The following is a 57,671-nucleotide window of genomic DNA, read 5'->3' on the forward strand; positions in this document are numbered from 1 at the left end:
TCCCCCAATGAACCACTCGTCTTCTTACTGTTAGCGTCATCTCTCCAAGTAAACTTCTTGCGCCTAAGTGCACTATTTTTCTTGAAGTGTACTTTTATGGACAGGATGTTACCTAGTTCATTATTGATAATTAAGCTTTTTAAGATATTTACGTAAGATAAATATCTATAATTAAATCCCATACTGGCTCTTACGCTCAACCTTTCAGCAGTATCTTTCATTATGCTTGCTTCTTCAAGAGAAATAGCCATAGGCTTTTCACACAATACATGCTTATGTTTTCCTAATGCTTGCAAAGCATGTTCTTTATGGCAAAAGTTTGGTGATGCTACAATTAAACCTTCTGAGGCATCAATTAGTTCATCTGCGTTTTCAAATGACTTCCCGCCGAAAGTTTTCACAAAGCTTTCTGCATTTTGTTGATTTATGTCATATACCCCTACTAACTCTGCATTTTTTATTGTAGATAAAGCAGTTGCATGCGCTCTTGCAATACCACCTGCACCTATGATGCCGATCTTCTTCATTTTAATTTCCTCCTCATGATCCAATTAATTTTTTTAAGGTATTAGTAATTCCTTTTGAGTACTCACTATCAGTTATAAGGTTGTGCAAGTTTTTGGCTTCCTGTGTTGCATTTTTTAGCAGATATCCATTCCCTACTGTCTGTAACATACGAACATCATTTCCACTATCCCCAAATGCGATAGCTCTTTCGGTATTTAGGTTGTATTTCTCTAACATAAACGTTACAATTTCATTCTTTCCTGTCCCTATGGGGATAAAATCTACATCATAGCTGTCTTCTGGATCGCCTGCTAAGGGATTACACCGATTTATATTTACTGAAACGCCATATTCCTCGCAGATTTTTTCAATTGCTAATAGGTTTTTCTTGTCGTTTATTTCATCTTGTTCCTGATAGTAGAAGTTATGCTTATACCGTGACTTTCCTAATTGAGTTTGAGGATTCAAAAGAATGTTATGATTTTCATGCAGCTGTTTCACAAGTTTTTCAACCTTTTCTTTACTAAACCCTTCATTTATGCGACTGTTCCACTTGTTATCTTGCTGACCGAAGTTATGCTCTGAAAAGTACGTAATTTCAGTTCCAAGATCACTAGCTATAAAATGCGGAAAATATCTAAATTTTCCTCGTCCCATTTTATCGAGAATAGATTCTATACTGCTCCCAGTAACCCATCCGATTATTAGTTCCCCATCTTTACTTTTTTGTTCTAGGTAGTCTTCGAGTTCATAAATGTCTTGTTGCTTTTGTTCGTCGATTGTATGCGGAAAATACGTTTCATCAAAATCACAAAAAACAATATATTGAGGATGTTCAACCGTGGATAACGTTTTATACTCCGATTTCTTGCTTAATAACATGAAACAGTCCCTCCATTACTCTGTCTTGTTCTTCTAAAGTAAATGACGGATATAAAGGCAAATGCAGTACCTGACTATGAGCCTTTTCCGTATGAACCAATTGGAGTCCTGCATACTTGTCCTGTACTAAAGGAGTTTTTTGCATATGAGACAGTATTGGATAATATACATCTGTTTGAACACCAAAATCTTCATTTAATTTAGTCATGATATCTGCTCTATCTTCTGTTCTCACCTTAATAGGAAACAGATGCCATACATGATCTTCACTTAATTCTGGTAATTCAATAACGCCTTTATTCTGCAACTCTGCTAATTGGGTAATGTATCTATCCGCCAAGAACAGTCTTTTGAAGTTGTTTAATGAAAGGTACTTCATTCTCTCTAAACCAATTGCTGCCTGTAAATTGTCCATTTTTGAATTAAATCCAAAATTGATGACTTTCTTATTTTTTACATTTACTTCAAAACCATGATAACTAAATTGAATGCATTTTTTAGCGAGTTCTTCATTATCAGTTGCTATTGCCCCAGCCTTGCCACATACACCAAAATTCTTATAGGGATTAAAACTTAATGTAGTGATGTCTGCATACTTTCCTAAGTCTGTCAGTCCAATTCCTTGGCAGGCATCTTCAATTACTTTTAATTTATAACGATTTGCGATTTGACGGATATGCTGCATGTCTGAATGTTTTCCGTATAAATGCACAGGTAGAATAAACTTTGTATAAGAAGTTATTGCTTCTTCAATTTTGTCAGGATCGATGCAGAATGTTTGTGGGTTAATATCTACATAGATAGGAACGCCTCCCAAAGCTAACACAGCATTTTCAGTAGCTGAAAAGCTATTAGCCGGCATGATAACTTCATCCCCTGGGTTTAACCCTAAAGCCAATAAACCTATCATAATAGCATCGGTTCCACTGCTGGTTGCAATTACATACCTTTTATGTAAATATGTAGATAAAACTTTTTCGAATTGCTCTAAATAGGGACCACTCGTAAATTTTCCAGTTGGCAAAACTTCAGTTAATGTATTTAAGATATCTTCCACTTCATCATTGGTTATTAATCTGTCTACAGGCAAAAAAGGGACTTTACTGATTTCACGATTTTTTTGATAGTTGAAAAGATCATGTTCAATATCTATCTTTTCCTTTAATACTTGTTTCCACCGCTCGTTTACAATACTGTCTTCAATAACAAGTTCTTTTCCTTGTACGTCACCTTTTAAGTGTTTTAATAGTGACATGTTTTCTTTGCTTTTACCTGAAATCTTAACCTGTTTTTGCATGAACAGTACCTCCAATGATTTTATAATCTAAAAATTTATTACAAATTTATCCTAATTTCTGAAATCGGTAACATGTCAACAACTTTTTTAAGGAAGGGAAAATATGCCTACAATTGATGAAATAGCAAAATTATGCAATGTGTCTAAAACCACAGTGTCAAGAGTATTGAATAATCATCCGTATGTGTCGAAAGAAAAAAGAGATATGATCTTAAAGGCAATTAACGAACTTGACTACACTCCCAATTATTTAGCTCGGAATTTTAGGAGAAATAAGACACAAACGATAGCTTTATCGGTTCCGAGTATTGACCATCCATTTTTTGCTCAATTAATAAAAGGGGTCTCACATGAAGCACTGTTTAAGAATTACAAGGTAATTGTATTTCAGACCTTTTATGACAAACAGACAGAGCTAGAATTGTTAGAGTTATTGAAGCATAAAGAAGTGGATGGTATTATTCTTGGAACTTTAGAAAATGAATGGGATCAGATATCCCCTTTCTTAAAGTATGGTCCTATCTTATTATGTAATGAATATCATCACTCAGCGGACATCACGATAATTGGGTATGATGAATTTGAAGCCGCATACATGGGGGTAGTACATTTAATTGAAAGAGGGCATAAAAAAATTGGGTTTTGTTTTGATACTCCATATAGCGAAGCTCAATGTCAGAGGAAAGAGGGTTATTTGAAAGCTTTACAAGATTACAATTTACATCATAGAAGCGAATGGATATTCGGCGAAATGTTTAATATCGAGGATGGCTTTCGTGTTTTTCATAAGATAAAGGATCTAAAGGACAGACCCTCAGCAATATTTACAGGAAATGATCAAGTCGCCGCAGGGATTATTAAACAGGCGATGAAAAATGGCTTTAAAGTTCCAGAAGACTTAGCTGTAATTGGTTTTGACAACCAATTGATCTGCCAAGTCGTTACTCCGACCATAACAACAATTGATATTCCCGTAATAGAATTAGGCCAGCAGGCTGTGTTGAAAATCATCGAGTCCATTTCGGGTAATGCCTCTTTAAACAGAAGAATTATTAAACTGCCAACAAAGCTTATTATAAGAGAATCAACGTAACGATAGATTTCCCTTTATCATTTTATATCTTTATATAAGAAAAAGAGGTTATTCATTTTAACCTCTTTTTCAATCGTAAGTCGTCAATTATTTCTTTCATTTCACCCTCTGGCAGCACTCACTTCAAATCTGATCCATTAACAACGAAATATCCGCTTATATTTCCCCATCTCGATGGTTTGCGAATTAAAAGTTCTTGAACCCTTTTTTCAACTAGGCATTACTGCCGCTGATCGAGCTCTTTTTGTCTTTTTTTTCACCATGAAGATGGTGAAGCAGGCGATAAAACGGCGGCAGCAGGGCAATAACCAGAATGACGCGAATGACCTGAACCGCAACGACAAAGGTGGAATCAGCATGTAAGGTAACAGACGTCGTCGCCATCTCTGCAATCCCGCCGGGCGCAAATGCCAGAACAGAAGTGATGAGCGAAATTCCTGTCAGCTCGGAAACGATCACGGCGCTCAAAAACATTGCTGCGATTAAACCGACGGACGAGACAAACCCGACGATGATAATACGGGTGACGCCGGCAAACATGCTTTTATACATCTTAGAGCCGATCGTTGCCCCGAGAAATACTTGTGATACATGGTTAGCTTGTGACGGCCACCATGCCGTCATGTCGTGCCCTGTCACCGCAGCTCCGCCAACATGTACAATTGCTACACCGAGCATGCTGCCGAGCAGCCATGGAGCTGGAAATTTTAAAAATTTCGCAGCTTTGCAAGCTCCCCAGGCAGCGAGAATAAGAATGACGGTCCACAAAACGGGAGCGAGCCTAAAATCTGTCGTTGCAGAAGAAATCGTCTCTGCTGCGGCACTTGCGGTACGATCTTGTTTTGTATAGATCAGAATGACTAAAAACGGAATGGAAAGCACCACGAGCAGCACACGCATCATTTGAACGAGGCTGACTATTGCGGTATTGGCGCCTACTTCCTGTGCGATGCTCGGCATGGCGGAAAGCCCGCCGGGAGCGGTGCCGACAAAGCTAGTCATCATATCCGTTTTGCTGAAACGCCAAAGCACATATCCTGACAGCATGGCCAGCAGGATAGACAATATCAGCATAACGCCGACTGAAAACCAATGGTCTTTGAGAACAGAGAGAACGGATAAATTCAGCTTTTGGCCCAATTCAATGCCGAGGATCATCTGCCCGAGGGCGAGCCATCGTCGGTTAATTCCTTTTTGGTCTGGTGCCATCATCAGCCATGCCGGCCGTATCATGGCGAGGCAGCAGGCGACAATCAGTGTTCCGATCATCCATCCAATTGATATTCCGGTTAATGAAAGAATAAACCCCCCGGCTGCACTGATTGCGATAAACCATAGATCTTTGAGGAGATTTTCGTCTTTCTTCAATGTAAAACCCTTCTTCCTTTTTCACGTAACACTCCAATTGTTCACGTAGTGAATGTATTTATTACTATAGTATATTTTTGTTGATAAAGAAATTATGAATTATTTTCTATAAGCGATTCACTTTTCTTATGACCTTGTGTTCGAGCTTTTCTATTGTGTAAGTCAGAGATAAACCCGCTGCCAGCAGACACACGGCAAGAGCGTAAAAAATCACTTCTCCGCCAAATGATGTCAGGATCAGCCCGCCTGCCAGCGGTCCGATTGAGCGGGATATATCCCAATGCAGACCATAGACAGCATAAAACCGGCCCAGCAAATGAGGCGGCGCCAATTTCGCTATGAAGGTCTGGATGTGGGTTAGCCCGATGCTTTCGCCAACCGTCATCACCGCTGCCGTCACTAAAAGCATTGTCAGGGAGGTTGAGCATGCAAAACCGGCAGCCGCAAGGGAGTAGCAAATATAAGTAATGAAAAGGATTGTTTTCATTGAAAGCTTTTCGGTCCCTTTGACAAGAGGAACTTGGAGAACAAAGCTGAATAAAGCTTTTGCCGCCGAGTAGATCGTCAGTATTGACAGATAATCAGAAAACATGTTTTTGCTGAAGAGCCTGTATGTTGTTTCTGTTTGTGCATATAACATGCTTATGGGGAGAGAAAGCAGCAAAAGAAGCAGGACAGGCCTGTATATCATAAAGCTCGCAGATATTTTCGGGGTAACAGCTGGGTGTAGCGGCTTTGTCTCAGGCAGTTTCAGTGCAGCGATCAGAAAGTAGATAAACAATGCCGCAGCATCTAATGCGAATATCCACACGGGGTTATGATTGTAAAGAAGCATCCCCACTAGCGGCCCTGCCGTCAGACCCGCCGAATAGATCGCATTGATGACCGCAAACACTTCCGAACGTCTGCTTTCCGGCGTGCTTTCAGCGATTTGGGCGCGGGAAGCGGGAATGTACAACGATCTTCCGATGCCATTCATGACATAGAGAATAGCGAAAACATACGCATGCTCAGCAAATACAAACCCTGTCATTGCCGCTGATTGAAGAAGCAATGCGGTCAAAATCGCTGTGCGCCGCCCAATCCGGTCCGCCGCCTTTCCTGCAGCGAGCGTCAGGAAAATATCAGCAAATGGCTGAAGGCTGATGATCAGCATTGGCATCATGATACTGCCGTTTAATTGTTCATGCAGATACAGCACCATAAAAGGTCCCATCATTGCACCTGTCAGGCTTGTCAGCAATTCGCCGAAAAAGCGGAGCCGAACGGGAGCGGTATATCTCGATTTTATAGAGTGAAAACTGGTCAACATGTGATCGCCGCCTTTCGCTGTTTGATATAGTAGTAGTGTATAGAAGGGGCGGCGGCCCAAAAAGTGAAGAAAAGAAGAGATAAAAGTTCCCCTTTTGTCGGGAGGTGCGGGGATTGAAGCTGATAGAGCACTACGTGGCGCTTGTAAAAACAGGCTGCGCCGAGTATGGACAAATGAACGAAATGACACTCACTGAGATTGCCGACTGTTTATTTTGTACAGAAAGAAATGCAAAGCTCATTTTACATAAGCTGGAGAACAGCAATTGGATTATCCGGAAAAGCGGGGCGGGGCGCGGCCGCAAATCTAAAATCGCGTTTCTTCGGAGGCCTGAGGAACTGCTTCTTCAAACTGCAAAGGAATATACCATGTCAGGAAAGCTTAAAAAGGCAAAGAAGCTGCTTCAGCAGTATCAGTCCGCATTTCCGGGGCTTCAAAACGAATATAACATGTGGCTTTCAGAGGTGTTCGGATTTGTGACGGAGACGGGCGAGAATGGGGCGAAGGATGTTCTGCGGCTGTTCATCGCGCCTGAATCTGTCAGCAGTTTGGATCCATGCCAAATATTTTTGCGGTCTGAGGGCCATTTCGTCAAACAGATATTTGATACACTCTTGACGTTTGATTCGGATATACAGGAGCCGAAGCCTCATTTGGTTCATGGATGGGAAGAGGTCGGAAAAAAACAATGGAGATTTTTTCTTCGAAAAGGTGTGACATTTCATAATGGACAGCCGCTGACATCGCGGGACGTTGCGTTTACGTTTCAGCGCTTTTTGGAACTGGGTGACAACCCGTATAAATGGCTTCTGCACGGAGTGAAACAAGTCTTAGAAAAGGGCCCTTATTGTGTGGCGCTCATACTCGATAGGCCGAATGCGCTTTTGCCGTATGCTCTTTGTGATGAACGGCTGTCCATACTGCCGGCAGAACAGGGCGGCGGGAAAAATGGAACAGGGCCTTTTCAGGTGAATCAGCTTCACAGCGGGATGCTTGTGCTTGAAGCCAATGAGCGCTACTTCAAGGGACGCCCCTATTTGGATCGCGTTGAGTTTGTGTTTTCTGAGCAAGCCGGAGAGATGAACGGTTTTACCATTCAAGAAAAACAAACATGTCCTGAGCAGCAAACTGTTTTTGATGAGCGGCATGTTCAGTATTTGTCGCTCAATCTGAAAAAGAAGGGGCCTCTTCAGCACCAAAGCTTTAGAAAAGCGCTCCGGCTGCTGATTTCCTCTGAACGGCTCGTTCGTGAAGCGGGAGGGCACCGAAGAATCCCGGTTACGTCCTTTTTGCATCCGAGTCCTTTTGAGTGGGAGGGCGTTTCGCCATCTGAATTGTTGAAGAAAAGCGGTTACGAGGGCGAAACAATCGTGCTTTATACCTTTTCGGAAACGGATCATCGTGAGGACGCCGAATGGATTCAAAATATTTGCGCCCAGCACGGTATCAGGCTTACACTTCAATTCTGTGATGCTGCTGATCTGCGACGGCCGGAAACCGTGCAGATGGCGGATATCATTCATGACAGTGCGACGTTTTATCAAGACAGCGAGTTTGGTTTTCTGCATTTGCTGCTGTCGGAGAACAGTTTCTTGTATCAGCATCTATCTAAAAAGCTGACACAGATTTGCTCAGGAATGACAGAGCGGATGTTTTCCATGCCTGACCGGTGTTCGAGAATCAACATCCTGCGTGACATTGACCGGCAGATGATACAGGAGCTGAACGCGATCCCGCTGTATCAAAATGTGCTCCAGGTGACATCAAGTAAAAATGTAAAAGGCCTGGTGCTTGATGAAGAGGGATGGATTGATTTGTACTCCGTATGGCTGTCCAAATAAAAAGAGGGTTCTTTTTTGAACCCTCTTTTTTACGCTGCCATGCTGCGGCATTGTTCAGCACAGGTGAAGCAGGCTTTCGCACATGCTTGGCAATGATCATGATCGTGCTTTCCGCATTCAGTGCCGCATGCTTCACAAATATCGGCGCAAAGTGCACAAATTTCTTTCATAAACGGGCTGTCCGTTTGCATGGCTTTGACCGCCAGCGCGCAAATATCCGCGCATTCCCTGTCAAGCCGGATGCATCCGCTGAGATGATGCTGCACGCTTTCTTCCAAGCATTTAGTGAAACAATGATTGCAAGCTTTCATGCAATCGATGCAAGCCTCAATACAAGCTTCAGAATATTGCTCCATGGTTGATTCCCCCTGTATACGCAGTATATGGTTTTATGTTTCCCGGCTGCATTTGAAAAAAACAGGGGAGTGTGTTTTTAGCTAAGGGGATATGTACATATACCCTGAACGGGTATATCTAACGTTCCACCAGATAGTATAGGAACCAGACAGCGTGATTTTGTTCATCACGTGCTGCGCGCGTAAAGACGCCTTTCGCTTTTAGGTTTGACGTTTCCTCGGCCGCACGCAAGTAAAAGTCGACGGTTTCTTGTTCATCTTTAAAAGCGGCGTCCAGTCCTCTTGTGAAATTGTCCGGGCATTCTTCCGTTTGTTTCGGCATGATGTGTTTGCCGGTAATTGAACCATACAGTGTGGAAAATTCACGGAGGTGGCGAATCTCGTCACGCCTGATTTCTTCAATCTGTTTTCTGACCTCATCGCTGTGGGCGAGTTCGGCAAGCTTGCGGTAGCATTGAATGGCACTGAATTCTCCGTTGATGGCCTTCTGCAAATTCCGAATCAAAACAGGATCTTCCCTGTATGGCACCGGATAGGGATAGTAGCTGTAATGCAAGGGGATTCAACTCCATTCTTAGGAATTGGGCTTCTGTAAAAGTATATGTTGGGCAGGGAGAGATGTGCGGAGATAATCAGCTTTTTATATGTGAAAAGGCCGTTTTTACCAATAGATCAGATTGGTCATTTTCGTCAACATTCGATAAAATATATAGAGATAAAAAGAGAGGGGTCTTCTAATTTGGGAGCAGAGTTTTTAGTAGGCAGGTCCGGGAGTGGAAAAACGAAGCTGATCATCGACAGCATTCAGGATGAATTGCGCCGGGCTCCATTCGGGAAGCCGATCATTTTTCTAGTCCCGGATCAAATGACGTTTTTAATGGAATACGAGCTTGCTAAAACGCCAGATATGGGCGGGATGATACGCGCTCAAGTATTCAGTTTTTCACGATTGGCCTGGCGCATCCTCCAGCATACGGGAGGAATGAGCAGGCCGTTTCTGACGAGCACCGGCGTACAAATGCTCCTGCGGAAGCTCATTGAGGAGCATAAACAGGAGTTCAAAGTCTATCAAAAAGCGAGTGACAAAAGCGGGTTTACCGCACAGGTTGAGCGGATGCTGACAGAGTTTAAGCGCTATTGTCTGGAACCGGAGGATATCCGCCGGATGGCGGAAAGCGGAACGGCTTCCGAGTATCGCGGAGAACGAGTTTTATCTGAAAAGCTCCATGACTTATCAATTCTGTATCAGCAAATGGAAAAAAGCCTCGCAGACCAATATCTTCACTCTGAGGATTATTTGACATTGCTGGCAGAGCATATCCCGCTTGCGGAAGATATAAAAGGCGCCCATATCTATGTGGATGGCTTTTATCAGTTTACACCGCAGGAATTCAGGGTGTTGGAGCAGCTTATGGTTCATGCGGAGCATATCACGTTTTCGCTCACAGCGGACAAGCCGTCATATGAGCGGGAGCCGCATGAACTGGAATTGTTCAGAATGACGGGGAAAACCTATTACCGCCTGCATCAGAAGGCGAAGGAACTGAATTTGGACATTACGTATAAAGAGCTGAGCGGGACTGAGCGGCATACAAAGACGCCGGAATTGGCGCATCTAGAGGCACAGTATGAAGCGCGTCCGGCCGTTCCATACGCAGAAAAACAAGAAGCCCTTACTGTGATGCAGGCCGCAAACAGACGGGCTGAGCTGGAAGGCATTGCCCGGGAAATTCACGCCCTAGTCAGAGAGAAGGGATATCGCTATAAGGATGTAGCCATTCTTGCGCGCCAGCCGGAAGACTACAAGGATATGGTGAAGGAAGTTTTCGCAGATTACGAGATTCCTTATTTCATTGACGGAAAAGCATCTATGCTGAACCATCCGTTAATTGAATTTATCCGGTCAAGCCTTGATGTTCTGAAAGGGAATTGGCGTTATGAAGCGGTGTTTCGCTGCGTGAAAACCGAACTGCTATTCCCGCTCAATGAACCGAAGGCCAAAGTGAGAGAACAGGTCGATCAGCTCGAAAATTACTGTATCGCCTATGGTATTAAAGGCGACCGCTGGACAAAGGGCGATCGGTTCCAATACAGGCGTTTTGTGTCATTGGATGATGATTTTGCGCAGACAGATCAGGAAATCGAAATGGAAAACATGTTGAATGACACCCGCGATTGGATTGTTCCGCCGCTTTTTCAGCTTCAAAAACGCATGAAAAAAGCGAAGACGGTTCAAGAGAAGGCGGAGGCGCTCTATCGTTATTTAGAAGAGACGGATGTGCCGCTGAAGCTGGATCAGGAAAGGCAGCGTGCTGAGGATGACGGCAGAATCATTGAAGCGCAGCAGCATCAGCAGGCGTGGGACGCAGTCATTCAGCTGCTTGAGGAGTTTGTTGAAATGATGGGAGATGATGAGATTTCTCTTGATTTGTTTCAGCAAATGATAGAAGCCGGCGCGGAGTCGCTTACATTTTCTCTAATTCCGCCTGCGCTTGACCAGGTGTTTGTCGGCAATATGGATTTGTCCAGAATGTATGGCACCTCCTGCACCTTTGTGCTCGGGGCAAACGACGGCGTTCTGCCGGCACGCCCTGATGAAAACGGAGTCCTGTCGGATGATGACCGGGAATGGCTGAAAACGATTGGGGTTGAGCTATCCTCAGGCGGACGGGAGCGTTTGCTTGATGAGCATTTCCTCATCTACATGGCATTTTCAAGTCCGTCTGACCGGCTTTACGTATCGTATCCGATTGCTGATGCGGAAGGAAAAACGCTTTTGCCGTCGATGATCGTTAAGCGGCTGGAAGAACTGTTTCCATATCATAAGGAGCGCCTGTTAACAAATGAACCTGAACAGGTCAGCGATGAGGAACAGCTGATGTATGTCGTGAATCAAAGCGTGGCACAGTCCTTTACCGCGAGCCAGCTCAGGTTATGGACACGGGAATACGACATCAGCGACGTCTGGTGGAGCACGTACAATGTGCTGATGAGTGAGCCGGACAGGCTGCAGTCGAAAAAGCTGTTCTCAAGCCTGTTTTTCCGGAATGAAGTGAAGCAGCTTGAACGCAGCGTGTCGAGACAGCTCTATGGTGAACGCATTCAGGGCAGTGTATCGAGAATGGAAACCTTTAACGCATGCCCGTTTTCCCATTTTGCGTCACACGGGCTGCATTTGAAGGAACGGCAATTCTTCAAGCTTGAAGCACCGGATATCGGCCAGCTGTTTCATTCCAGCTTAAAGCTGATTTCTGACAGGCTGCGTGAGCAAAAGCTGGATTGGCGCGATTTAACGAAAGAGCAATGCGAGCTGTTTTCCTATGATGCGGTAGAGCGGCTGGCACCGAAACTGCAAAAGGAAATTCTGCTCAGCTCAAACCGGCATTATTATGTGAAGGAAAAACTGCAAAAAATTGTGACACGTGTATCCGGCATTTTAAGCGAGCATGCGAAAGCGAGCGGATTCGTACCGATCGGGCTTGAACTGGGCTTTGGAGGAAAAGGGCCGCTTCCGCCGCTGACCTTTCAACTGAAAAACGGCTGTACGATGGAACTCGTCGGGCGAATTGACCGTGTTGATAAGGCTGAAAGCTCAAAAGGCCTGCTCCTCAGGATTGTCGATTATAAATCAAGCGACAAAGGCCTTGACTTAGCGGAAGTATATTACGGATTGGCACTGCAAATGCTGACGTACCTTGATTTATCGATTACACATTCAGCTGACTGGCTCGGGATGAGGGCGACGCCTGCCGGAGTGCTGTATTTCCATATTCATGACCCGATGATTCAATCTAATCTCCCGCTTGGGCTTGACGAGATTGAACAGGAGATCTTTAAGAAATTTAAAATGAAGGGCTTGCTCCTCGGTGATCAGGAAGTGGTTCGCCTCATGGATACAACCCTTCAAGAGGGACGGTCAAATATCATAAACGCCGGCTTGAAAAAAGACGGATCTCTTAGATCAGACTCGGCAGCAGTCGGTGAAAAGGAATTTGATCTTTTGACAAAGCATGTGCGCCGCACCTTCCAGGAAGCGGGCGAACAAATCACCGACGGGCGCGTATCCATTGAGCCGTACAAAATGAAGAACAAGACGCCGTGCACATACTGTGCGTTCAAATCAGTATGCCAATTTGATGAATCACTGGAAGAAAACGAGTATCGCCCATTAAAGGCTGAAAAGGACAAGACAATACTTGAGTGGATAAAAAAGGAGGCGGATGGCAATGAACATTCCTAAACCGGCAGACAGCACATGGACAGATGACCAATGGAATGCCATTGTTTCAACCGGCCAGGATATTCTTGTGGCAGCGGCTGCGGGCTCTGGTAAAACCGCTGTGCTCGTTGAACGAATGATTCGGAAAATCACCGCGGAGGAAAACCCAATAGATGTAGACCGTCTTCTCGTTGTGACATTTACAAACGCCTCAGCGGCAGAGATGAAGCACCGAATCGCAGAAGCCTTGGAAAAAGAGCTTGTACAGCGCCCCGGCTCGCTGCATATCAGACGCCAGCTGTCTCTTTTAAACCGGGCCAGCATTTCGACGCTTCATTCCTTTTGCCTGCAAGTGCTGAAGAAATATTACTACTTGATCGATCTTGATCCGGGCTTTCGGATAGCTGATCAGACGGAAGGCGAGCTGCTCGGTGATGAAGTGCTTGACGAGCTGTTTGAAGACGAATATGCAAAGGGTGAAAAGGCATTTTTTGAGCTTGTTGACCGCTATACGACAGACCGGCACGATCTGGATCTGCAATTTCTCGTTAAACAGGTGTACGAGTATTCCCGATCCCATCCCAACCCCGAGAAGTGGCTGGAAAGTTTTGTTCATTTGTATGATGTATCAGAAAAGAGCGCCATCGAGGAGCTGCCGTTTTATCAATATGTCAAAGAAGATATTGCAATGGTGCTTAACGGGGCGAAGGAAAAGCTCTTGCGCGCGCTTGAGCTGACGAAAGCGCCGGGCGGCCCGGCGCCGCGTGCTGACAATTTTCTTGATGATCTTGCGCAGATTGATGAACTGATTCAGCATCAGGACGATTTCAGTGAACTATATAAGCGGGTGCCCGCCGTCTCTTTTAAGCGTGCCAAAGCAGTAAAAGGGGATGAGTTCGATCCAGCGCTCCTTGATGAGGCGACAGATTTGAGAAACGGTGCGAAAAAACTGCTTGAAAAGCTCAAAAACGACTACTTCACGCGAAGTCCTGAACAGCACTTGAAAAGCCTAGCCGAGATGAAGCCTGTCATTGAAACGCTCGTACAGCTTGTCATCAGCTATGGAAAACGATTCGAAGCTGCGAAACAGGAAAAATCAATCATCGATTTTTCGGATTTGGAGCATTACTGTTTAGCGATTTTGACAGCTGAGAATGACAAAGGTGAAAGTGAGCCGAGCGAGGCTGCAAGGTTTTATCAGGAACAGTTTCATGAGGTGCTCGTTGACGAATATCAGGATACCAACCTCGTGCAGGAATCGATTCTGCAACTCGTCACAAGCGGTCCGGAGGAGACTGGTAACCTGTTTATGGTAGGAGATGTCAAACAGTCGATTTATCGATTCAGGCTTGCGGAGCCGCTTCTTTTCCTCTCTAAATACAAACGGTTTACAGAGAGCGGAGAAGGCACGGGGCGGAAAATCGATTTAAATAAAAATTTCCGAAGCCGGGCTGATATTTTAGAGAGCACAAACTTTTTATTTAAACAGCTGATGGGCGGCAAAATCGGTGAGGTCGATTATGACGAGCAGGCTGAGCTGAAGCTTGGTGCAGCGTATCCGGACAATGACGAGACGGAAACAGAGCTGCTGCTGATCGACAACGCAGAAGATACGGATGCAAGTGAGGAAGCAGAAGAGCTTGAAACGGTGCAGTTTGAGGCAAAAGCCATCGCTAAGGAAATTCGCAAGCTGATTTCATCGCCATTTAAGGTGTATGACGGAAAAAAGAAAACACATCGCAATATTCAGTACCGAGATATCGTGATTTTGCTCCGTTCGATGCCGTGGGCTCCGCAAATCATGGAGGAGCTGAGAGCACAGGGCATACCGGTTTACGCCAATTTAACGTCAGGCTATTTCGAAGCGGTCGAAGTCGCCGTCGCGCTTTCTGTGCTGAAGGTAATCGATAATCCGTATCAGGATATACCGCTTGCCTCTGTGCTGCGCTCACCGATTGTCGGAGCAGATGAAAACGAGCTGTCTTTGATCCGGCTTGAAAATAAAAAAGCGCCGTACTATGAGGCGATGAAAGACTACCTGGCTGCTGGTGACCGGAACGATGAGCTTTATCAAAAGCTAAATACGTTTTACGGACATCTGCAAAAATGGCGCGCGTTTTCGAAAAACCACTCAGTATCTGAGCTGATTTGGGAAGTGTACCGCGACACCAAATATATGGATTATGTCGGCGGCATGCCGGGCGGAAAACAGCGCCAGGCCAATTTGCGTGTTCTTTATGACAGGGCGCGTCAATATGAATCAACGGCATTTCGCGGCTTGTTCCGTTTCCTGCGGTTTATCGAACGCATGCAGGAGCGGGGCGATGATCTTGGTACGGCGAGAGCGCTCAGCGAGCAGGAGGATGTTGTCCGCTTAATGACGATCCACAGCAGCAAAGGGCTCGAATTTCCAGTCGTGTTTGCAGCAGGTCTCGGCCGGAATTTCAACATGATGGATTTAAATAAATCGTACCTGCTGGATAAGGAGCTCGGATTTGGCACGAAGTATATTCATCCGCAATTACGCATCAGCTATCCGACACTTCCGCTCATTGCGATGAAGAAAAAAATGCGCAGGGAGCTGCTGTCAGAGGAATTGCGTGTGCTCTATGTTGCATTAACGAGAGCGAAGGAAAAGCTGTTTCTGATTGGCTCATGTAAGGATCATCAGAAACAGCTTGCAAAATGGCAGGCATCCGCGTCCCAAACTGATTGGCTTCTGCCGGAATTTGACCGCTATCAGGCGAGAACGTATCTAGATTTCATTGGGCCGGCTCTTGCCAGGCACAGAGACTTGGAGGATTTGGCTGGTGTGCCAGCACACGCTGACATCTCAGATCACCCGGCTCGTTTTGCCGTTCAAATGATCCATTCCTATGATTTGCTTGATGATGATCTGGAAGAAAGAATGGAAGAAAAAAGCGAGCGCCTAGAAGCGATCCGCCGAGGTGAACCAGTTCCCGGCTCGTTTGCGTTTGATGAAAAAGCCCGCGAGCAGCTGAGCTGGACATACCCGCATCACGAGGTGACGCAAATTCGGACAAAGCAATCGGTTTCTGAGATCAAAAGAAAAAGAGAGTACGAGGATGAATACAGCGGCAGGGCCCCTGTAAAGCCGGCTGATGGAAGCATTCTGTACAGACGTCCCGCTTTTATGATGAAAAAAGGCCTGACAGCGGCAGAGAAAGGGACTGCCATGCATACGGTTATGCAGCATATCCCGCTGTCACATGTGCCGTCGATAGAAGAAGCTGAGCAGACGGTTCACAGGCTTTATGAAAAAGAGCTTCTCACTGAAGAACAAAAAGACGCTATTGATATAGAAGAAATCGTGCAATTTTTCCATACAGAAATCGGCGGACAGCTGATCGGCGCAAAGTGGAAGGACAGGGAAATACCATTCAGCTTAGCGCTTCCGGCCAAGGAGATCTATCCTGATGCACAGGAGGCAGATGAGCCGCTTTTAGTGCAGGGTATCATTGACTGTCTCTATGAAACTGAGGACGGATTATATCTATTGGATTATAAGTCGGACCGGATTGAGGGCAAATTCCAGCATGGATTTGAAGGAGCGGCCCCGATCTTGAAGAAACGATATGAAACGCAAATTCAGCTGTACACGAAGGCAGTGGAGCAAATTGCAAAAACAAAGGTAAAGGGATGTGCGCTTTATTTCTTTGACGGAGGGCACATTCTGACATTATAGCGAGATCCATAAGCTCCGGAATTTCAGGCGGAGCGGGTCTCGTTTTCTATATAAAAGAGAGGTGAAAGCATTTGCGGATTTTACATACGGCTGACTGGCATCTTGGAAAAACGCTTGAAGGAAGAAGCAGGCTGAGTGAACAGGCCGATGTGCTGGATGAAATGAATACGATTGTAAAGGATGAGCAGATCGATGCCATTGTAATGGCGGGGGATGCATTTGACACCGTAAACCCGCCAGCTTTAGCCGAGCAGCTGTTTTATGAAAGCCTGTCTGCGCTTAGCGACAGAGGAAAGCGCCCGATCGTAGTCATTGCCGGAAACCACGATAATCCTGACCGTTTGTCCGCCGCTTCACCGCTGACACATGAAAACGGCATTCATTTAATCGGTTATCCGACAACAGAGCCGATTCATATTGAAGTGCCTTCAGCAGGAGAGCTTTTGGCGGTTGGAGCACTGGCGTACCCATCTGAAGCGCGGTTAAATGAAGTGCTATCCGATACGTTTGATGAAAAGCTGCTCCGTGATCACTATGATGTGAAAATCAGGCAGGCGTTTGAGCATATGACAAGCCGGTTTCGGAACGATGCAGTGAAGATTGCCGCCAGCCATATTTATGTGGCAGGCGGAAACCAAACCGATTCAGAGCGGCCGATTGAAGTCGGCGGTGCATACACGGTGGCTGCTGAAAGCCTGCCGGCAGATGCCGCTTACGTTGCGCTCGGCCATTTGCATCGACCGCAAACGATCAAGCGGGCGCGTACGCTTGCGCGTTATTCAGGATCTCCGCTCGCCTACAGCTTTTCTGAAGCGGGCTACGCTAAATCAGTGACGATTGTGGACGCAAAGCCTGGGGAAGAGGCCACTTGGCAAGAGGTGTTATTATCAAGCGGCAAGCCACTTGTGAAGTGGAAAGCGGCAAATGGATTAAGTGAGGTGTACAGCTGGCTGGATGAAGGCAGAGATCAGAATGCTTGGATTGACCTGGAAATCCGTATCGCGGACCAGTTGTCACTTGAAGAGATTCACAGGCTGCGGAAGGCGCACCCGGGCTTTATCCATATCAGGCCGGTTTTTGAAGAACAGAACAAAGACCGGGAACGGATCGAGGTTAAACATGTCTCAATCGAGGACCGCTTTAAGAAATTTTATGAAAAACAAACTGGCGGTGCGGTGCCGGATGAAGAAATGGTGAAGCTGTTTTTAGAGCTTGCATCAGGCGTTGAAGAGGAGGATGCGAAATGAAGCCGATCGCCTTAAGCATTAAGGGGCTCCACAGCTTTAGAGAGGAGCAGACGATAGATTTTGAAGGCCTTTCCGGTGCTGGTGTTTTCGGCATTTTCGGCCCGACAGGAAGCGGTAAATCCTCTATTCTCGACGCAATGACGCTTGCTTTATACGGAAAGGTGGAACGGGCGGCGAATAATACGCACGGTATCTTAAACCAGGCGGAAGATACGCTGTCTGTTTCCTTTACCTTTGCGCTTCAGACGAATCACCAAATCTCATACAAAGTCGAGCGTGTGTTTAAGAGAACGGATGAAATGAAGGTAAAAACGGCACTTTGCCGCTTCATTGAAATCAAGGACGAGCATACGGTGCTGGCTGATAAAGCCAGCGAAGTGAATAAAAGAGTTGAGGAACTCTTAGGGCTGACGATCGACGATTTTACGAGAGCGGTGGTGTTGCCCCAAGGGAAATTTGCTGAATTTCTGTCTTTAAAAGGGGCAGAGCGCAGGCATATGCTTCAGCGTTTATTTAATTTGGAGCAATATGGAGACAGGCTTGTGAAAAAGCTGAGACGGCAGGCGCAGGAAGCCAATGCGAGAAAAAATGAAATGCTTGCTGAACAGTCCGGTCTCGGTGAGGCGAGCTCAGAGGCAGTTGAGCAGGCTGAAAAGGCTCTCGAACAAGCTGAAGCCCGGCTGGAAGCGATGAGGAAGAACCGTGATCAGGCGAAGGAGCGGTTTACAGAGCATCAGGAGATATGGAATGTCCAAAAGGAAAAATCCGCTTATGAAGAAGAGGAAAAACGTCTCGCAGAAGAACAGCCGCATATAGACAGCATGCAAAAACGCCTGCTGGAAGCAGAAACAGCAGCAGCTCTTAAGCCCTATGCGGACCGGTACGCAGAAGCGATCCAGCATGAGGAACAAGCTGAAAAGGAACAAACGCTAGCCCAAAAGGATTTAGCAGACCGGACAGCTTTCTTTCAGCAAAAACATGAAGAGTATGAAGCGTGGCGCCAGCATAAAAGCGAGAAAGAGCCTGAGCTTTTAACTGAGCAGGAACAGCTTTCACGTTTGCAGGAAATCGAAATCAAACTGAGTGAGGCCAAGCAAGAGAAAGAGCGCAAAAAGACTGAACTCCAGCAGAAAGAAGAGGCTCTTCAATCTGTCATGAATGAATTGGAGACGGTAACAGACCGCCTGACACGAGGGCAAAACAGACAGACAGAATTGAAACAGCAGCTCAAATCCCTGCAGGTGACATCCAATGAGCGAAAAAGCTGCCATCAGGCCGCAGAAATGGCATTGCGCATCAGACAAACCGAGGAGCAAATCAAAAAAGAGAAAAAACGAAGTGAAGAATTGAACCTCGTGCTGCAGAAGATGAATGAAGAGAAGAATACACTCGTTCAAAAGACGGAAGCGGAAGAAAACAACATCATTCAGGCATATGAGGCAGTTCAAACTGTGTATCATTTGGTGTGCGAAACGGAACGCTCATTAACACGTATGACGGAAGAGGCTAGAAAGAGTCAACACACGCTTCACTTACAGCGTGAAAAAGCAAGGGTGGCACTGCTGACAAAAGAGTTAGCCCAAAAGCTGACTGCCGGAAAGCCTTGCCCGGTATGCGGTTCAACCGATCATGATCCATCTGCCTCAGTACATGAAACGTATGAAGCCGACAGCCATCTTGAAGAGGACATCAAACGGACAGATGTGTTATTGACGGAAGCTGCAGTTCTCAGCCAGGAGATTCTTTCAGCCAAAATTACGCTTGAAGAACAGTCCGCGCGCTTTATTGAACAGTGTCCGTTTTTGCAGACAATTCAAGCACAGAACCTTGAAGCGGCAGCTTCCTTTGAACATCATCCGGTGTATGAAGCATTTGAAACTGCCAAATTTGAATGGAAACGAATCAAGCAGGACATTCTTTCTGTTAAGACACGAATGGCACAAATGATCGGCGCCTATCAGGAATCTTTAAAAAAGGCCGAGCAGCTTAATGAAAAAATCGGTTTTGAAAAAAGAGAAGCTGACCGTATTGAAAGCATCATCAGCGAGCTTCAATCCTCAATGGACAGCAGTCTGAACATGTTTAAAGAAGCATTTCAGAATCAATCTGTGGACGAAGCAGAAAAATGGCAGAAATCCATTGAAGAAAAGGACCGGGCTGCAGAAGAATGTGAAAAACGAATTGAGAAGAGTATCGCGTTTCTTGCTGAGCATGAAGCACAAAAGGAAAAACTGCGGGAATTGGGACACCGGCTTGAGCGGGAAAAGCTGGAGCTTCATTATGCGGCTGAACGCATCAAGAGCGTGATAGCTGATTATGAGCACGAACTCGGAGATTATGCAAAAGGAGATTCGATTCAAATCAAACTCCGCTCTATCCAGCAGGATCTAAAGCTGTTAAAGGAAAAAGAACAATCTTTATATGAAGAACTGCAAAGCGCCCAAATGAAGCTCAACCAGGCGAAAAGCCGCGCTTCGGCAAGCGAGCTCACTCTTCAAGAGGCGAAGGGCAGATTGGAAAAAGCAAAAGCTGCTTGGCTTGAGCATACAAAAAACACCTCCATTACCCGGACTGAGGAGGTTGAACAAAGTCTCATCCCAGCCGATGAACTTGAAAAGATGAAAACCGGCATAGACCAGTTTATGGATAAACTGAAGCAAAATGCTGCAAACTTAAAACGAGTAGCAGAGATACTTGCCGGCAGAGCATTATCAGAGAGCGAATGGAACGAAACCGTTGCAGCATTACAAGAAGCTGAGGACGCATTTGGCGCTGCTATAGAGGAAAAAGGCGCGGCCGCAAAAGCACTGGCTGTCATTCGCGACCATCATAAACGGTTTAATGAAATTGAAGCTGAACTGAAAAAATGGCAGACGCATATCGACAGGCTGGATAAGCTGCAAGCTGTGTTTAAAGGCAATACCTTCGTCGAATTTTTAGCTGAGGAGCAGCTTGAAAGCGTTGCGAGGGACGCCTCAGCAAGACTCAGTATGCTGACAAGACAGCGCTATGCCATCGAAGTAGATTCAGAAGGCGGCTTCGTGATGCGGGATGACGCGAATGGAGGCGTAAGACGCCCGGTTTCCAGTTTGTCTGGAGGAGAGACCTTCCTCACCTCGCTTTCACTTGCTCTTGCGCTGTCTGCGCAGATCCAGCTTCGCGGGGAATACCCGCTTCAGTTCTTTTTCTTAGACGAAGGCTTCGGCACACTGGATCAAGATCTGCTTGATACGGTTGTAACGGCCTTGGAAAAACTTCAGTCAGACAATCTGGCTGTCGGTGTCATCAGCCATGTGCAGGAACTGCGTGCACGGCTTCCGAAAAAGCTGATTGTCCATCCGGCTGAACCGAGCGGCCGCGGTACGCGGGTATCACTTGAGTTGATGTAAGGGAGGAGCGGATATGGCAAAGCAGACTGCCGGAATATGTGAGCTGTGCGGCCGGAGCAATGTCCAGCTGACAGAGCATCATCTCACACCGAAAGAGGAAGGCGGAACGTTTTTGCCGACAGCGATGCTCTGTATTCCTTGTCATAAACAGATTCATGCCTTATATACCAATCAAGAGCTCGCTGTACGTTTAAACGGAATGGCTGAACTCAGAAGCGATCCAGAGCTTGCCCGGTTTGTCAAATGGATCAGAAAACAGCCGCCTGAGAAGCTGATCAAAACTAAGAAATCAAATGAACGAAAAAAGAAAAAATGACTAAAAGCAGCCCTCTCTTTGCAGAGCGGCTGCTTTTATCCGTTTCCAACCATATCCTGATCGTTGACATCGGGGTCTATATAATTTGTCGCGTTGACTGCATTATTTAATAGAAGGAAATCTCCCGTGTTTCCTGCTCCCGAACCGAGCGCAGATTTTGAAGAGCTTTTCGGAGAAAGGTAAAAGGAATCACCAAAGTTTACGACTCCGCCCGATATGGAATTGATAGCTATAGGCCCGACAATTGCTGGCATAAACGACACCCTTTATCGAAGTCTCTGTTTATTATATGTTCTTGGCGGGCGATTGTGAGCGCGGAGACTGAATCTGTCTGATATGTTTGATTCTCGCATCACCGCGGATAAGCGAAGCTGAACCAGCATGTAAAACAGAAGAGGCGGACACCCCTTGAATTTTGATGCTGCGAACATAAATAGCCGGCACCTCGTGGCAAAATGCGCTTTGTACACCTGTTTCGCGAATCGGCTTCACTGCCTGCTGCTGAAAGATCTGGTACTCCTTTTTGTTAAATGAGCCTTCATTATTGTAAAACGTGGACAGAGAACGCTGAACAGCAAATACTTTTACACTCATATCGATTTCATTTGTGTCGCCAACTTGAAACACACTTGCGATCCCGAGGGAATTACACTTAACTAGTCTGATGCGTGATATGCGTTTAAGCATTATTCTGGCGCAATCGGAGCAAACGGCCCGATAATAAGAGATTCAGGCGGTGTATCAAAAATAGAAGACAGGTAGATGGATTCAGTGTCTCCGATGTGGAAAACGGAGGAACTGGACACACCGTTCATCCGGATGTCCCCGACTTCCAAGCTGCGGTTGATGACTGTAAAGATCATGCTTGCTCATCTCCTTTCATTTCTGATGGAATATGCTCCAGAAAGTGTTCTACAGCGCGGATGACATCACGCTTCACATGCTCAGCGATATGTTCTGCATATTGTGCAGGCGGTGTATTTTCTTCTTTTTTGATATGGGACATATAATAGTGAATCCGGCTGTCCATTTGTTTTCTGATGTCTTCAATAACATGATGTCTGTTTGTATCGTCAAGTCTGCTGTCATATTGGTTTTCAAGCTGTTCCAAAATATCTGGGATTTCTTCGGTTAAGTACATGTCGACATTCTGGCGGATCTGCTGCATGAGCTGAGCGCTCTCTTCCTGCTGCATCATCCCGATTTGCGGTGTCGACTGGCTGACTTCAAAGTTTTGGACGCTGTTCGGGTCAGTCGGATTTAAGCCGATATTCAAAGTCCCGTCGAGCCTTTCAATTTTCAGCTGATCAAATTTATACTCCACACGCTCAATGGTAGTGGCCGGCCGCTGTTTCATCGTATTCATTTCAGTTTGAATCTCTTTCAGCTGACGTTCGAGCTGCTGAATGTGAATCGCCTGCTGCTGAACGAAGGAATTCAAGTTTTGCAGGTAAGAGGAAACAGATTGATCATACATGTTCTTTCACCTCTTTCATATGATTAACGGCCAGGAGGCTGGAGCGGGACCAATGAACCTGTGTCGGGCTCCTGCAGCTGGAGCGGTTGCCCTGAGCCAGAAACTTCTGGTGCCGGTTCTACATAACTCCCTGTATTATACAAATTTGACAGAGACTTGATTGATCCGGCGCTCCCGATTTGCAGAATGGAGGAGTTGCTGATTGATTCCAGCCGGAGATAGTTGATTTGAATGGTTTGATTAATATAGAAGTTCATGAGCCTCACTCCTTTTACGCATTGGCCACGATCGGCTGATCAACCGCATCATTGTCATACACATTCGTCGCGTTTTGATAATTCATCACCTTGAGGCTGTCGCCGGTATTAAAGCTGCCAGCACCGGCAAACGTTCTGACCTGAGCCTGAGGAGAAATCGTAATGCAGTCCCCGATGTGAACGACTCCGCTCGTACCAATCGCATTAATTTTAAACGCTCCGACAATGGCCGGCATACGAGCACATCCTTTGTTGAAAAATTGAAAAAAGACAGGTAAAGTGAAATGACAATTCTGATTTCAATTGGGCTATTCACGATAGCTTATGACAAACGCACATATGTGTGAGAGAAATTTAAAGGGGATATATCGGCTTTTGATGAAAGCGTTTTATTTTTTGGGCCGTTATGTTTAAACATGGCAAAAGAGGATGTTGGGTATAAATTGAGCGGAAATGCGGCGAAGGATGCCGCTATCCGCCTATGGTGATTTTTGTTTATTTCTTTGGTGTTTTTGCGTGTAGAATGCTTTTTGGAGTATGTCGTGCTGCGGTATTCGATTTTTGGGCGGGCACATTCTCGCCCTGAGGTATATCTCAGAAGTGCTGAGCAAAAATCGGAGTTACATGTGGTGTATTCTAATTGTTATAGAAAATGATTTACATACGGGAGTTTTCAAGATATCTCCCAAAAATCATTTCTTCTTTAATCCGGGTATTCAGCAGGATATCCAGCTCTTGGCTGCATTGAATCGTTTCTTTTGAATTCATGCCGTATTTTTGTGCGGTTTCAATTAGTGTGATCCTCATTTCTTCAATTTTACTGTTCATTACGCTATCTCCAATTCTAGATTTTATTTTGATATAAATACAGGATATCGTTAGTATAACCTATTTTGGCTCAAAAGGTTGCCTTTCGTCAATTTGACTAAAAAAGCGACAATTTTTGCTGCGGCCTTTTTTAATGGAGAAAGGACTAAAGTCTTGCTAAGTGTGCTTGCAAAAAGTCCTGCCGTTCCTCAATTTCTCTAAGTATGTTGGTCTGCTCCTTTTCGATCTGAAAGGGGCTTTTTTTGATAAAAGGATCATCAGCAGCACTTTGACAAATGTCAAGGTGCCATTCGTTGATGAGAGGAGATAATCGTTCAATAGTAAACGACCGCTTCAGCACGTTTTTCATTAAGGTGTGATATTGCGACCTGAAGGCGGGAATGGATAGAAGCCTTGACGAAAGCGTCTTTCCTTTTGTCAGAAGCGGGTCTTCTTCATACCATTCTTGTACGGCAAGCGATCTTGTCTCCATCGGGGAAACGTAAAGCCGACCGGATTCGTTTAAACAAATTGTGCAGTAAAAGCCTTGATTGGTGCAGGCGTTGCCGATCAGCCACAAAAAAAACAGCTTGACATCCAGATACAATTTAATCCTTTCAGCCAATTCGTCATCTCCGGCTGTGCGGATCAGTATGAAAAATTCATGTAAGAATGCCGAGGAATCATTGTTAAAAAGGGACAATGGAACCCTTGGATCGGCCGTCTTCACTCCGTAACTCCTTTTACCGGCTGGTTGATGGTTCTTGATGTTCAAATAAATGCCTTCAGGCTGGCCATTGATGGTCAGAAAGCTGTACGAGGCAACGGGAGCAGGTACGCCGATCTGGTCAAAAAAACAATAGGCGAGTCTGCGCCGCATCAGGGACGGATCATCCTGTTCTGCATTCAAAAAAAGTGTCCTTTCACCAAGCAGAGACTTTTCCCAGCTGATTTCATAGGATGCCTTTTCCGCTCTGTCACGCTGTGTGAGAAGAATGGGAGAAACAGATCGATCTGTTACGAAAAGCCCCTTGGCAGTACCTTTCCTTTTCAGCTGCTCCCGATGAAAAAATAAATGCACGCGCTCCATATTCTTTCCTCCTTCTCAAAACGACATTTGTATGATATGTAGAGCAAGCCCGTCCTGAAACGAAATGAAAACGGAATTGAGAAAAAGGGATTTCAGCATTCGACAGAGAATACATGAAGGAGCATTCTGATTTAAAAGATGATGGAGGAATAACATGAAATTTGCGACAGGGGAACTTTACAACCGAATGTTTGTCGGCCTGATCATTGACGATGAGAAAATTATGGATTTGCAGAAGGCTGAAAAAAAACTGTTTGAACTTGAGACGATTCCGGGATCGCTGATTGAATGTATCGCAGAAGGGGATAAATTCGTTGCACATGCAAGGCAGCTGGCCGAGTGGGCAAAGAAACCGAATGATGAGCTGGGATCATTTATGTATTCATTATCTGAGGTGAAGCTCCATGCACCCATTCCGAAGCCATCAAAAAATATCATCTGCATCGGCAAAAACTACCGGGATCACGCGATTGAAATGGGGAGCGAGGCTGATATTCCGGAGCATCCGATGGTATTTACAAAATCGCCGGTAACGGTTACGGGGCATGGTGATATCGTAAAGAGCCATGAAGAGGTTACCTCTCAGCTTGATTATGAGGGAGAACTTGCTGTCGTGATCGGAAAAAGCGGGACTCGCATTTCAAAAGAAGATGCATATGACCATGTTTTCGGATATACGATTGTGAATGATATCACGGCGCGTGATCTGCAAAAAAGGCATAAGCAGTTTTTTATCGGAAAAAGCTTAGATACGACATGTCCGATGGGGCCCGTGCTTGTACATAAATCATCTATTCAGGAGCCAGAGCGCCTCAAGGTTGAAACAAGAGTCAACGGCGAGCTGCGCCAATCCGGTTCGGCAAGCGATATGATCTTTTCCATTCCGGAATTAATTGAAACCCTCTCAAAGGGGATGACGCTTGAAGCGGGCGACATTATTGCCACCGGTACGCCGTCTGGTGTCGGCAAGGGGTTTACGCCTCCAAAATTCTTGCGGTCAGGTGACAAAATTGATATTACAATTGACCCGATCGGAACGCTGTCAAACCAAATTGGCTGAATAAAACTCGAGGGCGGACCCGGACCCGCCCGTTTTTTCTGATAATCATCTTTGTGGCAGAGGACAAGTTCATGGTACTATAAGTGGGGTAATTTATCTGATAGGGGGAACATGTATGACACACCTACATATTACGACATGGGTGGTAGCGCTGATTCTGCTTTTCGTCAGCTACTCGCTGTATTCGTCAGGAAGTGCGAAGGGCGCAAAAATCACTCATATGATTCTGCGGTTATTCTATATCCTTATTATTTTGACAGGAGCTGAGCTGTTTGTCCGTTTCGCCAACTGGAACGGAGAATACGCCGGCAAAATGATTCTGGGCATTATCACCATCGGCCTGATGGAAATGCTCCTCATCCGCAAGAAAAAAGAAAAATCAACAGGAGGCCTGTGGGTCGGCTTCGTCATTGTCCTTTTGCTGACAGTGCTGCTCGGTCTGCATTTGCCAATTGGTTTTCAATTGTTTTAATAGAAAAACCTATGAACCCAGCTCTTTGATAGAGTTGGTTTTTTTTATATTTATCCCCTCATATTCCAAATCATTTAAAATAACCTTAAAATTCCCTGTAAGCGGTATCTCGTCCTATGAAATTATGATACCTTCAAGGAGATTCATTATTTTGCAGGAGGGATAACATGAAACGCAGAAAATTCAGCTCGGTTGTGGCGGCAGTGCTTATTTTTGCACTGATTTTCAGCCTTTTTTCTCCGGGAACCAAAGCTGCAGCGGCCGGCGCGATCGATCAGGCGGCTGCTCTGGAAAACGGCAAAGAGCAGACAGGCGCCATGAAGGAGCCGGAACAGGTGAAATGGTACAAAGTGACCCCGGGAGCAACGGATATTCAGAAAAACTCACATATGGCACTGACCGTAAAGAGTGATTCAGTACTGAATGTATCTGTATATCCAAGTAAGGAAAAAGCGCTTAAAGATGAGACGTTTGAGATGTACCGTTCTTTCACAGCGGAGGATGGAAAAAGCGAAGTCATCTTTCCATACGCGTGGAGCGGCCCTTACTATGTAAAAGTTGAATACCTCGGAGAAGAAGAGCCAGAGGACGACGGAACGGCAGAAGCAGCTGCAGAAGCCAAGTATACGATTGGGTATAAAGGCACCAAAAAACAGCCGTCAGATTTAGAAGAGGAAGAAGCTTGTCCGGTTGAAATGAGTGTCGATCAGAAGAAATCAGGAAAAGGCATACTGGATAAGCTGAGAGCGATTCGTGATGAGCAGCTGAGCCAAACAGCAGAAGGCAAAGAACTGACAAGCCTTTATTACAAAGCAGCACCGTTTATCGTTGCAAAACTCGCACTCAATAAAACAGCAAGAAATGAAATCTATCAGGATCTTGTGACATTAAAGCCGTTATTTGACGATGTGTCAGAAAACGGAGCATCATCTTCGTATAAGGTAACTGAAAAAGATCAAAAAGCGATCAACCGGCTATATGATAAAGCTTTGCAATCAGTCCCGTCTTTCCTTAAAGAGGAGATAAAGAAACAAGCGGACCGACTAAATATGAAGCAGCTGCAAGGCAAAACAGCCGGAGCCATTTTAACAGAAAACAATATTGCAGCAAAAAGTGAAGTTCAGACAACAAAGGTTATTTTCAAGGTGAAGGACAATAAAAGCCTCTCATCCGTACATAATGAAATGAAGGGCTTTTCTGCAAGCGCGCAATCGAAAAAAGACATATCCAATGTGAAAAAGGCAAAGAAACTGTTTGACAATCTGTATTCATTTGAACTTCCGAAAGACGAGAAACAGAACGGCGCATATACGGCAAGCGCCAAAAGGGTCAAAAGCGCTGCTGCGACACTATCCAAGATGTCCAATGTAGAGTTTGCGGAACCCGTGCAGGAATACAAAAGCCTGGCAAACGATATTCAGTACCCTTATCAATGGCCGCTTAAAAACAACGGTGAAAACGGCGGTGTCAAAAATGCGGATGTGAAATATGAGCCTGCCAACACATTGCTGTCCAAACGCAAGCTTAACGATACACTCATTGCAGTAGTAGACACAGGCGTAGACAGCACGCTTGCTGATTTAAAAGGAAAAGTAAGAACAGATCTCGGACACAATTTTGTCGGACGGAATAACAATGCAATGGATGATCAGGGGCATGGGACGCATGTCGCAGGCATTATTGCGGCCCAAAGCGATAACGGCTATTCAATGACTGGATTGAATGCCAAAGCAAAAATCATCCCTGTAAAAGTGCTTGATTCCGCAGGTTCCGGAGATACTGAACAAATTGCTCTCGGCATCAAATATGCTGCTGACAAAGGAGCAAAGGTGATTAATTTAAGTTTAGGCGGAGGCTACAGCCGCGTGCTTGAATTTGCTTTGAAGTACGCAGCTGACAAAAATGTCTTGATTGCCGCAGCCAGCGGGAATGATGGAGAAAATGCCTTATCTTATCCTGCATCTTCTAAATATGTGATGTCAGTCGGCGCAACGAACCGCATGGATATGACCGCTGATTTCTCTAACTATGGAAAAGGTCTGGACATCTCTGCTCCAGGGTCTGATATCCCGAGCTTAGTGCCGAACGGAAATGTCACGTACATGAGCGGAACGTCTATGGCGACGCCGTATGCTGCCGCTGCTGCAGGATTGCTGTTTGCTCAAAATCCTAAGCTGAAAAGAACAGAAGTTGAGGATATGTTGAAAAAGACGGCAGATGATATTTCCTTTGAAAGTGTCGATGGCGGAGAAGAAGAGTTGTATGACGATTATGGCGATCCGATTGAAATTCCGAAGACACCTGGTGTAGACTGGCATTCAGGCTACGGGCGGCTGAACGTCATGAAGGCTGTCAGCGCAGCTGATTTACAGCTTAAGGTCAACAAGCTGGAAAGCACTCAAACAGCTGTCAGAGGAAACGCGAAGGAAGGCACACTTATCGAGGTGATGAACGGCAAAAAGAAACTCGGCAGCGCCAAAGCCGGAAAAGACAATGCGTTCAAGGTTAATATCGCGACTCAAAAACAGGATCAAGTACTGTATGTGAAAGCAACAAAAGGCGATGCGAAAACATCGTATAAAGTTGTCGTCGTCAAAGGAAAACCTTCCGGCACACCGAAAGTAAACGCGGTGAAAACGAAGGATACGGCAGTAAAAGGGAAGGCAAACAGTAAAGCGATGATCAGAGTGAAAAACAAATCAAAGAAAGTCATTGCTTCTGCCAAAGCTGACGCAAAAGGAACGTTTTCGGTGAAAATCAAAAAACAAAAAGCCGGAACGGTGCTGTACGTCACGGCTGCGGATACAGATAAAAAAGAAAGCAAGGAAGCAAAAGTTGTTGTTGAAAAGTAACCAAAAAGCGGTGCTCGATGCACCGCTTTTTTATTTGCGCCCCCGTTGGACTGCTGAATACATAATGGATCGCTTTCCGTTTGAAGCCGTCCATTCAAAACGGTCTCCTGTCCCTTCGTTGCTGTAGTGATGCTGCATCGCGCATTGTGCGGTGTCATTTGAAAAGTGATAAAAGGACACACCCTGCCCCGCCGAAGTATTCGAAAAGACTCCTTTATTATAAGAAAAGACGCAATCGAATACCGATAAGCCGAAGCTGTGCAAGTGCTGCAGAAATGCGAGAAAGGTTTCGTCGTCAAGCGAATCCAAAAGCGCCATGAGCGGCCGCTTGACTGATTTCTCATAGCGGATGCGTTCTCCCCCGGAAAGGGAGATGTTTTCTTCACCGCATGCCAGAACCAATTGATCCTGGAAGCCGGCTTGCTCCCACTTTCCTTTATGATGGACCCAGATTGGGCTGTGTTGGAGAGTGTCCGCCAAAAGTATATCACCTTCTCCGTTTTCGATTAAACAGATGCCGTCTTCGATGAGGATGGTGCCGTATTCCCATTTTCGTTCCTCTGTATATATCAATTGTTTCCGTTTCATGCATGCTGTCTCCTTTTTCTTCATTCCTCTCTTTTCTTTCCAATTCAAGCCTGTCCCATACAACTCTTTTATGGACAAATCAACTATCTGCCTATAGATGCATAAACTTACTAAGGTGCTGAAAGAAACGAAATTGTTACGACAGAAACGGGATTGGAGCTGATATCACATGTGTGGAATTACGGGTTGGGTCGATTTTAAAAAGCAGCTCGTCCAGGAAAAACAAACGATGGACAGAATGACAGACACTCTTTCCAAACGAGGGCCTGATGATTCAAACGTTTGGGGGGAGCACCATGTTTTATTCGGACATAAAAGACTTGCGGTTGTTGATATTGAAGGCGGACGCCAGCCGATGGCGTGTACCTATAAAGGGGATACGTACACCATTATTTACAATGGCGAGCTTTATAACACGGAAGATTTGCGCAAAGAATTGCGGGCGCGGGGCCATCAATTCGAGCGTACGTCAGATACCGAGGTGCTTCTGCACAGCTACATCGAATGGCAGGAAGACTGTGTCGACCATCTCAATGGCATATTCGCTTTCGCTGTGTGGGATGAAAAGCGTAATTTGCTGTTTGCCGCGAGAGACCGTCTCGGCGTAAAGCCGTTTTTTTACACGAAGGAAGGCTCTTCATTTCTCTTCGGGTCGGAAATCAAAGCAATCCTCGCGCACCCTGATATAAAAGCGCGAGTGGACAGAACGGGACTTTCTGAAATTTTCGGTCTTGGACCGTCCAGAACCCCGGGCACTGGCATATTTAAAGGCATAAAAGAAATCCGCCCGGCTCACGCGCTGACATTTTCCAAAGACGGACTTAATATTTGGCGTTATTGGAATGTTGAAAGCGAAAAACATACGGACAGTTTTGATGACACGGTTGCCAATGTCAGATCGTTATTTCAGGACGCGGTGACGCGGCAGCTTGTGTCGGATGTGCCTGTTTGTACGTTCCTATCAGGCGGTCTGGACTCAAGCGCAATTACAGCGATTGCGGCGGGCCATTTTGAAAAGGAAGGAAAAGCACCGCTTCATACTTATTCGATTGATTACGAAGAGAACGATAAATATTTTCAAGCAAGCGCATTTCAGCCGAATGATGACGGACCATGGATTGAAAAAATGACAGAGACTTTCGGCACGACGCACCACAAATGCGTCATCAGCCAAAAAGATCTCGTTGATCATTTGGAGGAAGCTGTACTGGTCAAAGACTTGCCGGGAATGGCGGATGTCGACTCATCCCTGCTGTGGTTTTGCCGGGAAATCAAAAAGGACTTTGTCGTCAGCCTATCGGGAGAGTGCGCGGATGAGATTTTCGGCGGGTACCCGTGGTTCCATACGGCAGATGTTGAGTCTGGCTTTCCATGGATGAGATCAACGGAGGAGCGGATCAAGCTGCTTTCTGACTCATGGCAGAAAAAATTGAATCTGAAAGAATACGTAAATGCCAAATATGAAGAAACCTTGGCAGAAACGCCATTATTAGATGGTGAAACGGGTGTGGATAAAGCAAGAAGACAGCTGTTCTATTTAAATATGCTTTGGTTTATGACGAACCTTTTGGATCGGAAGGATCGCATGAGCATGGGGGCGAGCCTGGAAGTGCGGGTGCCGTTCGCCGATCACCGGCTTGTGGAATATGTTTGGAATATTCCGTGGGAAATGAAAATGCATGATAATCGGGAAAAAGGCATTTTACGCAAAGCGCTTGAAGGTATTTTGCCTGATGACATTCTGTATCGCAAAAAAAGCCCGTATCCGAAAACACATCATCCGGAATATACAAAAGGCGTCAGCGAATGGCTGAAAACGATCAGAAGCCAAAAGGACTCCGTGCTCCATACCTTGCTGGACAGAAAACAATTAGATCAGCTTTTAGAAACGGAAGGCTCCTCCTTCAAGGTGCCGTGGTTCGGGCAGCTCATGAAGGGGCCTCAGCTGATCGCCCATCTTGCTCAAATTCATACATGGTTTGAAGCGTATCGCATTGATATTGACGAGAGGTAGGTTCAATGCAAATGTGATTAAAATCCAGAGATGTATAGATTTAAATAAGAAGGATAGATGAGCAGGGAAATATATGCTCTATCTATCCTTTTTTGTACAACGCACTATCGAATTGCCCCCGCATTCCTTCAATAAGAATGAATAGGTTTTAATGTTCTGCCGATAAAACTAGCTGATACCGGGCTTAACTTTAATTCCCTAGCCCATACAGAAAGTTGACCAATATGGTGAATTTCGTGAGCGATGATATGGTGTAATATTTCATCTCGCGTATATAAAACACCTGTCTCCCAAGGAACGCTTACAAGTTCATCTTTTATTTGATCTGAATGTGTTTGTAAAACATCAATTATTTCAGTTCGGAATGTATTTGAGAGAGATTTCACTTTATTGAGTGTTTGATAATCAGCGAACTGAACAGCGATATCTTCTTTTCCTTGGATAGCACGAATCCAACTATATTCCACATCAATAATATGAAAAAGGGTATATAAAATATTCTCTACTCCGCCAAGACGGTTTTTAAGTAATTCTTCAGTGGTTAGTTGATGACACCAAGTAAACCATTGATCTCTAACTTGCCAGTTATATTCAAAAAATTTTATCACTGAACTCACTCCAATACTATCATGTATCATAACAATTAGCCCTTTTTTCCGTGATTCCTCTATTATTGAAGTGATGATTGAGAAATGTTTACATTCTACCTGTTGTATGGCATTAAAAATAATAATGTATATCTCGTCGATGATGCTGTACGTCTTGTTACTTTTACAAAGTAAGAATCGGCATTTTCTTCATATACAATTAGGAAAAAACATACTAGACTTGAAGAAGCAGTGATACATAGGAGTGAGAAAAATGAAAGAGATAAAAGAAGCTTACCAGCAATGCGGACAGATTGTTGGCGAATACGCGCCAGCCTGTTTCAAAGCATTATCATATCTCCCGCTAAAGCAAAGACAAGCCTCTTGGGCAGTATTGTCGTTTTGCCACACGGTGGCCAGTGCAGACGAAAAGGTATTGCCCGCATTTGAAGCTAAAGCTGATCATGTTTACCAAAGGACAAATAACGGTAATCAACATCTATGGAAGGCTTTTGATCATGCGTATCGGACCTTTACATTGGAAAGCGAACCTTTTCGGGAGTTTATTGCCGCACAAAAAGAAGACGCCAAGCCGTATGATGACCTTGATGAACTGCTCATGTACGCATATCGGACGGGCGGTTCTGCCGGATTGATGCTGCTGCCGATACTGACACGCCGAAAACAAGATCTGCTCAAACAAGCAGCCGTCTCTCTAGGCTTGGCCATACAGCTGGTTCGCTTCTTAAGTGATCTTGGCACAGATCAGCAAAAAAACCGCATTCCCCGTCAGGTAATGCAGCAATTCGGCTATACAGAGGCTGATCTCCAAAAAGGCACCGTAAATAAAGCGTTCACAATGACGTGGGAGTATATCGCTTTTGAAGCAGAAGCCTACCTTGAAGAGTGTCAGGATGCCTTGCCGCTATTTCCGCAGTATTCTCAAAAAACGGTGAAAGCCGCTCTTCATTTGCACCGGGCTGTTTTAGAAAAAATCCGGGCAAAGCAGCACGATGTATTTCAACATCACTTCGCTCTTACAGAGACCGAAGTGAAGCAGATTCTGTCTGATATCTAAAAAACACCCGGCCTTGATTGAGCCGGGTGTTACGCCATACCTTTTTGTATCCAGATACGTGAGCGCCATCTTCTGTACATTAAGATTCCCCGGACCCATTCATCCGCGATAAAAGAAATCCAAATGCCGGCAAGACCGAAACCGAGGTGGATGCCGAAAAGATAAGCAAGCGGGAGGCCGATGCCCCACATTGAAATCATTGCCATGTAAACCGGGAATTTCGCATCCCCCGCAGCCCGCAGAGAGTTAATGATAATGACATTAAACGAGCGGCCTGGTTCAAGAATAATGGTCATGGCAATCAATAGGCTTGCAGTTGCTATAATGTCAGGGCTTTGTGTGAAGAGTCCGATCAGGTCTTTTGAAAAGATTGTCATCAAAACAGAGGTAGCCGCAGCAATTCCGAGTGCCCAATATAAGCTCTTCATGCAGCGCTCATAAGCGGCATCAAATTGTTTGCCGCCGATATAACGGCCGATTAAGATTTGTGTACCCTGGCTGATCGCAGTGCCGAACAGCAAAATAAACATCGTAATATTTTGCGTATACACTTTTGTTGTCAACGCCTGCGCGCCCATGATGGCGATAAAATACGTGACAATCATTTGCGAAAGGTTGTATGAAAGCTGCTCTCCCGCAGAAGGAATGCCGATTTTCAGCAGCTTGCGCAAATGCTCTTTATGCATATGAAAGACTTTTTTCAGCGACATCTTCAGCTGGATGCGTTTGTTGACAATCACAATCATCGCGATTAATCCGATGACGCGGGCGATAGATGTGGACATGGCCACACCGGCAACGCCGAGAACAGGAAAGCCGAACAAACCGAAAATCACAACAAAGTTTCCGGCAATGTTTAAAATGTTCATGCCGATAGTGACAAACATTGTATCTTTTGTGTAGCCGTAGCTTTTTAAGATCGCGCTGAATGTCATGATTAAAGCCTGAATAAAGGACAGACCTCCGACAACTTGTAAAAAGACTTTCGCATCAGGCATCAGTGCGTTTGATAATCCCATCATATGAAGCAGAGGGACAGCCGCGAAAAAGACGACGGCGCTGATGGCCAGGCTGATGAAGAAGTTGGCGCCGATTGACACATAAGCGACTTCCATGGCTTCTTTCTTTTGCCGTGAGCCTAGAAATTGTGAAATGATAACGGTCGTTCCTGTTGCGATAAAGCTGAACATCACGATAATTAAATTTAAAATCTGGTTGCTGACGCCGACTGCTGCCACGCTGTTATCCGAGTATTGGCTGAGCATCAGTGTATCGGCATTACCCATAAACATATATAATGAGACCTCAATAAAGATCGGCCAAGTAAGCGAAAATAATGAGAACGTTTTGTCAGCGGGTTTTTTCAAAGCAGTTGATTTGAAGACAGCTTGTTTCATAGTGTCTAACCCCTTTCGTAAATAAAATCAACGTTTTAAAGTGTACCTCCATTTCCTTATAATAAAAAGGGATAGAAACGATACTTCTTGTAAAAATCCGACTTAAAAAGGAGGATGATTCAAATGCCTCGCATCCTGTTTACAGTCCCGCCTTTTCCGGTATTTATCGCAGCTGGGGAAGGAGTTTTTAAAAAAGGAGAAACCCATGTGAAACGTGTATTCTCCGTGTTTGATCTGATATATGTCAAACAGGGAACTTTATATATAACGGAAAATGAAACATCGTTTTCTGTTGAAGGCGGCGAGTACATCTTGCTTTCTCCCGGTCTTGAACACTACGGGACGAAGGGCAGTGATGAAGCAACCTCCTACTATTGGCTTCACTTCGATGAACATCGATATGAATTTACGGCAAAGGGAGGCAGCAACTGGTCTGAGCTTCAGCAGGAAAAAGGGAGCTTCGAAGAGCCGGCCCGCTACGGATTGGCCTTGCCGAGAAAAGGCAAGGTGCAGCGCCCGCAGTTTATGGCGCAGCAGTTTGAAAAGCTGATCGATTACTCTGCGGAAAACTCTGATTTGCCGCTCAGAAAGCAAATCTTATTTGAGGAGCTGATGTTGCATCTTCAAAAAGAAGCGTTCCAAATACCGTCTGCGAAAGAGCGGGTAGCCTGGGAGGCGGCCCGGTATTTACAGGAGCACTATAAGGAAAAGACGACAATCAAGGATCTGTCGCTCGCCCTTCACTATCATCAGGATTATGTGAGCCGCTGCATGCAGCAGGTGCTCGGCGTAACTCCGGCACAATACACGAACCGGGTGAGAATGACGGAAGCGAAGCGTCTTTTATCCTCTACAAATGATAAAATGGGCGTTATTGCGGAAACGGTCGGAATGGAAGATCCGACATACTTTTCAAAACTCTTTAAGCAGATAGAAGGCATTTCACCAATTGAATACCGGAAAATTGTCAGCCGGAAAGTTCAATAACCAGACGAGGGATGAACATGAAAACAACAATTTACGATGTGGCAAAGGCGGCGGGTGTCTCGATCACAACTGTGTCCCGTGTGATAAACAATACGGGGAGAATCAGCGATAAAACACGGCAGAAGGTCATGAATGTCATGAATGAAATGGCATACACGCCCAATGTCCACGCCGCGGCGTTAACGGGAAAACGAACGAATATGATTGCTCTCGTGGCGCCTGATATTTCAAATCCGTTTTACGGCGAACTGGCCAAAAGCATTGAGGAAAGAGCGGATGAGCTCGGTTTTCAAATGTTGATTTGCAGCACCGATTACGATCCAAAAAAAGAAACAAAATATTTTTCTGTGCTGAAACAGAAAAAGGTGGATGGCATTATTTTTGCAACAGGGATTGAAAGCCATGACAGTATGTCTGCTTTGGAGGAAATCGCCAGTGAACAAATTCCGATTGCCATGATTTCTCAGGATAAGCCGCTTCTTCCGATGGATATTGTTGTGATAGATGACGTTCGTGGCGGATATGAGGCTGCCAAGCATCTTCTGTCACTCGGCCACACGAACATCGCCTGCATTATCGGAGACGGGTCAACGACAGGCGAAAAAAATAGAATCAAAGGCTTCCGTCAGGCGATGGAGGAAGCGGGCGTGCCCATTGATGAATCACTTATCATCCAGACGCGGTTTTCCTTGGAAAGCGGCAAGGAAGAAGCGGGAAAATTACTCGACAGGAACGCTCCGACTGCTATTTTTGCCTTCAACGACGTATTGGCTTGTGCCGCCATACAAGCTGCGAGAATAAGAGGCATAAAAGTGCCGGATGATCTTTCTATCATTGGTTTTGATAATACGATACTCGCAGAAATGGCGGCTCCGCCCCTGACAACCGTAGCCCAGCCGATAAAAGAGATGGGGCGGAGCGTCATCGAACTGCTGGCAGAAGCAATAGAGGGAAAACGAAAGGCGAAACAAAAAATAGTGCTCCCGCCTGAGCTTGTAGTCAGACATTCTACATCACCGCTCAACACATGAGCCCGCTAATGAGCGGGTTTTTTCATTATGACAGTTGAAGCAAAAAAAAACATATTGCGTGTAAACCAATGGCAGTGTAAAATGAAACCATCTTTTGAGAAAGCGCTTGCGCAAAATGGCAGAGCGGATAGAACCGCTGTTTTTTTAGCTGTTAAGAGAAAGCGCTTTCTCAAAGCGAGCCTGAAATGAGATAAAGGAGAGGATGGGACGTGGAACATCAAGTAAGATGTGCAGTATTGGGATTAGGAAGGCTCGGTTATTATCATGCGAAAAATCTCGTCACCAGTGTGCCGGGGGCAAAGCTGGTTAGTGTCGGTGATCCGTTAAAAGGGAGAGCGGAGCAGGTTGCCAGAGAACTCGGTATCAAAAAATGGTCAGAGGACCCGTATGAAGTGTTAGAAGATCCCGGCATTGACGCTGTCATTATCGTAACGCCGACAAGCACACATGGTGATATGATTATCAAAGCAGCCGAGAACGGCAAACAGATCTTCGTTGAAAAACCGCTGACATTAAGCCTTGAGGAATCAAGAGCAGTTTCTGAAAAAGTGAAAGAGACAGGTGTCATCTGCCAAGTCGGCTTTATGAGACGGTTCGATCCAGCATACGCAGATGCCAAACGGCGGATCGACGCTGGAGAAATCGGCAAACCTATCTATTATAAAGGCTTTACGCGCGACCAAGGCGCGCCTCCCGCAGAATTTATCAAACACAGCGGTGGAATTTTTATTGACTGTTCCATCCATGACTATGATATTGCCCGTTATTTGCTAGGGGCGGAAATCACTTCTGTTTCAGGCCACGGCAGGATTCTGAACAATCCGTTTATGGAGCAGTATGGCGATGTGGATCAGGCGCTGACGTATATTGAATTTGACTCCGGCGCAGCGGGGGACGTCGAGGCAAGCAGAACCTCTCCATACGGACATGACATCCGGGCGGAGGTGATCGGGACAGAGGGCAGTATTTTCATAGGGACATTGAGAAATCAACATGTGACCATCCTATCGGCTAAAGGGAGCAGTTTTGATATCATTCCAGACTTTCAAACTCGTTTTCATGAAGCCTACTGCTTGGAGCTTCAGCATTTTGCCGAGTGTGTCCGTGATCGAAAAACACCGATTGTGACAGATATTGATGCGACGATCAATTTAGAAGTGGGTATCGCCGCAACCAATTCCTTTCGAAGCGGCAGGCCGGTACAGCTAGATGTGAAGCGCGCTTATACAGGTATGTAAAAGCTAACATGTTGCATTTGAGGCTTTCCGCCAAAAAAAAGCAAGGACATTTTAGCCCTTGCTTTCTCTTTTCTCATATAAATAGTACATATAATCAGTAGGTACTCCTGAATGGCCCAGCTGTCTCAGCATGGCGGTTACGTTCCCTCTGTGGTAAGTGCCGTGATTGACGACATGCAGGATGGTGTCTGCATAGGTTGATTCCAGTGTACCTAGTTTCGGATGCTGCATTGTGAAGGTCTGTTCTAAGTCCGTCTGGCGGCTGAAGAAATCATGATACTGTGACTCCAGCTCGGCAGCGTGCTGTTTAATCGCTGCCATATTACCTTGCGCGGACTCTAATTTGCCTGCGCTGTCTATAATCTCTTGGTAGGCCACTCCCGAAAGAACATTCAGCCAAATGTAGTCAGCCCTGCACATATGAAGCAGCACGTCGCTGACAGAAGGAAATACGCTCTTTACTTCTTGGCAGGCAGTTTCCTCCGGCAGGTTTTCGATATGGGTAAATATTTTCTTGTTTGCCCAAGAATGATAGTCATAAAACTGTTTTGCATCAGTCATCAGCATGCCTCCTTTTCTAAGAAATTCGTTTTTTTCATCTGTTTTTCCTTCAATTGCAAAAGAGTGACACCCCAAAATATCCTGCCGCTGCCCACATTACCGCTGCAGAGCATTTGTTTACGATCAGCATAAGCCTGCCGCTCGTATCTATCGTCTGAAACAACCGGCCCGCTATTGCAAGGCTGATAAACCAAATCCAAGACACAGCGATGCAGGCGGCCATAAAGAGCCATTTCTCAAGCCCCGAATATTGAAGAGAGCTCGTGCCGATGACGCCGATCGTGTCCAGAATGGCATGCGGGTTTAAAAGAGAAACAGCGGCCGCAAACGCAGCTTGCTTTTTTGGTGTGAACGTATGTTTCTCATTTTGGTTTGTGTTCGGACGGCTGTTCCAAGTCACCCAGCCCATATAAAGCAAAAATAAAAATCCGCCGGCCATCATGACTGTCTCAAACACAGGCAGCTCCTGCACAATGACAGACACGCCCGCAACGGCTAATACGATTAACAGGGTATCGCAGACTGAAGCACTGATGACAGCTGGGAGAGCCCGCCAAATATGCTTTTGCCACGCGCCTTGCTGAAAAATAAACACATTCTGCACTCCCAGCGGCAAAATTAAGCCAAACGCGAGCACAATTCCGTGAATGATTGCATTCATGCTGAAAAAGCTCCCTTCACATTTTTTTTCAATCATAAGAGAGATTGTCACTAAAGTCTCCAGCCATTTGGTTGGGTTAGGAACCAGCCAAATGTATAATGTGTAAAAAAGGGGGGCATGACCTTGTCGCAATGGCAGCCAAGCCGAAAGTCGGATGTTCCGCTGCATCGGCAGATCGAACAATATATGAAAGACAAGATTCTTCACGGAGAGTGGGCTGTAGGGACGAAAATCCCCTCACAGAGAACGCTGGCCGGCATGTTTCAAGTCAACCGCAGCACAGTCACAGCAGCCATAGATGAACTCACGTCTCAAGGCTTGTTAGAGGGAAGAAGAGGCGGCGGTACGAAGGTTGTAAACAGTACTTGGAGCGTGCTGGCGGCTGAGCCTCCGCTTGATTGGAGCGATTACGTCCGTTCGGGCATTCATCGCGCCAATTCTTCCATCATTCAAGCTATTAATCAGAACGAACCAAGAGCGGATATCATCAGATTAGGGACTGGAGAACTTTCACCGGATCTTGTGCCTGCTGACACAATTGGACGGATGTTTCAGCAAATCAATCCGGGCGTCCTGTCTTTAGGATATGAGCAGCCGAAAGGAAACCGTAAACTGCGGGAGGCAGTGGCCGACCATTTAAAAGGAAAGAAGATCCATGTGTCACCGTCTGCAATTTTAATTGTGTCCGGTGCACTTCAGGCACTTCAGCTCATCTCAATTGGACTTTTAAAACGAGATTCTGTCATTTTGACGGAGAAGCCGTCCTACCTTCAATCCTTGCATGTATTTCAATCAGCTGGGATGCGGCTTCGCGGCTTGCCGATGGATGATGAAGGGGTCAAAGCGGGGCTTGTTTCTTCTAATCGAAAACAATATGGAGGACAGCTGCTTTACACGATTCCGTCGTTTCATAATCCGACAGGCACAGTCATGTCAGAGCAGCGAAGGAAAGAGATCATCAGCCTGTCAAAAAAAGAGCAGATGCCCATCATTGAGGATGATGCGTACGGTGATTTATGGTTTGAAGAAAAACCTCCGCAGCCGTTGAAAGCAATGGATCATGAGGGCAATATTCTGTATCTGGGCACGTTTTCAAAAACGGTTAGCCCCGGTCTGCGAATCGGCTGGCTTGCCGGTCCGGAGCCGGTTATTGAAAGGTTGGCGGACATTAAAATGCAGACAGACTACGGATCAAGCGGCCTGTCCCAGTGGGCGGCTGCCGAGTGGCTGTCACAGGGGTATTATGAAGAGCATCTGACTTGGGTACGCAGGAAGCTTAAAGAAAGGAGAGACGCCGCCGTTCATTTTCTCGAGCGGTATGCCGGGGACATTGCCACGTGGCGGATTCCCGCAGGCGGCTTTTATATTTGGGTGACATTTCACAAAAACCTGCCTGTCAGCCGTTTCTTTTATGGATTGCTGAAACGGCAGGTGCTTGTGAATCCCGGCTACATTTATGACGGTGAAGACCGAAACAGCATCAGGCTGTCATATTCCTATGCATCTCTTGGAGATTTGGAAACTGGCATTAAAGCGGCAGCTGAAACAGCACGCCGCCTGATGATGTTCTAAGCTTTGGTTATACGATGACAGCTCCCAGTGCCCTGGCGAAGGCAATCGCGTGCTCAGGTGCGATTTTGCAGCCTTTCAATTTGTCGAGGGAGACATGAAGCTGTTCAAAACGGCACGTGCTGATGTCCATGTTTTGAAGGGACGTGCCGGTAAAGCTGGCGCCTTCCAATTCGCATCCGTCAAAGTGTGTCTGCTGGAGCACCGTATCGCTGCATTCACTTTGCATAAGAGCACAGTGATCAAATCGAACTTGTTTCATATTTGAATACGAAAATGAGCTGAAATGTCCGTGGCATTCCTCGAATGAAACATTCCGCAGCGTTGCTTCCGCCACATTCATTCCAACCATTTTTGACTGCTTAACTGAAGTTCTGTGAATGACAGCCCCGCTGAAATCGGCGTTTGATAAATCGCACTTTTCAAAGATCACATCGGTCAGTTCAATATGCCGAAAAGACACATCGATAAAGACGACATTTCTGAATACCGTTTTTTCAACACAGAGTCTTTCGATATCTTCGCCGCAGATGGTACAATCTTCAAACAAATGCATGCTGATTACATCATCCTGCGTCACGGCATCATGAAAATCTGCGGTTTGCAGGTTTTCTGGTATGTTTGGTTTTTGAATTGCGATTTTATTCATGTGATGACATCCTTTGCTGCCCGAAAAACAGAGGCTTCCGGGTTCAATTTAATAGATCGTTAAGGAAATTGATACATATAGTAAATCATGAAGAGCCTTTTCTTGGTACAGCAGCCCGCTTGTTTTGTAAGCATAAATGGAAAGCTTCCTATACGTCAAGGCGTTTACAGGCCGGGAAAGCCAAAGGGAACAGGAGGAATGCGGAATGGGGCATTACATCAAAACCGAGGAGCATGTGACACTGTTTGTAGAGGATATCGGACATGGAAGGCCGATCATCTTTTTGCACGGGTGGCCGTTGAATCATAAGATGTTTGAATATCAAATGAATGAGCTTCCGAAAAGGGGATTTCGTTTTATCGGCGTTGATTTGCGGGGATATGGGCAATCTGACCGCCCTTGGGAAGGCTACGATTATGACACGATGGCCGATGATGTGAAAGCAGTCATTTATACGCTGCAGCTTGAGAATGCGATTCTTACCGGTTTTTCAATGGGCGGCGCCATTGCACTCCGTTATATGGCACGGCATGAAGGAGCCGATGTTGATAAGCTGATTTTACTGTCTGCGGCGGCCCCCGCGTTTACAAAACGCCCGGGTTATCCGTTCGGGATGAGGAAGCAGGATATTGACGATATGATTGAATTGTTCAAAGCTGATCGGCCCAAAACACTGGCTGATTTAGGGAAACAGTTTTTTGAGAAAAAAGTGTCTCCAGAGCTTAGGCAGTGGTTTCTCAATCTGATGCTGGAGGCCTCCTCCTACGGGACGATCCACTCGGGAATCGCATTAAGAGATGAAGATCTCAGAAAGGAACTTGCTGCAATCAAGGTGCCGACGCTGATCCTGCACGGGAGAAAGGATAAAATTGCGCCGTTTGATTTTGCGAAAGAGTTGAAGCGCGGCATCAAACAGTCGGAATTGGTTCCGTTTGCAAACAGCGGGCACGGAGCATTTTATGAGGAAAAAGAGAAGATCAACAGTTTGATTGCGCAGTTCTCCAACTCATAAGAAAAAACCCGACATTGATCGGGTTTTTTATATAATTCCTCTGTTTTGCAGTGCGTTAATGATGAGATCAGCTCCATCGGAAATAGAGGTCTGGTCTGACTCAATGATGAAATCGGGTGAAAGCGGCGCTTCATACGGAGAATCGATCCCGGTGAAATGTTTGATCTCTCCGTTTCGCGCTTTTTTATAAAGCCCTTTTGGATCGCGCTGTTCACAAACATGCAGCGGGCACTTCACATAAATTTCGAAGAACTCACCTTTAGGAAAGAGTGCTCTAACCATGTCCCGATCCTCTCTGAATGGAGAAATAAAAGCCGTTAAAATCATTTGCCCGCTGTCGACAAACAGCTTCGCCACTTCTCCGATCCGGCGGATGTTTTCAATCCTGTCACCAGTCTGAAATCCAAGATCTTTGTTTAAGCCGTGGCGGATATTATCACCGTCAAGCACGTAGCTCTGAATGCCCTTGCGGTAAAGCTTTTCATCGACTGCATTGGCCAGCACCGATTTTCCGGAGCCGGACAAACCTGTAAACCAAAGGACGCAGCTTTTGTGTCCGTTTAAGGACTGTCTGTCAGACTTTGAGATGGCAGCGGGATGCCAAATGATGTTCGGATTGTGTGTCATTGCAATTCCCCGCTGTTTTGTTTGATGGCAACAGGCTGTTGGTGAAGTCCCTTGATCAGCACGGCTGCGACCTCAGGCCGGCTGAATTCTTTAGGCGGCTTTTTGCCTTGGCGGAGAAGCTCTCTCACTTTTGTGCCTGATAAGTGGATGTGGTCTCTCGGGCTGTGCGGACATGTTTTGGAGGTGCCCATGTTTCCGCATTTTCGGCAATAAAAGCTGTGCTCAAAAAACAGCGGCTTGATGCCCAGCTCTTCCTCTGTGAATGATTGAAAAATATTTTGGGCGTCGTATGTTCCATAGTAGCTGCCGACACCCGCGTGATCACGGCCTACAATAAAATGGGTGCAGCCGTAATTTTTTCGGACGAGCGCATGGAAAATCGCTTCCCGCGGACCTGCATAACGCATGGCGGCAGGGAAAACCGATAACATGACACGATCCTTTGGATAATAGTGATTAAGCAAAGCCTGATAGCTCTCCATTCTGATATCGCTGGGGATATCGTCTGACTTTGTTTCTCCGACAAGCGGGTGAAGCAGCAGACCGTCGACCGTTTCTAACGCTGTTTTTTGAATGTATTCATGCGCTCTGTGAACAGGGTTCCTGGTTTGAAAGCCGACAATCGTCTTCCAGCCGAGTTTTTTAAAGGCGGCTCTTGTTTCAGCGGGCGTTGCATAAAACTGTTCGAAAGATTTGTCAGGCAGGCGGCTGACCGTGATAGGCCCTCCGATATAGTAATCCGGGCGCGCCAGCAATTTTTTTACGCCTGGGTGGGCAGGATCGTTTGTTTTAAAAACAGAAAGTGCTTCTTGTGTTTTATCAGGATGGTATATATCGGTGACTGTGATCATGCCGTAGGTAACACCGTCTTTCACAAGCTTGACGTGATCTCCGGCAGACAGCTGTTTTGCTGTTTTTTCTCCGACAGGCAGCGTAATCGGCAGGCTCCACGGCAAGCCGTTTGCCAGCCTCATCTCTTTCACAACACGATGATAATCTTTTTCTCCCAAAAAACCTGTTAACGGGCTGTAGCCGCCGATCGCAATAAGCTCCAGGTCGCTCAGTGCAAGCTGATCCAGCTCTGCTTGGCACGCGCACCCTTCAAAATGGCATGCGAGATCACAGCGGTTGATTAATACCCCTCCGTGGGGTTCGTTTCCATTCAACGTGTTCAACCTCCATTTATACGTTTCCTTGTTTTCTTTTCTGCACTTAATGAAAGTTTGACATCAGCGCCTCAACATCATTTCGATTCTCACATCAAGAACCTGCCATCCCCTATTCCTGATGCAGGCCACATTCTGTTTTCTCCCGTCCGGCCCATCTTCCAGCCCTCTCATCGTTCGGGTCCGGGGAAGGCAATGTACACATTTCACAGCCTATGCTCGGATAATGTTGATCGTGCAGTTTGTTATAAGGCAAATTGTGCAGGCGGATGTACGTCCAAACGTCATCCCATGTCCAGTGGATGAGCGGGCAAATTTTGATGAGCTTAAACTTCTGGTCCAGGTTTACGTATTGAATATGCTTTCTCGTTGGCGACTGCTCCCGGCGCAGTCCTGAAATCCAAGCTGTCATGCCGGACAGGTGCTTTTTGAGCGGTTCAATTTTCCGCAATTGGCAACAGAGGTTCGGGTTATGCTTCCATAGCTCTCCGCCGTACTTCGTCCCCTGTTCTGTTAAGCTCAGCTCGGGTTCGAGCATCTGGATTGCAAATCCCGGATATCGCTCTTTGACGGTCTCGATCAGCTCATATGTTTCCTGAAAATGAAGCCCGGTATCCAAAAAGATGATGTGTGCGTTTTTGTTGATTTTTGATATTAAGTCTAGAAGCACCATTCCTTCTGCGCCAAAGCTGCATGCGTACACAATCTTTTCTCCGTACGTTCGGTAAGCCCACTTCAACACATCGAGCTCATCGATCAATTGATCCGTTATCTGATTGGACAGCATGTCGTTCCATGTGTCATATGTGATGGTTTCGTTCAACGTTTTCCCCCCGTTTGCATCTGCTTTTTTTATCTATTGATCGAGTTATAGGCAGACTATTCATTTTTTGCATAAAGGTTCAGGGTTTTTACGTGCCGCGCCCGCCTAAAATGAGGTGCGGAACCATTAAGAGCCCGGCTGAATATGCTTTTTAGCAAAATGGTTTTATGCCCAAGGAGAGGTAGTATGCCGATAGCCATTTATCAGGGGCATCATCATTCGCTTGCCCCGGCGGACATTAACATCGTCATTGATGTCATCAGAGCTTTTACGGTCGCCCATTATGCGTTTATCGGCGGGGCGAAAGAGATTTTGTTGGTCCGGACAGCTGATGAAGCCTTTGCGCTGAAAGACACCTATCCGGATTATGTTTTGACGGGAGAGGAAAAGGGGGTCGGTATCAGCGGATTTGATTTAGATAATTCTCCAAAACGTATGGCTGGGCAGGATATGGCGGATAAGCGCCTAATCCAGAAAACAACAAACGGCGTCACAGCAGCATTGGGAGCGCTGAACGCAAAGCATCTGTTCGTAACTGGATTTTCCAATGCCAAAACAACGGCAGAGCATGTGGAAAAGCTCGCCGCAAACGATTGTGTCATAAACATAGTGGCTTCCCATCCATCCGGTGATGACGATATGGCGTGTGCGGAGTATATCAAAGGCATCATTGAAGGGACAAATGCGGTAACGGCTGAGGAGGCGATTCAAAGAATAAAACGCTCTTCTGTTGCGGAAAAGTTTTTTGACAGCCGCCAGCCATTGTTTGATTCGGAAGACATCGTTTACTGTACAAAAGAACTGACGGGCGATTTTGTGATGAAAGTGAAACAAGATGGAGAAGTTCCAACGATAGAGAGGGTCATAATATGAATGATTTTTCACTAGAATTGCCAGTGAGAACAAATAAGCCGAGAGAAACCGGGCAGTCCATTTTAATTGATAACGGCTATCCCTTGCAATTTTTTAAAGATGTCATAGCCGGAGCGTCCGACTATATTGATTTTGTGAAATTCGGCTGGGGCACATCATTACTTACGAAAGATCTTGAAGAAAAAATCAGCACACTGAAAGAACATGACATTACATTTTTCTTTGGCGGCACACTGTTCGAAAAGTACGTAAGCCAGAAAAAAGTGAATGAATTTCATCGGTATTGCACCTATTTCGGCTGTGAATATATTGAGATTTCAAACGGTACGCTCCCGATGACAAATAAAGAGAAAGCGGCTTTCATTGCCGATTTTTCTGATGAATTTCTTGTGCTCAGTGAGGTGGGCAGCAAGGATGCGGAATTAGCAAGCCGGCAAAGCTCTGAGGAATGGCTTGAATATATCGTTGAGGATATGGAAGCGGGCGCAGAAAAAGTGATTACAGAAGCCAGAGAAAGCGGAACGGGAGGGATCTGTTCCAGCAGCGGCGATGTCAGATTTCAAATTGTTGACGACATCATTTCCTCGGATATTGATATCAACAGGCTGATTTTTGAAGCGCCTAACAAAACGCTTCAGCAAGGGTTTATTCAAAAAATCGGGCCGAATGTGAATCTGGCCAATATTCCATTTCATGATGCCATCGCGTTGGAAACGCTGCGTTTAGGGCTAAGATCCGATACCTTTTTTCTGTAAAATAGCGGCTGCGGGGCTCTCGTCGTGAAGAGAGCCTCTGCCTATTATTTTTTATGGCGGTACATAGGCGTGAGATAGGGAAGTGAGGTCAGACGGATGTTGTAGATGAAGTCGATGACTCTTGTCGATATCACTTGGCATATGAGGGCTTGAATGACGATGCCCCAGTCAATAATAGACGCGGTGACCATAAAAATGATGCAATTCATGATGAGCAGGATCGTTCCGGGATTCCCGCCGCGGTAGATAGAAATCATCAGAGCAAGTGCTCCGAACCCTCCGTTTGAAATTTTATATTTGTATAAAAGTCCGATGCCGAGTCCCAATAACACTGCGCCGCTTGCCAGATCAAGCCACAGATTAGATGTGATATCCGGAAAAACCGCATCAAAGATCAATACCGAGACAGAGGTGACGGTGATAGAGGCGAGGGTGCCGGTGAATGTTCTCATCTCCAGCCATTTTAAAGCGGTAAAAAGCATTGATACATTCACAGCCCACACTGAAAATCCGTGGGGGATTTGAAACAGATAATGCAATAGCACCGCAATACCTGCTGCACCGCCTGTTGGAATATCATGCGGAAATAAAAACAAGGACATGCCGAGTCCCTGTAGTACGCCGCCTACGACAATCATAAACGTAAGTTTTGCTTTCATCAGCAGTTCAGCCATTAAGTCATTTGCTCCTTTATGAAAAGACTTGTCCGCTGTTTTCATTTTATGAGGCTGTCCATTATTTATGTCTCAAAATAAAGAAATGGCCCAGCTTAATATGCTGAGCCATCCCACTTGTAGCGATTGACGATCTCCATATTGATCTCTGTTCCAATGCCTTTTCCTTTCGGGATGTGGACCTTTCCTTTTGAAGGCTGCAGGCTGACGAGATCGGTAAAAGGATTCTCCATGACGTCCCACTCGATCGGTTCAATGTGATCGTTCTTCATTTTAGACCATGGGGGCAGACAGGCTTGTGCAAATAAAGCATAGAGCCGTGAGAGCGATCCGTCATATGCATGGGCGGATGCTCTGACGCCGAAATAACGCGCGAGCTGGAGGCAGTCCCGAAACTCATCAATTCCGTTGACATGCATGACATCGGGCTGAATGATATCCAAACAGCGCTGTGAAAGGAGAGGCACATATTGCGCCGGGCCTTTCATGTTTTCTCCGCCGGCAACAGGAACAGACAAACGGCTTCGAAGCATAGCGTAATCCTGCGGCTGATCAAAGGGCAAAGGCTCCTCAAGCCAGCCAATGTTCGTCCATTCGGAGAAATAACGCTCCCATTTAAAAGCCGCAGCGGCATCGTAGCTTTGGTTTGCGTCCAGAATCATCGTAATGGAGCTGCCTGCTGTATGCTGCAGCGCATTGATGTGCCGGACATCCTCCTTGAATGAAGTCCCGCCAATTTTGACTTTGATTTGCTCATACCCTTTTTTCAACTGGGCTTCAACATTGGAGACTGAGCGGCTGATCCATTGCGGGGAGTCTGAGTACGATTGAAAAGACGCGTACACAGGAATCTCCTCTCTGTATCGCCCGCCCCATAATTCGCAAACCGAACAATCCGCAGCTTTGGCTGCAATCTCTGTCAGCGCCATGCTTACAGCGGAGGCCGCCCGCTGGTGCCATTTTTGAATCGTGCGCACTAATGACAGGCGGCTGCCGGCCTGTTTTCCTAATAGAAATGGGATGATCCGCTTCGTAAAACCGACATGGAGAGCAGGGAGCCAATCAACGCATTCTCCCCAGCCGTCTATCCCGCTTTCGGTGATAATCCTGATGAGATAACAAGTCCGATATCGTTTAAACCCATTGGCATCTCCGTATGGCTTTTCTAATCGGTGAAATAGCGGAAAGGTTTCAATCCGTACAATTTTCAAATTGGGTGCTACCTTTCCTCAGCGGGCTGGAGCCGATTGCCAGCCATTTTAGGGTCTTCTTTTTCTTTTGTTTCTTCATTGTTTTGCTTCACATGGATGAGCATCATCACAAGAATCCCGACAACGAGAGTCAATCCCGCGATGCTTAAAAACATGCCGGGTCTGGACCATTGCATCAGGCGGCCGAAAATCGGAGGACCGATCGCTACCCCTAAGAAACGTACAGAGCCGTACAGCGAGGTGACAAATCCCCGTCTTTCTTTGCCGACAGCCCCGGTAATAAAACTGTTCACACAAGGAAGGACAAGACCTGAGCCTATACTGCTCAGTACAAGAACACTGATAAAAAGGACAAGATTTTCAATGAATGACAGTGCCGCGTAGGATACGGTCATGAACGCCAATCCAAGTACGATCAGCTTTTTCATTAACGATTGCTTTTGCCCGATTTTGCTTCCTGTTGTATAGGACGTCACACACATAACCAAAAGCGGGATCGCTAAAATCAAGCCTTTCTTCACGCCGTCGGTGTCGTATGTTTTTTCAAGAACATCTGAGAGATAAAACAGGATGCCGAATAAAGTAAACAAACAGGTCGCACCGGCTAAATAAGCGGTAAACAGCCATCTGCCTTCATGTTTAAAGACACTTAACAGCCCTTTTGCATATTTTCCGATTGGTGGCGGTTCTTTTTCCTTTTTCTTTTCTTTAATAAAAATCCAAGTCAGTACGATCGAAATGATACAAAACACAGGAAAGGCAAAAAACGCGCCATACCAGACAAGCAGGGCGATCAGCGAGCCAATGATCGGCGATAGCACTTTCCCCATGCCGTTTGAAGCTTCAACAAGGCCGAGCACCTTGCTCTCCTGGGCGCCTTTAAACAGATCTCCCGTCAGTGCCATGGCAATTGGGCCGGTTCCGGCTGCCCCGATTCCCTGTAACGCTCGTCCTGCCATGACCCAAGGGTAGGCATTGTCAAAAAAACCTGCCGCAAACCCGGCTAACAAACCGCCGGCACCATACAAAATTAAGCAGGGAATAATGATGACTTTCCTTGAGAATCGGTCTGCGAGATAACCGACAATCGGAATCGCAAAAGCTGCAATCAAGGAAAATACTGTGATCACGAGACTGACTTGAAATTGTGATAAATGAAGTTCAGATTTCATTTTTGGCAAAATCGGAATAAGCATCGAGTTTCCTAGGGTTAATATTAAAGGGATTGAACCGATTGCTACAACCGTCATTCCGTTATTTTGTTTTGATGATTCCATCTCAGAGCACACTCCTTTTCTTCTGCTTAGAATGTCCCTGATGGCTTCGTTTATTCAGCGATCAGACAGCAAAAAACCGAACAGAAGATACCTGTTCGGGAAAAAAGAGGGTTAACCGAGAGCCTGTGAAATCAAAGCATATAAGTGTCCATTTTGAATAGGCGCTTTTTTCTGATAAAACAAAAGCGGAGGTTCATCATCTTTACGAAATCCCATTTCTATCAGGCTGTCATGCAGAGACGTGTGTTCACTCGGTATATCGATTCGCATCGGCCCTTGTTTGCCGGCCGCCAGCCTGTTAATTATTTGTGCTGCAACATCTGATGATGGAGCGATGATAGGGCCGAATTTCAAATTGGCCGGTGTCTGTACAGAAAGTCCGTAGCCAATTAGCTGTCCGTCCTGATTTCGGGCGATGATACATTCGCATGAAGCAGAAATAAGCTGCTGCAAAAGATTTGATCGATCTCCGCCAAAGGCTTCCAGATCCGTCGCGGTTAAGTCGTGAAAGTCTTGTTCTCTAAAGGATGTCAGTTCAGCATCAAGCTTTTTTGTATAAGGTTGAAAACTGTGACAGCTGTACTTTCGCACTGAACCTGCCGTATGAAAACCTGCTTTTTCATAAAGCGGCAAACCTTCTTTTGTGGCGCAAAGCCTGATGGCGGTGTTTTCACCCGCTTGGGGGATACAGGCGTTTACCATACGCCGGCCGAGACCGAGCCGTTGATATTCTTTGTCCACGATCACGAGGCCGATAGAAGCAAGCCGGCCAAACAAAAACAAGCCGATGCAGGAAATAATATCACCGCTGACATTTTGATAGCCGAAAAAGCGTCCTTGCTGGACAAGCAGTGCCAGCTCTTGTTCGCCGTAATCCGGCCACCCGGCTTGCCTGCAAAGCCGTAATAAGCCGGAAACATGTTCTTCATGAAGCTCAATCAGCTCATCCACTAAATCCATAAGATCACCTGCTTGTTCCTAGTGTTTTGTACATGACAATATGAGTGCCTATGCCGGGAATCTCAAACGGTTCGCCGAGTACTTCCCACCCAAGCTTTGAATAGTAGCCTTTCACATGGCTTCTGGCATTGCACCAGACTGCCTGAACGCCGTTCTTTGCCAGTTTCTCTTCCGCGTGTTTGATCAGCGTGCTCCCGCCTTTTTGATCGCGATATCCTTCAAGCGTTGCCATGCCTCTCAGCCGATATGCTGGGGATTCTGTTATTAAAGGCTGACTTTGCGGGGAAAAAGAAGCGATGCTGATCAGCGTTCCATCATAAAACACGCCGAGATGAAAGGAGCCTTCTGCGTGATCCTCTTTATATTTGCATTGTTCGATGGATTGATGGGGACGCAGAATGCGATGCCGGATTTCATATGTATCTTCCGCGGAAATGGTTTTGACTTCGAGCATAATGTTCCTCCTCATGATTGTTTTTCTATATCGTAACACGAATCTCGTTGAAAAAGACTGCCCGATTCGATCAGGCAGTCTTTTGGAAATTAATGCAAAAAGATATTTTGGCGCTGCTCATCTTTTTGCTGAATATATGATGTGAGCTCAGCGGTTAAGTCAGATCTGAGGAAAGGCGTTATCAAGTAGATGCCGTTAAACAGCTCGCATGCCGTATCCAGCAGGGAGCGTGCAATTGCAAGGCCTTCCGCCTTTTGCTTTTCTTTATCTTCACCGGCATGGGCCATTTTTTCGCGAATCGTATCAGACAGCTTAATGCCGGGAATTTCATTATGGATGAATTCGGCATTCCGGCTGCTTGTCAGCGGCATGATGCCGATATAGATCGGCGTCTTCAGATGTTTTGTTTCGTTATGGATATCGACAAGCTGCTGCTCGGAATAGACAGGCTGAGAAACAAAATAATCTGCGCCGCAATCTATTTTTTTCTCAAGCCGTTTTACCGCTTTATCCAGATGGCGGACGTTAGGATTAAATGCGGCGGCAACTGAGAAATTCGTTTTCTTGCCGAGCGGTTTTCCAGACAGAGACAGACCTTCATTGAATTGTTTGATCAGCCTGATTAAATCAAAAGATGTTAAATCATATACAGACGTCGCCCCAGGAAAATCCCCGATTTTAGAAGGGTCACCTGTAATCGCAAGCACGTCATTCAGCCCTAACGTATCAAGGCCCATTAAATGTGACTGTAAGCCGATAATGTTACGGTCACGGCACGTAATATGGACAAGGGAACGCATATCGAGCTGCTGCTTGACAAGGGCGCCGCAGGCAACATTGCTGATCCGCGGGGTCGCCAAAGAATTGTCGGCGAGTGTCAGGGCATCGATTCCCGCTTCTTTTAATTCAGCAGCAGCGGACAGAAATTTGTCAAAGCTTAGTTTTTTCGGCGGGTCCAGCTCTACGATAATAGAGCGTTTTTTTGCTGCGATCTCATCCAGGCCGGGCTCGGTTCGCTCGTGATGAACAGAAATGAATTCTTTCGCCCGGGTTTTGACTTCTTTTTCCGTAATCGGAGCCAGCCCGCCAACCGCTTCCGCCATCGCCCTGATGTGATTCGGCGTTGTGCCGCAGCAGCCGCCGATAATCCGCGCACCTTGCTTACGGAATTCTGACGCGCTGTTTTGAAAATACGTGTCGTCTGTTTCATAGACGAGCCGTCCCTCTTCAAGCGAAGGAAGACTGCTGTTCGGATAAACGGATAAGAATACGTCATCAAAAATCGGCACTTCGCTTAGCGCTTCAATCATGTGATAAGGGCCGAGGCGGCAGTTAATGCCGACAATATCAGCTCCGAGATCCGCAATCGAGCGCAATGCGTCAGAAAGCGGCGTTCCGTCCTGCAATACGCCTTGCTCGTGCATGGAGACATTGAGCATAATCGGAAGATCAGTCTCTTTGCGCGCGATTTTCAGCACTTCACGGGCTTCTTCCAAATCATAATATGTTTCTAACAGCAAGCCATCCGGCTCTTCATGCAGCAGCAGATACAGCTGCTCGCGGAAGCTGCGCTTAATTTCGTCAAGACTGTATGCGTTTTTATTAAATGTGCGTATGCCGCCCATCGTTCCAAGCACGTATGCATCGCCTGCTGAAGCCCGCGCGATCTTTACGGCCTCCTGATTCATTTTTTTGATGTCATCCTCAAGCCCGTGTCTGGATAATTTAATATAGTTGGCTCCGTACGTATTCGTTTGAATAATGTTGGCTCCCGCTTCAACGTACGCTTTATGTATGCGCTGAATTTCCTCCGGCTTTGAAATATTGAGCTCCTCAAAACACCTGTCAATACCATAGGAGTAGAGGAGCGTCCCCATGGCGCCGTCACCGATTAACACCTGTCTTTGCAAATCTTCTAAAAGTCCCATTGTCTGCCTCCTTTATTCACATCAGCAAGGAAAAAAGAGAAATAAAAAAAGTCCTCTTAAGAAGAAGACTTTGTCAGTGATTTTGTCTCTTCTTATCTTCCAAGCTGTTCGAGCTTGCTGGATTTAGCACCTTGGTCATGGCTGATCGCCATTACACCGGTTGCTGAAGCTTCGTCGGGCCAGTCCCTCTGCTTCTCTTGATAAGAACGGATATGAAATTTTCATGTCAGGAAGTGCCAAAAGATATCTGGCGTTTTTCCCTTTCTCCAAATTTACCGAAAATAAAGACAATAATCAATAGGAATCAGAAAATTTATCTGAAATTTATAAATTGAACGTCAATTGGTAGGTCTGCTCCCCGCACAGCTGAGATAATCTGCTGCAGGTCATCTTTGTTTTTTCCGGTGACACGCACTTGATCATCCTGCACCTGAGACTTTACTTTCAGTCCGGAGTTTTTGATGATCGTATTGATTTTTTTTGCGTTGTCCTTGTCAATGCCTTGAACAAGCTTTGCACGCTGGCGTACCGTTCCGCCTGACGCGTTTTCAACCTTGCCGTACTCAATGTTTTTTGTCGGTACGTTTCGTTTAATCAATTTGCTGACCAGCACATCTTTCAGCTGGCTTAATTTGAAGTCGTCATCAGAAACGAGGACCAGCTCCTCTTTATCTAAAGAAATGTCGCTTTTGCTGCCTTTAAAGTCGTATCGGGTACTGATTTCCTTCAGTGCGATTTGGATTGCGTTTTGCACTTCAGGCAATTCCACCTTGGATACAATATCAAATGAGCTTTCTTTTGCCATATGAAAACCTCCATAACATTTAACTTATGTGTTGATTATAGTAGAATAAAGAGAAACTTCCAACAGAACAAAGAATCAATTTGTGATGATTGGAAAAAATGTTAACAAAATCCGCAGAGGAATAAGCGGAACAGGAAGGACGATAGCATGAGACCAGGGCAGCAATTAACCTTGAGTATAGATCACCAAACAGACTTCGGTTACTTTTTAACCGATGGGGAAGATACGATTCTCTTACATAACAGTGAAATGACTGAGGATATCGAGGACAGAGACGAAGTAGAAGTCTTTATATACGTCGACCAGCAGGAAAGGCTTGCGGCCACGATGAAAATTCCGGTCATCAGCGCGGATGAATATGGCTGGGTTGAAGTGGTGGATAAAGTGGAAGATATGGGCGTTTTCGTTGATGTCGGTTTATCGAAGGACGCACTAGTCGCAACTGAGCATTTGCCGCCGTACGAAGATGTCTGGCCGCAAAAAGGGGACAAACTTTACTGTATGCTGAAGGTGACGAACCGGGGGCGCATGTTTGCGAAACCAGCGCCGGAAGATATCATCAGCGAACTGTTTACCGACGCTTCAGAAGATCTGATGAATAAAGAGCTGACAGGTACGGTGTACAGGCTGATCGCATCGGGTTCATTCGTGATCACGGATGACGGTATCCGCTGTTTTATTCACCCGTCAGAAAGAAAAGAGGAGCCAAGACTGGGTTCAAGAGTCACAGGCCGGGTGATTCAAGTGAAAGAAGACGGTTCAGTCAACTTGTCGCTGCTTCCGAGAAAACAGGATGCAATGTCAGTTGATGCTGAGTGCATTCTAACGTATATGAGAATGAGAAACGGTGCCATGCCGTACAGTGACAAAAGCCAGCCTGACGATATCAGAGAACGTTTTAATATGAGCAAAGCCGCCTTTAAACGCGCACTGGGCCATTTGATGAAAAACGGAAAAGTGTATCAGGAAAATGGATGGACATACGAGAAAAAATAGCATGAAAACGGCTCGCCTGCAGCAGACTGCGGAGCGAGCCGTTTTTTTATGTCTAGTTTAATTCATCAACCAGTGTTCTGATTGCCATTTCGCGATCCACATTGTCTGAAATCGCAATCGGCGTAATATCAATGGCGAGAATGATCAGAATCAGGGCACCTGCTGCAGCAACATAAGAAACATAATAGAAATAGTTAGCGGTATCAACAGTGTTGACAAGCTCGGCCTGAACTCTGGATGTATCATCCTTAGAAGCGGCGATTTCCTTTGCAGCTTCTACTTTTTCTTCAACGATTTGACCTGCTTTTTTCAGCAGTTCATCCACTTTCAATGCATCTTTGCTGTAAACAGCTTTCTTCAGGTTATCAAAAAAGTCAGCATCCTCTTTTTTAATATCAGCGACAACCTGATTGGCAAAAGCCTTTGCCTGTTTTGTGTTGAGTTTGTCTGTCATCGCTTTATTAAAGACCTCTGGAAGCTGTTTGCCAACTTCCCCTTGGGCAAACACAAAGCCTTTAAAAATTTCCTCACCTGAATACTCAAGCTGCTTTGCCTGTGCCACACTTTCTTGCTGCTTCACCAAAAACACAGTCGTCACCAATACAACCGACAAAAATACTAGAAACGCCTTCTTCAAACTGAAACCTCTCCCTTCTTGTGTTTTTTATTCCACAACAGTCTGCGAATATATGTAAATTGAATCGTGGAATCGATAGGAGTGAGATACAATATCAAAATGCCGGCCATGATAATCGAAAAACTGATGAGGCCCAGCATGACTGCAAAAATCTCATGCATAAAAACAGCGATGATCAAAATCAATCTCCAATGCTTCTTCGGCGCAAACAGCGCCGCGAAGATGACAATTTGAACCAGCAGCGTCCCCCATGTCGGAATCACCACGAACGGACTTGTTACAATTGGCTTCGTTAACGCCTGAAAAAAGCCGTTGAAGCCAATGGTTTTTTCCTGGGCGAAATAATAGACGGCCGTTCCGTCCACCCATTCCTGCTGAGACAGCTTAGCGACGGTAGAGTGAAAATAAAGCACCGCCACTTGGATTCTGATCACAAAATAAGAAATAAAAGCTGTTATTTTTCCAAGTGTTCTTTTGCCCTCTATAGGTCTCGTACTCCAATGCCATTTTCTCGGATCGGTCAGCGTGATGGGAAGCAGTAAAAAGGTCATGACGGCTGCTGCCTGCTCGCCTCCGTCGATGACGATCAGCGATGACTGCAGGCTGTAACTGACATACCAATGCAGAACCCCGGTGATTCTGGGGCGCCAGCCAATGACAACAAGCACCAGAATGACAATGCAGACCCACCTGAAAAGATTTAACATCATATAGTTATTTTCGCCGAGGCAAAAGAGACTGAGATTCATTTTACAAGCTGGATAGCTGCTGATCCCGCTGGCTGGCTTCATAATGAGGCTCGGGTGATTGATGAGCAGCGTCAGCAGGCTGGATAGCGCAATGATGCTTCGCGCGAGGCCGTATACATTTGTCCACGGGTTTCTTTCGTCCCATCTGGTGATGGTCTGTTTTATGTTTTCGAGCATGAGATCACAACCTTGACTATGCTTTTTACCTGATAAGACGAAGGGGTGTATTTAGAATAGCTCCAAGGAACAATATCCTCTTTCGTCAAATAGTAGCTGCCACAAAGCAGCGGGCGGGGAGCGGGTGTTTTTAATTGCACGGTTTTGGCTTTGCTTTTGCATGCGCCGAGGTCCTTTTCTTTACATGCTGTCCACTGTTCCTTGCCGACTTGGCTGTAGATCACGCCCATTTCAACGCCTTGTGACCGCCCATACCGATACAGGCCGAATAGGTTGTCAGCCCTCATATTGGGCCATCTGACCTTGGCGCTGGCATTTTCAGCCTCATATAAGCCGATTGCAGTATCACGCGGATTTTTGCTGAAAAAGCCCCAGCCCTGAGGGAGGATGCTGGACATGAGAAATTTGGAGTCCTTTGTCAGCGGAATTGGGGTTGTCCCTAAGCTGCCAATAATAGAAAACAGAAATAGCGAACCCCAAAGGATTGAAAAAATGACAAAAAATGATATCGATTTCTGCATTCGACTGCTCCTTTTAACCTGAAGAATCGTTTTTACACTTTTCATAATATAAAAACATTTATGTAATAAAAAGGTTAAAAAGTATGAGAAATTCCATTTTTGTTAAAAGAAAAAACAG

Annotated in this window: 52 protein-coding genes, 2 pseudogenes and 1 riboswitch (1 of these 55 running past the window's edge); of the genes and pseudogenes, 20 read left to right on the forward strand and 34 right to left on the reverse strand. The window is 45.8% G+C overall.

The window, feature by feature from the left end:
* The 3 genes in view from ntdC to ntdA are tightly spaced (at most 13 nt apart) and all read right to left on the reverse strand, a layout consistent with a single transcriptional unit that may run on beyond the window.
* Positions 1–527 carry the 5' portion of a glucose-6-phosphate 3-dehydrogenase NdtC gene (gene ntdC, locus QF06_RS04200; RefSeq protein ID WP_041851014.1) on the reverse strand. It extends 526 nt beyond the left edge of the window, so the window shows 527 of its 1,053 coding nt (coding positions 1–527); its start codon is at positions 525–527; its stop codon lies off the left edge, out of view.
* Positions 528–540: 13 nt separating this feature from the next.
* Positions 541–1,389, reverse strand: coding sequence for a kanosamine-6-phosphate phosphatase (gene ntdB, locus QF06_RS04205; RefSeq protein WP_003244845.1), 849 nt, complete (start codon positions 1,387–1,389; stop codon positions 541–543).
* Complete coding sequence (ntdA, locus tag QF06_RS04210; RefSeq protein ID WP_015715634.1) at positions 1,361–2,686, reverse strand: 3-dehydro-glucose-6-phosphate--glutamate transaminase; 1,326 nt, start codon at positions 2,684–2,686, stop codon at positions 1,361–1,363. The genes ntdB and ntdA overlap by 29 nt, the downstream gene beginning before the upstream one ends.
* Positions 2,687–2,789: 103 nt before the next feature.
* Here ntdA and ntdR point away from each other — a divergent pair, with 103 nt between their 5' ends.
* Positions 2,790–3,779, forward strand: coding sequence for an NTD biosynthesis operon transcriptional regulator NtdR (gene ntdR / locus QF06_RS04215; RefSeq protein WP_003245736.1), 990 nt, complete (start codon positions 2,790–2,792; stop codon positions 3,777–3,779).
* A gap of 213 nt (positions 3,780–3,992) precedes the next feature.
* Here ntdR and QF06_RS04220 read toward each other — a convergent pair whose 3' ends face one another.
* Positions 3,993–5,147, reverse strand: coding sequence for an AbrB family transcriptional regulator (locus QF06_RS04220; protein WP_015383286.1), 1,155 nt, complete (start codon positions 5,145–5,147; stop codon positions 3,993–3,995).
* A gap of 106 nt (positions 5,148–5,253) precedes the next feature.
* The gene (locus tag QF06_RS04225) at positions 5,254–6,459 is read right to left on the reverse strand and encodes an MDR family MFS transporter (RefSeq protein ID WP_015715635.1); all 1,206 of its coding nucleotides are present in this window, start codon (positions 6,457–6,459) and stop codon (positions 5,254–5,256) included.
* A gap of 113 nt (positions 6,460–6,572) precedes the next feature.
* Here QF06_RS04225 and QF06_RS04230 point away from each other — a divergent pair, with 113 nt between their 5' ends.
* Complete coding sequence (locus tag QF06_RS04230) at positions 6,573–8,300, forward strand: SgrR family transcriptional regulator (RefSeq protein WP_015715636.1); 1,728 nt, start codon at positions 6,573–6,575, stop codon at positions 8,298–8,300.
* Positions 8,301–8,329: 29 nt separating this feature from the next.
* Here QF06_RS04230 and QF06_RS20970 read toward each other — a convergent pair whose 3' ends face one another.
* Both QF06_RS20970 and QF06_RS04240 read right to left on the reverse strand, forming a co-directional pair.
* Positions 8,330–8,656, reverse strand: coding sequence for a four-helix bundle copper-binding protein (locus tag QF06_RS20970; RefSeq protein ID WP_009966950.1), 327 nt, complete (start codon positions 8,654–8,656; stop codon positions 8,330–8,332).
* Between the two features lie 118 nt (positions 8,657–8,774).
* On the reverse strand, positions 8,775–9,212 hold the full coding sequence (locus QF06_RS04240) for a ferritin family protein (RefSeq protein WP_015715637.1): 438 nt from the start codon (positions 9,210–9,212) through the stop codon (positions 8,775–8,777).
* Positions 9,213–9,395: 183 nt separating this feature from the next.
* Between QF06_RS04240 and addB the strand changes: the two genes are divergently transcribed.
* The 5 genes from addB (at position 9,396) to hlpB (ending at position 21,533) form a co-directional block, all read left to right on the forward strand.
* A complete protein-coding gene (addB, locus tag QF06_RS04245; protein WP_015715638.1) occupies positions 9,396–12,896 on the forward strand; it encodes a helicase-exonuclease AddAB subunit AddB in 3,501 nt (1,166 codons plus the stop codon).
* On the forward strand, positions 12,883–16,581 hold the full coding sequence (addA, locus tag QF06_RS04250; RefSeq protein WP_043940091.1) for a helicase-exonuclease AddAB subunit AddA: 3,699 nt from the start codon (positions 12,883–12,885) through the stop codon (positions 16,579–16,581). The genes addB and addA overlap by 14 nt, the downstream gene beginning before the upstream one ends.
* A 71-nt stretch (positions 16,582–16,652) precedes the next feature.
* Complete coding sequence (gene sbcD, locus QF06_RS04255) at positions 16,653–17,828, forward strand: exonuclease subunit SbcD (RefSeq protein ID WP_041851011.1); 1,176 nt, start codon at positions 16,653–16,655, stop codon at positions 17,826–17,828.
* Positions 17,825–21,217, forward strand: a complete 3,393-nt coding sequence (gene sbcC / locus QF06_RS04260; RefSeq protein WP_041851010.1) for an exonuclease subunit SbcC — start codon at positions 17,825–17,827, stop codon at positions 21,215–21,217. Before sbcD ends, sbcC begins: the two co-directional genes overlap by 4 nt.
* 13 nt (positions 21,218–21,230) lie before the next feature.
* A complete protein-coding gene (gene hlpB, locus QF06_RS04265) occupies positions 21,231–21,533 on the forward strand; it encodes an HNH nuclease-like protein HlpB (RefSeq protein WP_015252406.1) in 303 nt (100 codons plus the stop codon).
* Positions 21,534–21,568: 35 nt separating this feature from the next.
* On the opposite strand, the gene QF06_RS04270 is transcribed toward hlpB, so the two are convergent.
* From QF06_RS04270 to QF06_RS04305, 8 genes are all read right to left on the reverse strand, one after another.
* Complete coding sequence (locus tag QF06_RS04270) at positions 21,569–21,787, reverse strand: spore germination protein (protein WP_003233096.1); 219 nt, start codon at positions 21,785–21,787, stop codon at positions 21,569–21,571.
* 31 nt (positions 21,788–21,818) lie between these two features.
* A complete protein-coding gene (locus QF06_RS04275; RefSeq protein WP_041851009.1) occupies positions 21,819–22,220 on the reverse strand; it encodes a spore germination protein GerPE in 402 nt (133 codons plus the stop codon).
* A complete protein-coding gene (gerPD, locus tag QF06_RS04280) occupies positions 22,220–22,396 on the reverse strand; it encodes a spore germination protein GerPD (protein ID WP_014476380.1) in 177 nt (58 codons plus the stop codon). Before gerPD ends, QF06_RS04275 begins: the two co-directional genes overlap by 1 nt.
* On the reverse strand, positions 22,393–23,010 hold the full coding sequence (locus QF06_RS04285; protein WP_014476381.1) for a spore germination protein GerPC: 618 nt from the start codon (positions 23,008–23,010) through the stop codon (positions 22,393–22,395). The genes gerPD and QF06_RS04285 overlap by 4 nt, the downstream gene beginning before the upstream one ends.
* A gap of 23 nt (positions 23,011–23,033) precedes the next feature.
* Complete coding sequence (gene gerPB / locus QF06_RS04290; protein ID WP_003233090.1) at positions 23,034–23,267, reverse strand: spore germination protein GerPB; 234 nt, start codon at positions 23,265–23,267, stop codon at positions 23,034–23,036.
* Between the two features lie 14 nt (positions 23,268–23,281).
* The gene (locus tag QF06_RS04295) at positions 23,282–23,503 is read right to left on the reverse strand and encodes a spore germination protein (protein ID WP_003233088.1); all 222 of its coding nucleotides are present in this window, start codon (positions 23,501–23,503) and stop codon (positions 23,282–23,284) included.
* 421 nt (positions 23,504–23,924) lie between these two features.
* Positions 23,925–24,095: an aspartyl-phosphate phosphatase YisI gene (gene yisI, locus QF06_RS04300; RefSeq protein ID WP_003233086.1), complete on the reverse strand. Its 171-nt coding sequence runs from the start codon at positions 24,093–24,095 to the stop codon at positions 23,925–23,927.
* Between the two features lie 145 nt (positions 24,096–24,240).
* Entirely contained in the window at positions 24,241–25,164 is a 924-nt protein-coding gene (locus tag QF06_RS04305; protein WP_041851008.1) for a CotH kinase family protein, read from the reverse strand.
* A gap of 154 nt (positions 25,165–25,318) precedes the next feature.
* Here QF06_RS04305 and QF06_RS04310 point away from each other — a divergent pair, with 154 nt between their 5' ends.
* The 3 genes from QF06_RS04310 (at position 25,319) to wprA (ending at position 29,548) form a co-directional block, all read left to right on the forward strand.
* Positions 25,319–26,224, forward strand: a complete 906-nt coding sequence (locus tag QF06_RS04310) for a fumarylacetoacetate hydrolase family protein (protein WP_003245441.1) — start codon at positions 25,319–25,321, stop codon at positions 26,222–26,224.
* Positions 26,225–26,339: 115 nt separating this feature from the next.
* A complete protein-coding gene (locus tag QF06_RS04315) occupies positions 26,340–26,696 on the forward strand; it encodes a YisL family protein (protein ID WP_003244937.1) in 357 nt (118 codons plus the stop codon).
* A gap of 167 nt (positions 26,697–26,863) precedes the next feature.
* Entirely contained in the window at positions 26,864–29,548 is a 2,685-nt protein-coding gene (gene wprA / locus QF06_RS04320; RefSeq protein WP_041851007.1) for a cell wall-associated protease WprA, read from the forward strand.
* A gap of 30 nt (positions 29,549–29,578) precedes the next feature.
* On the opposite strand, the gene QF06_RS04325 is transcribed toward wprA, so the two are convergent.
* On the reverse strand, positions 29,579–30,160 hold the full coding sequence (locus QF06_RS04325) for a DUF2777 domain-containing protein (RefSeq protein WP_072175688.1): 582 nt from the start codon (positions 30,158–30,160) through the stop codon (positions 29,579–29,581).
* Between the two features lie 145 nt (positions 30,161–30,305).
* Between QF06_RS04325 and asnB the strand changes: the two genes are divergently transcribed.
* Entirely contained in the window at positions 30,306–32,150 is a 1,845-nt protein-coding gene (asnB, locus tag QF06_RS04330; RefSeq protein ID WP_015715643.1) for an asparagine synthase (glutamine-hydrolyzing), read from the forward strand.
* A 128-nt stretch (positions 32,151–32,278) separates the two neighbouring features.
* Here asnB and QF06_RS04335 read toward each other — a convergent pair whose 3' ends face one another.
* Positions 32,279–32,758: a DinB family protein gene (locus QF06_RS04335; RefSeq protein ID WP_021479592.1), complete on the reverse strand. Its 480-nt coding sequence runs from the start codon at positions 32,756–32,758 to the stop codon at positions 32,279–32,281.
* 231 nt (positions 32,759–32,989) lie between these two features.
* On the opposite strand from QF06_RS04335, the pseudogene farP reads away from it, so the two are divergent.
* A pseudogene (farP, locus tag QF06_RS04340) lies at positions 32,990–33,815 on the forward strand (farnesyl diphosphate phosphatase).
* A 29-nt stretch (positions 33,816–33,844) separates the two neighbouring features.
* Here the strand turns inward: farP and QF06_RS04345 are convergent.
* Complete coding sequence (locus QF06_RS04345) at positions 33,845–35,212, reverse strand: MATE family efflux transporter (RefSeq protein ID WP_014476390.1); 1,368 nt, start codon at positions 35,210–35,212, stop codon at positions 33,845–33,847.
* Between the two features lie 123 nt (positions 35,213–35,335).
* Between QF06_RS04345 and QF06_RS04350 the strand changes: the two genes are divergently transcribed.
* From QF06_RS04350 to iolX, 3 genes are all read left to right on the forward strand, one after another.
* The gene (locus QF06_RS04350) at positions 35,336–36,199 is read left to right on the forward strand and encodes an AraC family transcriptional regulator (protein ID WP_003245539.1); all 864 of its coding nucleotides are present in this window, start codon (positions 35,336–35,338) and stop codon (positions 36,197–36,199) included.
* A 17-nt stretch (positions 36,200–36,216) separates the two neighbouring features.
* Entirely contained in the window at positions 36,217–37,230 is a 1,014-nt protein-coding gene (gene degA / locus QF06_RS04355) for a transcriptional regulator DegA (protein ID WP_003245813.1), read from the forward strand.
* Between the two features lie 209 nt (positions 37,231–37,439).
* Positions 37,440–38,468 (forward strand): scyllo-inositol 2-dehydrogenase, encoded by a 1,029-nt coding sequence (gene iolX, locus QF06_RS04360; protein WP_041851006.1) that lies wholly within the window; start codon positions 37,440–37,442, stop codon positions 38,466–38,468.
* 51 nt (positions 38,469–38,519) lie between these two features.
* Here iolX and QF06_RS04365 read toward each other — a convergent pair whose 3' ends face one another.
* Complete coding sequence (locus tag QF06_RS04365) at positions 38,520–39,029, reverse strand: DinB family protein (RefSeq protein WP_031315009.1); 510 nt, start codon at positions 39,027–39,029, stop codon at positions 38,520–38,522.
* A 49-nt stretch (positions 39,030–39,078) separates the two neighbouring features.
* Entirely contained in the window at positions 39,079–39,741 is a 663-nt protein-coding gene (locus QF06_RS04370) for a LysE family transporter (RefSeq protein ID WP_072175667.1), read from the reverse strand.
* Between the two features lie 66 nt (positions 39,742–39,807).
* On the opposite strand from QF06_RS04370, the gene QF06_RS04375 reads away from it, so the two are divergent.
* Positions 39,808–41,262 (forward strand): aminotransferase-like domain-containing protein, encoded by a 1,455-nt coding sequence (locus QF06_RS04375; protein WP_072175666.1) that lies wholly within the window; start codon positions 39,808–39,810, stop codon positions 41,260–41,262.
* Positions 41,263–41,269: 7 nt separating this feature from the next.
* On the opposite strand, the gene QF06_RS04380 is transcribed toward QF06_RS04375, so the two are convergent.
* Positions 41,270–41,908 (reverse strand): pentapeptide repeat-containing protein, encoded by a 639-nt coding sequence (locus QF06_RS04380; protein WP_003233060.1) that lies wholly within the window; start codon positions 41,906–41,908, stop codon positions 41,270–41,272.
* 205 nt (positions 41,909–42,113) lie between these two features.
* Here QF06_RS04380 and QF06_RS04385 point away from each other — a divergent pair, with 205 nt between their 5' ends.
* The gene (locus tag QF06_RS04385; RefSeq protein ID WP_041851004.1) at positions 42,114–42,920 is read left to right on the forward strand and encodes an alpha/beta fold hydrolase; all 807 of its coding nucleotides are present in this window, start codon (positions 42,114–42,116) and stop codon (positions 42,918–42,920) included.
* A 27-nt stretch (positions 42,921–42,947) separates the two neighbouring features.
* Here QF06_RS04385 and cysC read toward each other — a convergent pair whose 3' ends face one another.
* The 3 genes from cysC to QF06_RS04400 form a co-directional block, all read right to left on the reverse strand.
* The gene (gene cysC, locus QF06_RS04390) at positions 42,948–43,547 is read right to left on the reverse strand and encodes an adenylyl-sulfate kinase (protein WP_003245829.1); all 600 of its coding nucleotides are present in this window, start codon (positions 43,545–43,547) and stop codon (positions 42,948–42,950) included.
* Positions 43,544–44,713 (reverse strand): sulfate adenylyltransferase, encoded by a 1,170-nt coding sequence (gene sat, locus QF06_RS04395; RefSeq protein WP_041851002.1) that lies wholly within the window; start codon positions 44,711–44,713, stop codon positions 43,544–43,546. The genes cysC and sat overlap by 4 nt, the downstream gene beginning before the upstream one ends.
* Positions 44,714–44,825: 112 nt before the next feature.
* Positions 44,826–45,536, reverse strand: coding sequence for a phosphoadenylyl-sulfate reductase (locus QF06_RS04400; RefSeq protein WP_041851001.1), 711 nt, complete (start codon positions 45,534–45,536; stop codon positions 44,826–44,828).
* 186 nt (positions 45,537–45,722) lie between these two features.
* Here QF06_RS04400 and QF06_RS04405 point away from each other — a divergent pair, with 186 nt between their 5' ends.
* Positions 45,723–46,409, forward strand: coding sequence for a 2-phosphosulfolactate phosphatase (locus tag QF06_RS04405; protein WP_041851000.1), 687 nt, complete (start codon positions 45,723–45,725; stop codon positions 46,407–46,409).
* Positions 46,406–47,164 (forward strand): phosphosulfolactate synthase, encoded by a 759-nt coding sequence (locus QF06_RS04410; protein WP_021479581.1) that lies wholly within the window; start codon positions 46,406–46,408, stop codon positions 47,162–47,164. The genes QF06_RS04405 and QF06_RS04410 overlap by 4 nt, the downstream gene beginning before the upstream one ends.
* Before the next feature lie 44 nt (positions 47,165–47,208).
* On the opposite strand, the gene QF06_RS04415 is transcribed toward QF06_RS04410, so the two are convergent.
* From QF06_RS04415 to QF06_RS04445, 7 genes are all read right to left on the reverse strand, one after another.
* A complete protein-coding gene (locus QF06_RS04415) occupies positions 47,209–47,838 on the reverse strand; it encodes a YitT family protein (RefSeq protein ID WP_009966972.1) in 630 nt (209 codons plus the stop codon).
* A 95-nt stretch (positions 47,839–47,933) separates the two neighbouring features.
* Positions 47,934–49,049 (reverse strand): mandelate racemase/muconate lactonizing enzyme family protein, encoded by a 1,116-nt coding sequence (locus tag QF06_RS04420; protein ID WP_041850999.1) that lies wholly within the window; start codon positions 49,047–49,049, stop codon positions 47,934–47,936.
* Between the two features lie 8 nt (positions 49,050–49,057).
* A complete protein-coding gene (locus tag QF06_RS04425; RefSeq protein ID WP_014476404.1) occupies positions 49,058–50,326 on the reverse strand; it encodes an MFS transporter in 1,269 nt (422 codons plus the stop codon).
* Positions 50,327–50,437: 111 nt separating this feature from the next.
* On the reverse strand, positions 50,438–51,286 hold the full coding sequence (locus tag QF06_RS04430; protein WP_041850998.1) for a GNAT family N-acetyltransferase: 849 nt from the start codon (positions 51,284–51,286) through the stop codon (positions 50,438–50,440).
* A 4-nt stretch (positions 51,287–51,290) separates the two neighbouring features.
* Positions 51,291–51,740 (reverse strand): GNAT family N-acetyltransferase, encoded by a 450-nt coding sequence (locus QF06_RS04435; RefSeq protein ID WP_043940092.1) that lies wholly within the window; start codon positions 51,738–51,740, stop codon positions 51,291–51,293.
* An 89-nt stretch (positions 51,741–51,829) separates the two neighbouring features.
* Positions 51,830–53,668 (reverse strand): bifunctional homocysteine S-methyltransferase/methylenetetrahydrofolate reductase, encoded by a 1,839-nt coding sequence (locus QF06_RS04440; RefSeq protein WP_003245847.1) that lies wholly within the window; start codon positions 53,666–53,668, stop codon positions 51,830–51,832.
* 89 nt (positions 53,669–53,757) lie between these two features.
* A riboswitch (SAM riboswitch) is annotated at positions 53,758–53,875 on the reverse strand.
* A gap of 106 nt (positions 53,876–53,981) precedes the next feature.
* On the reverse strand, positions 53,982–54,473 hold the full coding sequence (locus QF06_RS04445) for a YajQ family cyclic di-GMP-binding protein (RefSeq protein WP_015715659.1): 492 nt from the start codon (positions 54,471–54,473) through the stop codon (positions 53,982–53,984).
* 98 nt (positions 54,474–54,571) lie between these two features.
* On the opposite strand from QF06_RS04445, the pseudogene QF06_RS04450 reads away from it, so the two are divergent.
* Positions 54,572–55,469 (forward strand): annotated as a pseudogene (locus tag QF06_RS04450) (CvfB family protein).
* 52 nt (positions 55,470–55,521) lie between these two features.
* Here the strand turns inward: QF06_RS04450 and QF06_RS04455 are convergent.
* Genes QF06_RS04455 through QF06_RS04465 form a run of 3 tightly spaced genes read right to left on the reverse strand, consistent with a single transcriptional unit; the run spans position 55,522 to position 57,553 of the window.
* Positions 55,522–56,106 carry a sporulation delaying protein family toxin gene (locus tag QF06_RS04455; protein WP_003244950.1) on the reverse strand — a complete coding sequence of 195 codons (585 nt, stop codon included), beginning with the start codon at positions 56,104–56,106 and terminating at the stop codon, positions 55,522–55,524.
* A complete protein-coding gene (locus QF06_RS04460; RefSeq protein WP_032730460.1) occupies positions 56,103–57,032 on the reverse strand; it encodes a sporulation-delaying protein SdpB family protein in 930 nt (309 codons plus the stop codon). Before QF06_RS04460 ends, QF06_RS04455 begins: the two co-directional genes overlap by 4 nt.
* The gene (locus QF06_RS04465; protein WP_003245405.1) at positions 57,017–57,553 is read right to left on the reverse strand and encodes an SdpA family antimicrobial peptide system protein; all 537 of its coding nucleotides are present in this window, start codon (positions 57,551–57,553) and stop codon (positions 57,017–57,019) included. Before QF06_RS04465 ends, QF06_RS04460 begins: the two co-directional genes overlap by 16 nt.
* Between the last annotated feature and the right edge of the window lie 118 nt (positions 57,554–57,671).

This window comes from Bacillus sp. YP1, assembly GCF_000877815.1.
Taxonomy (GTDB): Bacteria; Bacillota; Bacilli; order Bacillales; family Bacillaceae; genus Bacillus; species Bacillus subtilis.

Coding starts and splice junctions, on each gene's coding strand:
- QF06_RS04315 (WP_003244937.1), top strand. CDS start 26,340: ATGACACACCTACATATTACGACATGGGTGGTAGCGCTGATTCTGCTT.
- wprA (WP_041851007.1), top strand. CDS start 26,864: ATGAAACGCAGAAAATTCAGCTCGGTTGTGGCGGCAGTGCTTATTTTT.
- QF06_RS04385 (WP_041851004.1), top strand. CDS start 42,114: ATGGGGCATTACATCAAAACCGAGGAGCATGTGACACTGTTTGTAGAG.
- addA (WP_043940091.1), top strand. CDS start 12,883: ATGAACATTCCTAAACCGGCAGACAGCACATGGACAGATGACCAATGG.
- QF06_RS04440 (WP_003245847.1), bottom strand. CDS start 53,668: ATGGGACTTTTAGAAGATTTGCAAAGACAGGTGTTAATCGGTGACGGC.
- QF06_RS04415 (WP_009966972.1), bottom strand. CDS start 47,838: ATGGCTGAACTGCTGATGAAAGCAAAACTTACGTTTATGATTGTCGTA.
- QF06_RS04375 (WP_072175666.1), top strand. CDS start 39,808: ATGACCTTGTCGCAATGGCAGCCAAGCCGAAAGTCGGATGTTCCGCTG.
- ntdR (WP_003245736.1), top strand. CDS start 2,790: ATGCCTACAATTGATGAAATAGCAAAATTATGCAATGTGTCTAAAACC.
- QF06_RS04460 (WP_032730460.1), bottom strand. CDS start 57,032: ATGCTCGAAAACATAAAACAGACCATCACCAGATGGGACGAAAGAAAC.
- QF06_RS04225 (WP_015715635.1), bottom strand. CDS start 6,459: ATGTTGACCAGTTTTCACTCTATAAAATCGAGATATACCGCTCCCGTT.
- ntdA (WP_015715634.1), bottom strand. CDS start 2,686: ATGCAAAAACAGGTTAAGATTTCAGGTAAAAGCAAAGAAAACATGTCA.
- QF06_RS04410 (WP_021479581.1), top strand. CDS start 46,406: ATGAATGATTTTTCACTAGAATTGCCAGTGAGAACAAATAAGCCGAGA.
- QF06_RS04425 (WP_014476404.1), bottom strand. CDS start 50,326: ATGGAATCATCAAAACAAAATAACGGAATGACGGTTGTAGCAATCGGT.
- QF06_RS04405 (WP_041851000.1), top strand. CDS start 45,723: ATGCCGATAGCCATTTATCAGGGGCATCATCATTCGCTTGCCCCGGCG.
- QF06_RS04435 (WP_043940092.1), bottom strand. CDS start 51,740: ATGCTCGAAGTCAAAACCATTTCCGCGGAAGATACATATGAAATCCGG.
- QF06_RS04380 (WP_003233060.1), bottom strand. CDS start 41,908: ATGAATAAAATCGCAATTCAAAAACCAAACATACCAGAAAACCTGCAA.
- sbcC (WP_041851010.1), top strand. CDS start 17,825: ATGAAGCCGATCGCCTTAAGCATTAAGGGGCTCCACAGCTTTAGAGAG.
- QF06_RS04445 (WP_015715659.1), bottom strand. CDS start 54,473: ATGGCAAAAGAAAGCTCATTTGATATTGTATCCAAGGTGGAATTGCCT.
- QF06_RS04310 (WP_003245441.1), top strand. CDS start 25,319: ATGAAATTTGCGACAGGGGAACTTTACAACCGAATGTTTGTCGGCCTG.
- QF06_RS04465 (WP_003245405.1), bottom strand. CDS start 57,553: ATGCAGAAATCGATATCATTTTTTGTCATTTTTTCAATCCTTTGGGGT.
- QF06_RS04325 (WP_072175688.1), bottom strand. CDS start 30,160: ATGAAGAAAAAGGAGACAGCATGCATGAAACGGAAACAATTGATATAT.
- QF06_RS04275 (WP_041851009.1), bottom strand. CDS start 22,220: ATGCTTAAACGCATATCACGCATCAGACTAGTTAAGTGTAATTCCCTC.
- QF06_RS04430 (WP_041850998.1), bottom strand. CDS start 51,286: ATGGATTTAGTGGATGAGCTGATTGAGCTTCATGAAGAACATGTTTCC.
- gerPD (WP_014476380.1), bottom strand. CDS start 22,396: ATGATCTTTACAGTCATCAACCGCAGCTTGGAAGTCGGGGACATCCGG.
- hlpB (WP_015252406.1), top strand. CDS start 21,231: ATGGCAAAGCAGACTGCCGGAATATGTGAGCTGTGCGGCCGGAGCAAT.
- gerPB (WP_003233090.1), bottom strand. CDS start 23,267: ATGAACTTCTATATTAATCAAACCATTCAAATCAACTATCTCCGGCTG.
- QF06_RS04270 (WP_003233096.1), bottom strand. CDS start 21,787: ATGCCAGCAATTGTCGGGCCTATAGCTATCAATTCCATATCGGGCGGA.
- QF06_RS04285 (WP_014476381.1), bottom strand. CDS start 23,010: ATGTATGATCAATCTGTTTCCTCTTACCTGCAAAACTTGAATTCCTTC.
- asnB (WP_015715643.1), top strand. CDS start 30,306: ATGTGTGGAATTACGGGTTGGGTCGATTTTAAAAAGCAGCTCGTCCAG.
- QF06_RS04345 (WP_014476390.1), bottom strand. CDS start 35,212: ATGAAACAAGCTGTCTTCAAATCAACTGCTTTGAAAAAACCCGCTGAC.
- QF06_RS04365 (WP_031315009.1), bottom strand. CDS start 39,029: ATGACTGATGCAAAACAGTTTTATGACTATCATTCTTGGGCAAACAAG.
- QF06_RS04305 (WP_041851008.1), bottom strand. CDS start 25,164: ATGGAGCGCGTGCATTTATTTTTTCATCGGGAGCAGCTGAAAAGGAAA.
- QF06_RS04350 (WP_003245539.1), top strand. CDS start 35,336: ATGCCTCGCATCCTGTTTACAGTCCCGCCTTTTCCGGTATTTATCGCA.
- QF06_RS20970 (WP_009966950.1), bottom strand. CDS start 8,656: ATGGAGCAATATTCTGAAGCTTGTATTGAGGCTTGCATCGATTGCATG.
- yisI (WP_003233086.1), bottom strand. CDS start 24,095: ATGAACAGTAAAATTGAAGAAATGAGGATCACACTAATTGAAACCGCA.
- QF06_RS04295 (WP_003233088.1), bottom strand. CDS start 23,503: ATGCCGGCCATTGTCGGAGCGTTTAAAATTAATGCGATTGGTACGAGC.
- cysC (WP_003245829.1), bottom strand. CDS start 43,547: ATGACACACAATCCGAACATCATTTGGCATCCCGCTGCCATCTCAAAG.
- degA (WP_003245813.1), top strand. CDS start 36,217: ATGAAAACAACAATTTACGATGTGGCAAAGGCGGCGGGTGTCTCGATC.
- ntdB (WP_003244845.1), bottom strand. CDS start 1,389: ATGTTATTAAGCAAGAAATCGGAGTATAAAACGTTATCCACGGTTGAA.